This window comes from Luteipulveratus flavus (assembly GCF_029439465.1).
In the GTDB taxonomy this organism is placed as follows: Bacteria; Actinomycetota; Actinomycetes; order Actinomycetales; family Dermatophilaceae; genus Luteipulveratus; species Luteipulveratus flavus.
On sequence record NZ_JAROAV010000008.1, the window covers coordinates 169,666 to 226,445 of the forward strand.

General features: G+C 72.4%; 55 protein-coding genes (2 of these 55 only partly in view). 19 read left to right on the forward strand and 36 right to left on the reverse strand.

Going from position 1 to position 56,780, the window contains the following annotated elements:
- The 5 genes from P4R38_RS02545 to P4R38_RS02565 form a co-directional block, all read right to left on the reverse strand.
- On the reverse strand, positions 1–295 hold the 5' portion of the coding sequence (locus P4R38_RS02545) for a glycerophosphodiester phosphodiesterase (protein ID WP_277190910.1). It extends 698 nt beyond the left edge of the window; the window shows 295 of its 993 coding nt (coding positions 1–295); its start codon is at positions 293–295; its stop codon lies off the left edge, out of view.
- A 21-nt stretch (positions 296–316) separates the two neighbouring features.
- Positions 317–1,297, reverse strand: a complete 981-nt coding sequence (locus tag P4R38_RS02550; RefSeq protein ID WP_277190911.1) for a zinc metalloprotease — start codon at positions 1,295–1,297, stop codon at positions 317–319.
- A gap of 236 nt (positions 1,298–1,533) precedes the next feature.
- Entirely contained in the window at positions 1,534–1,923 is a 390-nt protein-coding gene (locus tag P4R38_RS02555; protein ID WP_275239788.1) for a DUF779 domain-containing protein, read from the reverse strand.
- A gap of 162 nt (positions 1,924–2,085) precedes the next feature.
- Complete coding sequence (gene exaC, locus P4R38_RS02560; RefSeq protein WP_277190912.1) at positions 2,086–3,609, reverse strand: acetaldehyde dehydrogenase ExaC; 1,524 nt, start codon at positions 3,607–3,609, stop codon at positions 2,086–2,088.
- A gap of 155 nt (positions 3,610–3,764) precedes the next feature.
- On the reverse strand, positions 3,765–4,952 hold the full coding sequence (locus tag P4R38_RS02565; protein ID WP_277190913.1) for a GAF domain-containing protein: 1,188 nt from the start codon (positions 4,950–4,952) through the stop codon (positions 3,765–3,767).
- 229 nt (positions 4,953–5,181) lie between these two features.
- On the opposite strand from P4R38_RS02565, the gene P4R38_RS02570 reads away from it, so the two are divergent.
- A complete protein-coding gene (locus P4R38_RS02570) occupies positions 5,182–6,066 on the forward strand; it encodes an endonuclease domain-containing protein (RefSeq protein WP_277190914.1) in 885 nt (294 codons plus the stop codon).
- Between the two features lie 167 nt (positions 6,067–6,233).
- On the opposite strand, the gene P4R38_RS02575 is transcribed toward P4R38_RS02570, so the two are convergent.
- Together P4R38_RS02575 and P4R38_RS02580 are read right to left on the reverse strand one after the other, a co-directional pair.
- The gene (locus tag P4R38_RS02575; RefSeq protein ID WP_277190915.1) at positions 6,234–6,920 is read right to left on the reverse strand and encodes a LuxR C-terminal-related transcriptional regulator; all 687 of its coding nucleotides are present in this window, start codon (positions 6,918–6,920) and stop codon (positions 6,234–6,236) included.
- Positions 6,917–8,146: an ATP-binding protein gene (locus tag P4R38_RS02580; RefSeq protein WP_277190916.1), complete on the reverse strand. Its 1,230-nt coding sequence runs from the start codon at positions 8,144–8,146 to the stop codon at positions 6,917–6,919. Before P4R38_RS02580 ends, P4R38_RS02575 begins: the two co-directional genes overlap by 4 nt.
- A gap of 125 nt (positions 8,147–8,271) precedes the next feature.
- Here P4R38_RS02580 and P4R38_RS02585 point away from each other — a divergent pair, with 125 nt between their 5' ends.
- A complete protein-coding gene (locus P4R38_RS02585) occupies positions 8,272–9,822 on the forward strand; it encodes a PspC domain-containing protein (RefSeq protein ID WP_277190917.1) in 1,551 nt (516 codons plus the stop codon).
- Entirely contained in the window at positions 9,819–10,220 is a 402-nt protein-coding gene (locus P4R38_RS02590) for a hypothetical protein (protein ID WP_277190918.1), read from the forward strand. Before P4R38_RS02585 ends, P4R38_RS02590 begins: the two co-directional genes overlap by 4 nt.
- Here P4R38_RS02590 and P4R38_RS02595 read toward each other — a convergent pair.
- Positions 10,201–10,914, reverse strand: coding sequence for an NUDIX hydrolase (locus P4R38_RS02595; RefSeq protein ID WP_277190919.1), 714 nt, complete (start codon positions 10,912–10,914; stop codon positions 10,201–10,203). The genes P4R38_RS02590 and P4R38_RS02595 overlap by 20 nt on opposite strands.
- A gap of 83 nt (positions 10,915–10,997) precedes the next feature.
- A complete protein-coding gene (locus tag P4R38_RS02600) occupies positions 10,998–12,122 on the reverse strand; it encodes a glycosyltransferase family 4 protein (RefSeq protein ID WP_277190920.1) in 1,125 nt (374 codons plus the stop codon).
- A gap of 34 nt (positions 12,123–12,156) precedes the next feature.
- Between P4R38_RS02600 and P4R38_RS02605 the strand changes: the two genes are divergently transcribed.
- Together P4R38_RS02605 and P4R38_RS02610 are read left to right on the forward strand one after the other, a co-directional pair.
- Positions 12,157–12,981, forward strand: coding sequence for a PIG-L deacetylase family protein (locus P4R38_RS02605; RefSeq protein ID WP_277190921.1), 825 nt, complete (start codon positions 12,157–12,159; stop codon positions 12,979–12,981).
- On the forward strand, positions 12,978–14,096 hold the full coding sequence (locus tag P4R38_RS02610; protein ID WP_277190922.1) for a lysylphosphatidylglycerol synthase transmembrane domain-containing protein: 1,119 nt from the start codon (positions 12,978–12,980) through the stop codon (positions 14,094–14,096). The genes P4R38_RS02605 and P4R38_RS02610 overlap by 4 nt, the downstream gene beginning before the upstream one ends.
- 4 nt (positions 14,097–14,100) lie before the next feature.
- Here the strand turns inward: P4R38_RS02610 and P4R38_RS02615 are convergent, their stop codons facing one another.
- From P4R38_RS02615 to P4R38_RS02630, 4 genes are all read right to left on the reverse strand, one after another.
- A complete protein-coding gene (locus P4R38_RS02615) occupies positions 14,101–14,955 on the reverse strand; it encodes a phosphatase PAP2 family protein (RefSeq protein WP_275239803.1) in 855 nt (284 codons plus the stop codon).
- Positions 14,956–15,148: 193 nt separating this feature from the next.
- Positions 15,149–16,726, reverse strand: a complete 1,578-nt coding sequence (guaA, locus tag P4R38_RS02620) for a glutamine-hydrolyzing GMP synthase (RefSeq protein WP_277190923.1) — start codon at positions 16,724–16,726, stop codon at positions 15,149–15,151.
- 9 nt (positions 16,727–16,735) lie between these two features.
- The gene (locus P4R38_RS02625) at positions 16,736–17,107 is read right to left on the reverse strand and encodes a DUF3817 domain-containing protein (RefSeq protein ID WP_277190924.1); all 372 of its coding nucleotides are present in this window, start codon (positions 17,105–17,107) and stop codon (positions 16,736–16,738) included.
- Positions 17,100–17,885, reverse strand: coding sequence for an SURF1 family protein (locus tag P4R38_RS02630; protein WP_277190925.1), 786 nt, complete (start codon positions 17,883–17,885; stop codon positions 17,100–17,102). The genes P4R38_RS02625 and P4R38_RS02630 overlap by 8 nt, the downstream gene beginning before the upstream one ends.
- Before the next feature lie 230 nt (positions 17,886–18,115).
- On the opposite strand from P4R38_RS02630, the gene P4R38_RS02635 reads away from it, so the two are divergent.
- A complete protein-coding gene (locus P4R38_RS02635) occupies positions 18,116–19,870 on the forward strand; it encodes an ABC transporter ATP-binding protein (protein WP_277190926.1) in 1,755 nt (584 codons plus the stop codon).
- Positions 19,871–19,910: 40 nt separating this feature from the next.
- On the forward strand, positions 19,911–21,647 hold the full coding sequence (locus tag P4R38_RS02640; protein WP_277190976.1) for an ABC transporter ATP-binding protein: 1,737 nt from the start codon (positions 19,911–19,913) through the stop codon (positions 21,645–21,647).
- A gap of 52 nt (positions 21,648–21,699) precedes the next feature.
- Here P4R38_RS02640 and P4R38_RS02645 read toward each other — a convergent pair whose 3' ends face one another.
- Entirely contained in the window at positions 21,700–22,077 is a 378-nt protein-coding gene (locus P4R38_RS02645) for a hypothetical protein (RefSeq protein WP_277190927.1), read from the reverse strand.
- 71 nt (positions 22,078–22,148) lie between these two features.
- Positions 22,149–23,057: a DUF6801 domain-containing protein gene (locus P4R38_RS02650; RefSeq protein ID WP_277190928.1), complete on the reverse strand. Its 909-nt coding sequence runs from the start codon at positions 23,055–23,057 to the stop codon at positions 22,149–22,151.
- 163 nt (positions 23,058–23,220) lie between these two features.
- Between P4R38_RS02650 and P4R38_RS02655 the strand changes: the two genes are divergently transcribed.
- On the forward strand, positions 23,221–23,730 hold the full coding sequence (locus P4R38_RS02655) for a VOC family protein (protein WP_275239813.1): 510 nt from the start codon (positions 23,221–23,223) through the stop codon (positions 23,728–23,730).
- A 9-nt stretch (positions 23,731–23,739) separates the two neighbouring features.
- Positions 23,740–24,927 (forward strand): FUSC family protein, encoded by a 1,188-nt coding sequence (locus P4R38_RS02660; RefSeq protein ID WP_277190929.1) that lies wholly within the window; start codon positions 23,740–23,742, stop codon positions 24,925–24,927.
- 43 nt (positions 24,928–24,970) lie between these two features.
- Here the strand turns inward: P4R38_RS02660 and P4R38_RS02665 are convergent, their stop codons facing one another.
- The 5 genes from P4R38_RS02665 to P4R38_RS02685 form a co-directional block, all read right to left on the reverse strand.
- Complete coding sequence (locus tag P4R38_RS02665) at positions 24,971–25,351, reverse strand: type II toxin-antitoxin system VapC family toxin (RefSeq protein ID WP_275239820.1); 381 nt, start codon at positions 25,349–25,351, stop codon at positions 24,971–24,973.
- On the reverse strand, positions 25,348–25,584 hold the full coding sequence (locus tag P4R38_RS02670; RefSeq protein ID WP_275239821.1) for a type II toxin-antitoxin system Phd/YefM family antitoxin: 237 nt from the start codon (positions 25,582–25,584) through the stop codon (positions 25,348–25,350). Before P4R38_RS02670 ends, P4R38_RS02665 begins: the two co-directional genes overlap by 4 nt.
- A gap of 63 nt (positions 25,585–25,647) precedes the next feature.
- Positions 25,648–27,390 carry a GMC family oxidoreductase gene (locus P4R38_RS02675; protein WP_277190930.1) on the reverse strand — a complete coding sequence of 581 codons (1,743 nt, stop codon included), beginning with the start codon at positions 27,388–27,390 and terminating at the stop codon, positions 25,648–25,650.
- Positions 27,387–28,994: a succinic semialdehyde dehydrogenase gene (locus P4R38_RS02680; RefSeq protein WP_277190931.1), complete on the reverse strand. Its 1,608-nt coding sequence runs from the start codon at positions 28,992–28,994 to the stop codon at positions 27,387–27,389. The genes P4R38_RS02675 and P4R38_RS02680 overlap by 4 nt, the downstream gene beginning before the upstream one ends.
- 126 nt (positions 28,995–29,120) lie before the next feature.
- Complete coding sequence (locus P4R38_RS02685; protein WP_275239826.1) at positions 29,121–30,242, reverse strand: GuaB3 family IMP dehydrogenase-related protein; 1,122 nt, start codon at positions 30,240–30,242, stop codon at positions 29,121–29,123.
- A 206-nt stretch (positions 30,243–30,448) separates the two neighbouring features.
- Between P4R38_RS02685 and P4R38_RS02690 the strand changes: the two genes are divergently transcribed.
- The 6 genes from P4R38_RS02690 to P4R38_RS02715 all read left to right on the forward strand — a co-directional run bounded on the left by P4R38_RS02690 (position 30,449) and on the right by P4R38_RS02715 (position 38,020).
- Complete coding sequence (locus P4R38_RS02690) at positions 30,449–31,075, forward strand: hypothetical protein (RefSeq protein ID WP_277190932.1); 627 nt, start codon at positions 30,449–30,451, stop codon at positions 31,073–31,075.
- Entirely contained in the window at positions 31,072–32,700 is a 1,629-nt protein-coding gene (locus tag P4R38_RS02695; RefSeq protein WP_277190933.1) for a Y-family DNA polymerase, read from the forward strand. Before P4R38_RS02690 ends, P4R38_RS02695 begins: the two co-directional genes overlap by 4 nt.
- Positions 32,701–32,792: 92 nt before the next feature.
- A complete protein-coding gene (locus tag P4R38_RS02700; protein ID WP_277190934.1) occupies positions 32,793–36,209 on the forward strand; it encodes an error-prone DNA polymerase in 3,417 nt (1,138 codons plus the stop codon).
- 126 nt (positions 36,210–36,335) lie between these two features.
- Positions 36,336–36,938, forward strand: a complete 603-nt coding sequence (locus tag P4R38_RS02705; protein WP_277190935.1) for a DUF2867 domain-containing protein — start codon at positions 36,336–36,338, stop codon at positions 36,936–36,938.
- A gap of 195 nt (positions 36,939–37,133) precedes the next feature.
- Positions 37,134–37,613 (forward strand): helix-turn-helix domain-containing protein, encoded by a 480-nt coding sequence (locus P4R38_RS02710; RefSeq protein ID WP_277190936.1) that lies wholly within the window; start codon positions 37,134–37,136, stop codon positions 37,611–37,613.
- Positions 37,610–38,020, forward strand: coding sequence for a VOC family protein (locus P4R38_RS02715; protein ID WP_277190937.1), 411 nt, complete (start codon positions 37,610–37,612; stop codon positions 38,018–38,020). The genes P4R38_RS02710 and P4R38_RS02715 overlap by 4 nt, the downstream gene beginning before the upstream one ends.
- 107 nt (positions 38,021–38,127) lie before the next feature.
- Here the strand turns inward: P4R38_RS02715 and P4R38_RS02720 are convergent, their stop codons facing one another.
- The 4 genes from P4R38_RS02720 to shbA all read right to left on the reverse strand — a co-directional run bounded on the left by P4R38_RS02720 (position 38,128) and on the right by shbA (position 42,494).
- On the reverse strand, positions 38,128–38,730 hold the full coding sequence (locus tag P4R38_RS02720; RefSeq protein ID WP_277190938.1) for a dihydrofolate reductase family protein: 603 nt from the start codon (positions 38,728–38,730) through the stop codon (positions 38,128–38,130).
- A gap of 203 nt (positions 38,731–38,933) precedes the next feature.
- On the reverse strand, positions 38,934–40,448 hold the full coding sequence (gene guaB, locus P4R38_RS02725; protein ID WP_277190977.1) for an IMP dehydrogenase: 1,515 nt from the start codon (positions 40,446–40,448) through the stop codon (positions 38,934–38,936).
- An 88-nt stretch (positions 40,449–40,536) separates the two neighbouring features.
- Complete coding sequence (locus P4R38_RS02730) at positions 40,537–41,781, reverse strand: hypothetical protein (protein WP_277190939.1); 1,245 nt, start codon at positions 41,779–41,781, stop codon at positions 40,537–40,539.
- On the reverse strand, positions 41,778–42,494 hold the full coding sequence (shbA, locus tag P4R38_RS02735; RefSeq protein WP_277190940.1) for an RNA polymerase sigma factor ShbA: 717 nt from the start codon (positions 42,492–42,494) through the stop codon (positions 41,778–41,780). The genes P4R38_RS02730 and shbA overlap by 4 nt, the downstream gene beginning before the upstream one ends.
- Positions 42,495–42,637: 143 nt before the next feature.
- Between shbA and P4R38_RS02740 the strand changes: the two genes are divergently transcribed.
- Positions 42,638–42,871: an RNA-binding S4 domain-containing protein gene (locus tag P4R38_RS02740; protein ID WP_277190941.1), complete on the forward strand. Its 234-nt coding sequence runs from the start codon at positions 42,638–42,640 to the stop codon at positions 42,869–42,871.
- Positions 42,872–42,945: 74 nt separating this feature from the next.
- Here P4R38_RS02740 and groL read toward each other — a convergent pair whose 3' ends face one another.
- From groL to P4R38_RS02755, 3 genes are all read right to left on the reverse strand, one after another.
- The gene (gene groL / locus P4R38_RS02745; RefSeq protein ID WP_277190942.1) at positions 42,946–44,556 is read right to left on the reverse strand and encodes a chaperonin GroEL; all 1,611 of its coding nucleotides are present in this window, start codon (positions 44,554–44,556) and stop codon (positions 42,946–42,948) included.
- 104 nt (positions 44,557–44,660) lie between these two features.
- Positions 44,661–44,954 (reverse strand): co-chaperone GroES, encoded by a 294-nt coding sequence (groES, locus tag P4R38_RS02750; RefSeq protein WP_275239843.1) that lies wholly within the window; start codon positions 44,952–44,954, stop codon positions 44,661–44,663.
- 222 nt (positions 44,955–45,176) lie between these two features.
- Positions 45,177–45,578: a winged helix-turn-helix transcriptional regulator gene (locus P4R38_RS02755; protein ID WP_277190943.1), complete on the reverse strand. Its 402-nt coding sequence runs from the start codon at positions 45,576–45,578 to the stop codon at positions 45,177–45,179.
- 112 nt (positions 45,579–45,690) lie between these two features.
- Between P4R38_RS02755 and P4R38_RS02760 the strand changes: the two genes are divergently transcribed.
- Entirely contained in the window at positions 45,691–46,590 is a 900-nt protein-coding gene (locus P4R38_RS02760) for an NADP-dependent oxidoreductase (RefSeq protein ID WP_277190944.1), read from the forward strand.
- A 39-nt stretch (positions 46,591–46,629) separates the two neighbouring features.
- On the opposite strand, the gene P4R38_RS02765 is transcribed toward P4R38_RS02760, so the two are convergent.
- Positions 46,630–47,607: a ribose-phosphate diphosphokinase gene (locus P4R38_RS02765; RefSeq protein WP_277190945.1), complete on the reverse strand. Its 978-nt coding sequence runs from the start codon at positions 47,605–47,607 to the stop codon at positions 46,630–46,632.
- 136 nt (positions 47,608–47,743) lie between these two features.
- Here P4R38_RS02765 and P4R38_RS02770 point away from each other — a divergent pair, with 136 nt between their 5' ends.
- The gene (locus tag P4R38_RS02770; RefSeq protein WP_277190946.1) at positions 47,744–48,967 is read left to right on the forward strand and encodes a class I SAM-dependent methyltransferase; all 1,224 of its coding nucleotides are present in this window, start codon (positions 47,744–47,746) and stop codon (positions 48,965–48,967) included.
- Positions 48,968–48,994: 27 nt separating this feature from the next.
- Entirely contained in the window at positions 48,995–49,663 is a 669-nt protein-coding gene (locus P4R38_RS02775) for a DUF4064 domain-containing protein (RefSeq protein WP_277190947.1), read from the forward strand.
- Here the strand turns inward: P4R38_RS02775 and P4R38_RS02780 are convergent.
- The 8 genes from P4R38_RS02780 to P4R38_RS02815 all read right to left on the reverse strand — a co-directional run.
- A complete protein-coding gene (locus P4R38_RS02780) occupies positions 49,660–51,402 on the reverse strand; it encodes a glycoside hydrolase family 3 protein (RefSeq protein ID WP_277190948.1) in 1,743 nt (580 codons plus the stop codon). The two genes, P4R38_RS02775 and P4R38_RS02780, sit on opposite strands and share 4 nt — an antisense overlap.
- Before the next feature lie 14 nt (positions 51,403–51,416).
- Entirely contained in the window at positions 51,417–52,475 is a 1,059-nt protein-coding gene (gene tsaD, locus P4R38_RS02785; protein ID WP_277190949.1) for a tRNA (adenosine(37)-N6)-threonylcarbamoyltransferase complex transferase subunit TsaD, read from the reverse strand.
- Positions 52,468–52,938 carry a ribosomal protein S18-alanine N-acetyltransferase gene (gene rimI, locus P4R38_RS02790; protein WP_277190950.1) on the reverse strand — a complete coding sequence of 157 codons (471 nt, stop codon included), beginning with the start codon at positions 52,936–52,938 and terminating at the stop codon, positions 52,468–52,470. Before rimI ends, tsaD begins: the two co-directional genes overlap by 8 nt.
- Positions 52,935–53,600, reverse strand: coding sequence for a tRNA (adenosine(37)-N6)-threonylcarbamoyltransferase complex dimerization subunit type 1 TsaB (gene tsaB / locus P4R38_RS02795; protein ID WP_277190951.1), 666 nt, complete (start codon positions 53,598–53,600; stop codon positions 52,935–52,937). Before tsaB ends, rimI begins: the two co-directional genes overlap by 4 nt.
- Before the next feature lie 64 nt (positions 53,601–53,664).
- Entirely contained in the window at positions 53,665–54,126 is a 462-nt protein-coding gene (gene tsaE / locus P4R38_RS02800; protein WP_277190952.1) for a tRNA (adenosine(37)-N6)-threonylcarbamoyltransferase complex ATPase subunit type 1 TsaE, read from the reverse strand.
- On the reverse strand, positions 54,119–55,276 hold the full coding sequence (locus tag P4R38_RS02805) for an alpha/beta fold hydrolase (RefSeq protein WP_277190953.1): 1,158 nt from the start codon (positions 55,274–55,276) through the stop codon (positions 54,119–54,121). Before P4R38_RS02805 ends, tsaE begins: the two co-directional genes overlap by 8 nt.
- Positions 55,277–55,357: 81 nt before the next feature.
- On the reverse strand, positions 55,358–56,539 hold the full coding sequence (alr, locus tag P4R38_RS02810) for an alanine racemase (protein WP_409201231.1): 1,182 nt from the start codon (positions 56,537–56,539) through the stop codon (positions 55,358–55,360).
- Positions 56,540–56,691: 152 nt separating this feature from the next.
- On the reverse strand, positions 56,692–56,780 hold the 3' portion of the coding sequence (locus P4R38_RS02815) for an NAD(P)H-hydrate dehydratase (protein WP_277190954.1). Its footprint extends 1,372 nt past the window's final position; 89 of the gene's 1,461 nt are visible here — the last part of the coding sequence; its start codon lies beyond the right edge, outside the window; its stop codon occupies positions 56,692–56,694.

A 56,780-nucleotide genomic window follows, 5' to 3' on the forward strand; every position in this document is an offset into this window, starting at 1 on the left:
CCCGGCCGGTGCCGTCGGTGGTCTCGTCGAGCGTGGCGTTGTGGATCACCACGAGCTGACCGTCGGCCGTGGACTGCACGTCCAGCTCGAGCATGTCCGCGCCGAGAGCGGCCGCCCGGCGGAAGGCGTACATGGTGTTCATCGGCGCCTCGGCCTCACCGCCGGAGTGCGCCATGTTCATGACCCGCTGCGTCAGCCAGGGGTTCGGCGGCGTGCCGGCCGCCCGGGCGGGGCTGCCCGAGACGACCGCGAGGAGCACGGCCAGGACGGTGACGACGACGGCACGCACGCGCATGGGCCGAGGCTAGCGCCGGGATCAGCGGCCGGCGGTCGGGTCGCGGAAGTCGATGTAGGCGTCGCTCATCCGCTTGGACTGGCCCGGCGTGAACATGTCCATGCACGAGTCCTGCGTGTAGTCCATGAAGTTGTGGATCGGGTCGAGCCCGGGCGCGGTGCAGGTGTCGGCGCCGACCGGGCAGTCGAACTGCGGCTGCGCCTCGCGCGGGGTGTCGGCCACGCCGTCGCCGCTGGCCGAGCAGCCGCCCTGGAAGGTGTGCTCCAGCATCAGCCAGTGCCCGACCTCGTGGACCAGCGTGTCGCCGAGGCCGTACTTCCAGGGCCGTCCCGTGTCGGGGTTCACGCCGCCGGGCATCGACTCGTCCAGCATCACGACGCCGTCGATGAAGTCGCGTCCGTTGTTGTAGCCCTTGGGGAAGTAGGACCAGCCGAGCAGGCCGCCCCCGATGTTGGCGACGTAGACGTTCAGGGTGCGCGCGTCGCCCTCGTACAGTGCCTTCTTCATGTCCCGCTCGACGCCCGCCTTGCCCGGGACGACCGTCGACCAGGTCGGGTTGACCGTGTGCGTCGTCTTCACCAGCGAGAACCGGAACGGGGTGTTCGCGGCGGTGGACGCCGTACGGCCGGAGTAGGAGTCGTTCATCACCCGCATCTGCGCCGAGATCATCGTGTTCATGCGGGTGTTCTCGGCCGAGATGAGCGCGTGGTCGGAGACCACGTGGAAGATCGTCGGCACGTTCACCGAGCCGCTCGCCATGAGCGGGTGCGGCTTGATGACGCCGTACTTGTTCGCCTCGTTCTTGGAGTAGAGCTCCGGCTCCTTGACGGTCGATCCCTTGACGACGCGCGCGGCCGAGGGACCGCAGGAGGCGGAGCCGCTGGATGCCTTGGCGACCGGGGCACTGCCGACCGCGTGCGGCGACGCGACGCTGGGGCCGACCCCCATCAGCACCGTCGCAGTCATCGCACCGCACACACCGAGAACACGTCGAGCCGTCATGGGGAGCCACCTCGTTCGCGGGCCCGGGCGTCCCGCTGGAGGTCAGCAGACACCCGGCCACGGGCGCGGTCAAGCGATTCGGCGCGATCCGGCGGTCCGGCTCCGCCTTCCGCCCGGCGTCCGGCGCCGCCGTCCGGCGTGCCCGCCCTCCCTCCCGCTCGGCCGAGTGCGCGTGTCCTGCGGGTTTCACTGTGGAAAACCAGCAGGACAGGCGCACTCGGCACGGCAGGCGTACGTCAGATCAGGTCGTACGCCTTCAGCTCGGGCTCGGTCATCAGGCGGGAGCGAATCAGGAACCGCACGCCCTCGGGCGCCTCCAGGCTGAAACCGCTCCCCCGGCCCGGCACCACGTCGACGGTCAGGTGGGTGTGCTTCCAGTACGCGTACTGCGAGACCGACATCCAGAACGGGATGGGCTTCTCCACGCCCTCCACGAGCAGGTCCTGCAGATGGATGTCGGCGTCGCCGGTGATGAAGTCACCGTCGGCGAAGCACATGGGCGAGCTGCCGTCGCAGCAGCCGCCGGACTGGTGGAACATCACGGGTCCGTGCGTGCCGACGAGACGGCGGAGCAGGTCCGCCGCCTCGTCGGTGAGCTCGACCCGGGTGGGCGTGCTCGTGGTCACGGGGCTCCCTTCCTGTCGCGAGGTCTCGCACGGTGTCGCCGGCTCTCCCTCGGCCTCGCCGCGTCTCGACACGCTCGGTCTCGACCTCGCAGGCTCGGTCGAGCTCGCTGCTCGACCTACAGCCGCGACGCGCCGCGCTCGTTCCTCGCGCGACGCTGCGGCTTAAAAGAACCCGAGGGCGTCGGGCGAGTAGGAGACCAGGAGGTTCTTCGTCTGCTGGTAGTGATCGAGCATCATCCGGTGGTTCTCGCGGCCGATGCCCGACTGCTTGTAGCCGCCGAACGCCGCGTGTGCCGGGTAGGCGTGGTAATTGTTCGTCCACACCCGACCGGCCTTGATGCCACGGCCCATCCGGTACGCCCGACCGGCGTCGCGTGACCACACGCCGGCGCCGAGCCCGTACAGGGTGTCGTTGGCCGTCTTGAGCGCGTCCGCCTCGTCGTCGAACTGCGTGACCGAGACGACCGGCCCGAAGATCTCCTCCTGGAAGACGCGCATCGAGTTGTCGCCCTCGAACACCGTCGGCTGCACGTAGTAGCCGCCGGCGAGGTCTCCGTCGAGCTTCGCCTGCTCGCCACCGGTGAGGACCTTGGCGCCCTCCTGCTTGCCGATGTCGAGGTAGGACTTGATCTTCTCCAGCTGGTCGTTGCTGGCCTGGGCGCCCATCGTGGTCTCGGTGTCCAGCGGGTTGCCGAGCTTGATCTTCTCGACCCGGGCGACCGCGTCCTTCATGAACTCGCTGTAGATCGAGGACTGGACGAGCGCGCGCGACGGGCAGGTGCAGACCTCGCCCTGGTTGAGCGCGAACATGGTGAAGCCCTCGAGAGCCTTGTCGTAGAAGGCATCCCGCTCGGAGGCGACGTCGTCGAAGAAGACGTTCGGCGACTTGCCACCGAGCTCCAAGGTGACCGGGATGAGGTTCTGGCTGGCGTACTGCATGATCAGCCGGCCGGTCGTCGTCTCGCCCGTGAACGCGACCTTGGCGACGCGCTTGTTCGACGCGAGCGGCTTGCCCGCCTCGGCGCCGAACCCGTTCACGATGTTGAGGACGCCCGGGGGCAGGAGGTCGCCGATCAGCTCGACGACCTTCAGGATCGACCACGGCGTCTGCTCGGCCGGCTTGAGGACGACCGCGTTACCGGCGGCCAGAGCGGGCGCGAGCTTCCAGGTCGCCATGAGGATCGGGAAGTTCCACGGAATGATCTGCCCGACCACGCCCAGCGGCTCGTGGAAGTGGTAGGCGATGGTGTTCTCGTCGATCTCGGAGATCGAGCCCTCCTGCGCCCGCAGCGCCCCCGCGAAGTAGCGGAAGTGGTCGACCGCGAGCGGCAGGTCCGCGGCGAGCGTCTCCCGCACGGCCTTGCCGTTCTCCCACGACTCCAGGACGGCCAGGTCCTCGAGGTTGTCCTCGATCCGCTGGGCGATCTGGACCAGGATGTTGGCTCGCTCGGTCGTGCTCGTTCGGCCCCACGAGTCCGCCGCGTTGTGCGCGGCATCGAGGGCCGCCTCGATGTCCTCCTCCGTGCCGCGGCCGACCTGGGTGAACACCTCGCCGGTCTGCGGCGCGAAGTTCTCGAAGTACTGGCCCTTCTTCGGCGCGACGAACTCGCCGCCGATGAAGTGGCCGTACTTCTCCTCGACCTTGATCTTGCTACCGGACGAACCCGGCCGCTCGTAGACGGTCATGCGTCGTCTCCGTTCATCGATCGTGCCGAGGGTTGGCTGCCCGGCGGCGGTTGGCTGTGACGCTAGTCACGCCGACGTTGCATGCAGGTTGCGCCGCCGCGCCGCCGCGCCGCCGCGCCGCCGCGCCGCCGCGCCGCCGCGCGGCCGCGTGCCGGTCAGCGCAGCTCGGCGTCGATGCGGTCCAGCTGGGCCTGCGCGAGCCGCCGCATCGGCGAGCTCAGCGGCAGGGCCCGGCGCAAGGCCTCCCAGGCGCGGTCGTCGTCCGCGCCCCACGTGCTGCGGGTCCAGGACGAGAGCAGGTCCGCCCGTCCGCACGCGATGACCGCCGAGGTCATCGCGGCGTGCACCCGGTCGCGGACGCGCACCACGCCCGGTGCGACCGAGTGCGGCAGCAGCGGCCCGCGGTACGCCCGGGCGGCGCCCACCACGTCGCCGGCCGCCAGGCGCGCCTCGACACCCGTCCAGTCGGTCACGACGTCGGCGTGCAGGCGGTACGGCCGCGAGCGCAGCACGTCCTCGCCCAGCGCCCGCCGCAGCCGGATCAGCTCGGCGCGCACGGTGGAGTCCCCGGTGCCGGACTCGTACAACCCGCACGCCACCTCATCGCCCGAGAGCCCGTCCCGCGCGTCGACCAGCAGCGTCAGCAGCTCACTGTGGCGAGGGCTCAGCCGGTGCTGCCGCCCGTCGACAACGACACGCATCTCGTCCCGGCCGAGCCCGGTGACGTCCAGCGGGACGCCGCCGCCCGGCGTGTCCTGGACGAGCAGGCCGTGGCCGGAGTCCGGTCGCAGCAGCTCCAGCTCGGCCAGCCGGGCCGCGGCCCGCAGCATGGCCATCGTCTGGGGGACGACGATCTGGTCGCCGCCGGTCACGTCGAGGATGCCCAGCAGCGAGCCCGAGTGCAGGTCGTGGATGGGCACGGCCGCGCAGGACCACTGCTGCACCGACGCGCGGAAGTGCTCGGCGCGGACGACCTGGACCGGGCGGTCCAGGGTGAGCGCGGTTCCGGGCGCGTTCGTCCCCGCGACCCGCTCGTCCCAGGAGCTGCCCTCGACGAAACCGATCGCCTCCGCGCGCCGCAACGTCGTCGGCGTACCGCACACCCACAGCAGCTGGCCGTGCTCGTCGGACACCGCCATCAGGGCGTCGCTGGAGCGAGCGGCGTCGGCGAGGACGTCCTCGAGCACGGGGAACGCCCGGAAGAGCGGGTGCGCGGACCGGTAGTCGGCGAGCTCGTCGTCCGGGATGGTGATCGGCGCCTCGGCCTGGTCGACCCGTACCCCCGCGGCCGCCGAACGCATCCACGACTCGGTCACGAGCGGCCGTACGGGAGGGTGACCCATGTCATCAGTAGAACCCCGGATCCGCGCCCTGTCACCCGATGCGCCGCGCTTCCCCGGCCCCTCCCCGGTCGAGAGCGCGTGTCCTGCGCCGCGCCTTCTCGGGTCGAGTGCGCGTGTCCTGCTGCATTTTCACGGTGAAACCAGCAGGACACGCGCACTCGGCCGGACGGGTGGGCCTTGCAGCCTGTGGACGACGGCACGCCACCGGACGCGCCATCACAGTGCTGCCATGCAAGCGCCCCTCCTCCTCCCGATCGCCGGCGACGAGACGTTCCTCGTCCGAGACGCCGCTCCCCTCGGCATCCCCGCTCACCGGTTGCGGAGCCGGCACCTGCACGTGCCCACGCGCGGCGTACGGCAGGTCGCACCGCCCACCTCGCTGATCGGCCGCGCCCGAGGGATGGCCCCGGCGCTGCCGTACGGCGCCATGTTCAGCCACCAGACCGCGGCGCTGCTCCACGGCCTGCCCCTCCCCCTACGGCTGCAGGTCGAAGGAGCGCCGCTGCACATCACGACACGGACGGGTACGGCAGCCGTTCGACGTGCCGGTGTCATCGGGCACCGCGGCGCGCAGCTGCGTACCTCCACCACCGTGCGCGACGTGCCGGCGACGTCCGGGCGCGACACCTGGCTCGACCTGGCGCCACACCTGTCGATCCACGACCTCGTGGTGCTCGGTGACGCCGTGGTCGGCGCCGATGCGGAGGCGCTCGCCGCGCTGCGCAGGCTGGTGGCAGGTAGCCGAGGCATCCGGGGCGTGGTCAAGGCCCGCGCGGCGCTCGATCTCGTCCGGCTCGGCAGCCGCTCACCACGGGAGTCGCTGACCCGGCTGATCTTCCTCGAGGGCGGTCTGCCCGAGCCTGAGCTGAACGCCGACGCGCACGACGCTCACGGCGGGTGGCTCGCGACGGTGGACTTCCTCTGGCGGGACCAGCGGGTCGTCGTCGAGTACGACGGGGACGTGCACGCCGATCCGGACCAGCGGCGCAAGGACGCGCATCGCCGACGGCTGCTGACGGCTGCCGGGTGGACGGTCGTCGTGCTGACCTCCGCCGACATCCCGCGACGAGCACCGACCGTGGTGGAGGACATCCGCCGTCTGCTCGCCCGCTGATAGGCCCGGCCGAGAGCGCGCGTCCTGCCCAGCCCCGCCCGGTCGAGTGCGCGTGTCCTGCTGCATTTTCACCGTGAAACCAGCAGGACACGCGCACTCGGCCAGAAGGGTCGGTGCCGGGCGAACGGGGCGAGGCGGGCCCTGGCGGGCCGGGCGAACGGGCCGGGTCAGAGGAGGCGGCGGGACATGGCCCAGGAGGTCAGCTCGTGGCGCGAGGACAGCTGGAGCTTGCGCAGCACCGAGGACACGTGCGTCTCGACCGTCTTGACCGAGATGAACAGCTCCTTGGCGACCTCCTTGTACTGGTACCCGCGCGCGATCAGCCGCATGACCTCGCGCTCGCGGGCCGAGAGGCGGTCCAGCTCCTCGTCCACCTCGGCGACCTCACCGGCGGCCGCGCCGAACGCGTCCAGCACGAATCCCGCCAGCCGCGGCGAGAACACCGCGTCCCCCTCGGCCACCCGGTGGATCGCGCGCACCAGGTCCGAGGGCGAGATGGTCTTGGTGACGTAACCCCTAGCGCCGGCGCGGATCACGGCGATGACGTCCTCGGCGGCGTCCGACACCGACAGTGCGAGGAACCGTACGGGTGCGCCTGCCTCGGTGGTGAGCCCGGCACAGCCGACGACGACGTCCGAGCCGCCCTTGCCGGTCCCCCCGGGCAGGTGGACGTCCAGCAGGACGACGTCCGGACGCGTCTCCCGGACGGCGGCGACCGCGGCCTCGACGTCGGGTGCCTCGCCGACGACCTCGACGCTGTCGTCGAGCTCGGCCTTGACCCCGGAGCGGAACATCCGGTGGTCGTCGACGAGGACCACCCGGGTGGGCCGTTGCTGCGCGGCGGGTGTGGTCATGGCTGGGCCTCCTCGATGGCGGGCGTGGGCAGGTGCAGGGTGACCTCGGTGCCGTCGTCGCGGCGGCGGACCGTGGCCGATCCACCGTGCCGGGCCATTCTGCCGACGATCGACTCCCGGACGCCGAGCCGGTCGCCGGGGACGTCGTCCAGGTCGAAACCGGTCCCGTGGTCGCGGACGAATGCCTCGACCTCCCGCGGACCCACCTCGACGTACGCGGAGACGGGCGGCTCGGCGTGGCGTACGGCGTTGGCGAGCGCCTCGCGCAGCGCTCGGACCAGAGCCGCCCCCTGGTCGTCCAGCGGCCGGTCGCCGGTCATGACGAGGTCGATGGGGACGCCGTGCAGGTCCTCGATCTCGTGCGCCGCCTCGGTCACCGCGGACGCGAGGGTCGCGGCGGCCGGCGCGGTGTCGGCGTACAGCCACTGCCGCAGCTCGCGCTCCTGGGCGCGGGCGAGTCGCTGGACGGCGACGGGGTCGTCGGAGCGGCGCTGGACCAGGGCGAGGGTCTGCAGCACGGAGTCGTGCAGGTGCGCGGCGATGTCGGCCTTCTCGGTCGCGCGGATCCGAGCGGTCTGCTCCTGGCGGAAGTCGTCCCACGCCCGGATCGCGAACGGCGCACCGAGCAGCACCACCCCGACGAGGACGACGAGGGTGGCGATGGCGACGTCCCGGATGCCGGAGATGCCTCGCCCTTGGGACGCCACGAGAGCGAGCCCGGCCAGGACGAGGAAGCTGCCGATTCCTATGCGTACCAACGACTCTCGACGGGTGAGGTCGCCACCGGCGAGCCACTGCTCACGACGGGACCGGTCCAGCATCGACCAGGTGATCAGCAGACCGGCCACGATGGCGATGACCGGCAGCACCGCACGCGGCGCGATGTTCAGGCCCACGAACGCGGAGGTGGCCACCGAGCCGAGGACGACCACTCCCCCGATCAGCAGGATCGTCTTGGGAATGGCGCGCGGCGCCGGCGCGGCGCCACCGTGCTCGCCCTGCGGCATCGTCAGCCAGAGGAACCCGTAGATCACCCATCCGACGAGGAACACCCCGGTGACGGCGAAGAAGACCCGCACGGCGACAACCGGCAGGCCCAGGTGGTGACTGACGCCGGCGGCCACTCCACCCAGCAGCCGTCCGTACCGTGGCCGCAGCAGCGGCGGACGCTCCGGCCACGCACCCTGCTCGGGCAGGGGCGTCGCGGGACGGCCGGCGGTGGTCATGGGTCCATCCTCGCGCAGGTCACCGCCCGATCAGGCCGCCCGAGGCCAGGACCAGGGGTCCGTCAGGGAGCCGTCAGGGTCGACCCTCATGGCTGCTGGACGCCCGGATCAGCAGAGTGGGAGACGTGAACGAGCAGACGCCTCGCGACGAGGAACCCACAGCCCAGGACCCGCCGGCCGGCGGCAGCCACGCCGCCCCCGGTAGCCCGAGCGCCGCCTCCGGTAGCCCGAGCGCCGCCCCCGGCAGCGCGGACGCCGGCTGGCAGCAGTGGCACGGCGCCATGCAGACTGCCGTACCCGGGCCGGGCCCGACGCAGGAGGAACCGTTCGACCGCCTCCTGCGCGCGCTCCGCTCGCTGCAGCTCAACCGCAGTGACGACAAGTGGATCGGCGGCGTATCGGGTGGTGTCGCGCAGCGGCTGCGCGTCGACCCGCTGATCGTGCGTGCTGCGTTCATCCTGCTCGGCCTGATCCTCGGCGCAGGCGTCACCTTATACCTGATCGCCTGGCTGCTGCTGCCCGACCCGCGCGGCAGCATCATCCTCGAGCGTGCCGCCCGGCACCGGGACGGCGGCGCGATCGCCCTGCTGGTCGTCACGATCATCGTGGCGTCCAGCGGGTTCGGCTGGTTCTGGGGCTGGGGCGACGGTTGGGGTCCGGGGCCGATCGTGCCCCTGATCGTGGTCGGTGCCGTCGTGTGGGCCGTGCTGGCCCGGGACCGGCGGCCCACCTGGTCCGGTCCCTCTCCCGGCCAGGCCGGCCAGTCCGGCCCGACCGGCGCCCCCTTCCCACCGAGCGCCACCGCGCCGAGCGCCCCGGCCGGAGGCGAGCGCGCGCCGTACAGCACGGGCGGCAGCTTCACCTACGCCGCGCCGGCCGGTCCGGCGGCGCCCCCTGCCACGACTCCCCTGCCGTACACCGGCACCACGCCGCCACCGCCGCGCTCGACCTGGCCGACCGGGGGCGCGCCGTACGGCAACGGACCACAGCCTCCTGTCGCGCCCCAGCCCCCACGTCCCGTACGACGCCCGCTCGGGGCAGCACTGACCTGGGTCGTCCTCGGGCTGGCGGCCGCCGTCGGAGGCGCGACCGCGCTCGTCCTCCAGCACACCTCGTACGACGACGTCGCCGGCCGGGTCGGGGTCGCCGCCGCTCTGGGCACGGTCGGTCTCGGAGTGCTGATCGCGGGATTTGCCGGTCGCAGAGCGGGATTCGCGAGCCTGGTCGGCTGGGTCCTCGCACTGGTCACCGCGGTGCTCGTGGTGATCCCGAAGGACGTCACGCTCGGTGGCCGCTCCGGCGACGAGACCTGGACGCCCGCGAGCGTCGCTGCCGTCCAGTCCGACGAGCGCTACGAGCTGTCCACCGGAGAGGGGCGCCTGGACCTGACCCGCCTCACCGCGCCGACCGCCCCGGTGACGATCCCGGCGAAGGTGTCGTTCGGCCACCTCGTCGTGGTCGTGCCCGACGGGGTCCCGGTCCAGATCCGCAACCACGTCGGCCTCGGCACGATCGAGGTCGATGACGACATCGAGTCCGAGGTGGGCTGGAAGTCGGACACCGGGGGCACCGACGTGCGGCGCACCGTCCGTCTGGGTACGCAGCCCGCCGCGCTCACCGTCGACGCCAACGTCGGCATGGGCGCGATCACGATCGAGAGGGAGTCCGCCCGATGAGCACGCCCGAGCACCTGCAGCCCCAGTCCGACGGCGGCCACGACCCCGACCGGGTCCAGGACACGGCGCCGACCCATTCGGCCGTGGGCACCGAGGAGACGAGTCCCGCGGCCGCGCCGACCACGCACGAGCAGCCGGCGGCTGCCACCCCGGACGACGTGACGCCGGCCCCGCCGGCCCCGCCCGCCCCGCCCGAGCAGAGGTGGATCAGCGGACCGTCGCCCCTCACCACGGTCGTCGGTGCGATCCTCCTGGCGATCGCCGGCCTGTCGATCGCGGTCGAGACCCAGGACTGGGACCCCAGCTGGACGATCGTCCTCCCCGCTGCGGTCGTCGGCATCGGGCTGCTGCTCGCGCTGGCCGGCCTGGTCGCGGCGGTCAGGCGTACGACCGACTGAGCAGCGGCTGTGCCCACCGCGTGACCCGCACCCGGCCGATCTGCCACCCGTCCATCCACGCGGACGCGGCCGTCGTCCCGCCGACGTCGTGCACCACGGGGTCGGTCGGCGTCGCGCACCCGGCCCGGTAGACGAGGCGGATCGCGTGGAAGTCCTCCAGCCGCCCGCTCGGCGCCCGACCCACCCAGTGCTGGGTGACGACGTCGAGCGGGCCGCTCAGCTGGACGTGCTGACCGGTCTCCTCCCAGACCTCGCGGACGACCGCGTCGTCGGGGTCCTCGTCCGCGTCGAGGCCACCGCCCGGCAGCCCCCACTGACCGGCGACGCCGGTCCGTCGGGACGCCTGACTCATCAGCGTGCCCCGGTCGCTCGTCACCACCGCGTACGCCGCCACCCGCTGGAACCGCACCGGCCACTCGCCGTCGGCGACGGTGAGGCCCGGCGCACGCGGGACGTCGTACGCCTCGGGCTGCTGGGCCGGGACGCGCGTCACCCGGTAGTCGAGCGCGATCTCGACGTCGGGGGTGCGCAGCGTGGTGATGCTGACGAGGGAGTCGATCTGCCAGCCGCCGGCGAGCAGGACCCGGTGCGGGTCGTCACCGTGCCGCAGCCATCGGTCGAAGCACAGGCTGCCGCTGCGGTCGACGCCGCGGACGTGCACTCTCGGCGCGGCCGCGTCCCTGGTGGCTGGCACTCTGCGGATGCTAGCGGCACTGGCGGGTTCCCGGGGTCCTGGGCGAGGATCCTGCGCGGCGCGCACGACGCGCCGCAGAGAGCTCAGCGCGCGGCGGCGTGACGCTCCGCCCGCTCGTACAGCGCGATCGTCTGCTCGACCACGGTCGGCCACGCCTGGTCAGGCTGCGTGTGCACGTTGTGCGCCCGCATCCGCTCCCGCAGGGCCGCCTCCCGGGCGAGCCGGGCGATGGCACCGGCCATCTCGCTGTCGTCGTCGACCAGCAGCCCGTTCACGCCGTCCTGGACGAACTCGCTGATGCCGCTGCGCTTCGGACCGACGACAGGCAGCCCGGTCGTGCGGGCCTCGAGCGCGGCGATGCCGAACGCCTCGAGCTCGGCCGGGGCGATGTACAGGTCGGAGCGGACGTACTCGTCGTGCAGGTGCTCGCGGGGCAGACGGCCGGGCAGGTTCACCCAGCCGGCGGCGTCGTGCTCGGCGACCCAGCGCTCCATCCCTCCACGCTGCGGTCCCTCCCCGAGAACCTCCAGCCGCAGGTCGACACCGGCCGCGAGCTCCCGCGCACGATGCATCACCTCGAGCAGCTGCACGGGACGCTTGCGCGCGGCCAGGCGCATCGCCGTGACGACCCTGACGACGTCGTTCGGCTCGCGGTCGACGGGTGTCCACCGACGGACGTCGATCCCGTTGGGCAGGACGGTGACCGGCACGTCCGGGCCGACCATCCGGTGCAGTGGCTCAGCGGCCACGGCCGACACCGCGGACAGCGCGACACCGCGTCGCGACCAGCGCCCGACGTACCCGAGGGTGCGCACGGCCGGCGCCGCCCAGGCGAGCACGCAGTGCCAGGTGACCGCGGTCGGCAGACCGAGCCCGAGCAGCACGCGGACGCTGTCCATCCCGAACGGGCTGACCACGCCCATGTGCACGTGGGCGGCGTCGAACCCGCCCGACCGCAGGCGGCGCCGCAGCTCCGGCGGGGCGAACGGGTTGACCGGCAGGTCGCCCGGCAGCGGGATGGCGAGCCGGTGCACGGGGACGCCGTCGATCACCTCGGTGACCTGGCGCTGGCCCGACGCGGACCGCGTGGCCGTGAACGCCTCCACCTCGTGCCCAGCCTCCCGCAGATGGCGCGCGAGGTCGTGGACCTGCACCTCGATGCCGCCCAGACGCGGCAGGTAGCAGTCGGAGAGCAGGGCCACCTTCACGGGCTACACCTTGTCATGCGTCAGGATGGCCCTGATGCCGCACACGCTGGTCGCCTTCCACGCCCATCCCGACGACGAGGCCCTGCTCACCTCAGGCACGATGGCACGCGCCGCCGCCGAGGGACACCGGGTCGTCCTCGTCGTCGCCACGGACGGCGACCTGGGGCTCGCCGCGTCGTCGTACGGCTCGGGCTCCTCCCTGGGTTCGCGGCGCCTGGACGAGCTCGCGGTCAGCGCTGCTGCGCTCGGCGTCGCGCGGGTGGAGCACCTCGGGTACGCCGACAGCGGGCTCGGCCCCGTCCTGTACGACGACCCGCCCGGCCGGACCCGGTTCGTCCGGGCGCCGGTCGAGGAGGCCGCCGGTCGGCTCGCGGCGATCCTGCAGGAGGAGCATGCCGACGTCCTGCTGACGTACGACGCGAACGGCGGGTACGGGCACCGCGACCACGTGCAGGTCCACCGCGTCGGCGCCCGGGCCGCGGAGCTGGCGGCGACGCCACGCGTCCTGCAGGCGACCGTCCCGCGCGACCTCATCGTCCGGGCGCTCGACCTCGTCGCGAAGGTGTACCGCTTCCCTGCGGACTTCGACCAGGACGCGTTCAAGCGCTCGTTCAGCGCCCGCGCCGACATCACCCACCGCATCTCGGTCCGCCGGCACATCCGCGCCAAGCGGGCGTCGATGCGAGCCCATGCGTCGCAGGCGTCGGCCGACGACGGCGCCGACCGTACGCTCGGGATGTTCCTGAAGATCCCCCGTCCGGTGTACGACCTGGTGTTCGGGCGTGAGTGGTACGTCGACCCGGCCCACCACGGGCCGGTGCGGCGGGACGTCTTCGAGGGGCTGGCCGAGTCGCGATGAACGAGTCCACCGACGACGCCGGTCAAGCGGGACAGGCCGGGGCGACGCGCCTGCAGGCGAGCCCGGAGGACGCGCCGACCCTGCCGCGGCCGAGCCTGCGGACGACGCTGCACGCCGTGCTCGGCCTCTCGCTGGCGGTCGCGATCATCGCCTGGGGGCTGCCGCACTTCGCCGAGACCACCTGGGGGCAGATCGGGCACCACCTGCAGCGGGTCGGCTGGATGGTGACGCTGGAGCTGTTCGGGCTGATGGCGCTCGGGCTGTGGCTGTACACCTTCACGCTGACCGGCTCGCTGCCCGGGCTGACCCACGGCAAGGCCCTGATGATGAACGTCGCGGGCTCCGCGGTCGGCAACCTCCTGCCCGGTGGTGGCGCCGCCGGCGTCGGGGTCACCTACCTGTTCGCGCGCAGCTGGGGGTTCTCGCGGCTGGCGATCTCGACATCGGTGATCGTGAGCGGCGTCTGGAACGTCCTCGCCCGGGTCGGCCTGCCCTTCCTCGGCATCGCGATGCTCGCGCTCGATGAGACCGCCCTGCCCAAGGCGGTCCGCCGCGGTGCTCTGTTCGGCGGGCTCGGCGGCCTGCTGGTGCTGCTGGCGTTCATCGCGATGGTCGTGAGCGAGCGGTGGGCCGGGCGGCTCGGGGAGTTCCTCGACCGGCACATCGGGCACTGGATCGCCCGGCTGCGGCGTGGTCCTCACAAGGGCGAGCGCGTCGACCTCAGGGCCCTCCTGCAGGACCAGCGCTCCCGGCTGGCGAGCGTGACCAAGACCGGCTGGCTGCCGATGACGGTCGGCGTGACCGGGTTCCTGGGGATCTACTTCGTGCTGTTCTGGCGGACCATGGCTGCCGTCGGCGTCGACATCCCGACGCCCAAGCTGTTCGCCGCGTACGCCATCGGCCGGCTGCTCACCGCGGTCGGTGTGACGCCGGGCGGGCTCGGCATCACCGAGGCGGGCACGCTCACCGTGCTGGTGGCGTGGGGGGCCGACAAGCCGGCCGCCGCGGCGGGCGTGCTGCTGTTCGCGATCTTCACGCACATCTCCGAGGTGCCGCTCGGTGCGCTCGGCTGGCTCGGCTGGACCCTCACCCCGAAGGTCACACCCCCCGACTAGCCGCTCAGGCGAGGCGACGGTCGGCGTACGAGGCCGCCCAGGCGATCGCAACCGAGATGGCGACGCCGATGGACCCGAGCGCGACGACGGCCAGGCCGACGTTCACGTCGCCCTCGCCGGGTCGCACGCCCCAGGCGACGAACACCAGCCCGACCAGAGCCGAACCCACGAGAGCCAGCCAGGAGCGGGCGGCGGGCGCGTCCGGGACCCGCGGCCGACGACGCCGCTGGGCGAGGGTGACGACGGCGAGGGCGGCGCCAGTCCAGGCCAGGACGACACCGACAGCGGCGACGACGTCGGACGGGCGGTGCCACTGGCCGACGATCGTGCCGGCGGCGACGAAGGTCGCGACGAACCCCGCGAGCGGCACCACCAGCCAGCGCCACACCGCCGGGGCCACGAGCACGGCCGCGACCGCGATCGACAGCGAGACGGTGGTGTGGCCGCTCGGAGAGCTGTTCGCGACATGATCGGTGCGCTCGAAGACCTGGTACTTCAGGACCTGGGTCGTGACGTTGCTCCCGACGATCAGGACGGCTGCCGACGCCGCCAGTGCGACCCGACCGCGCAGCAGCGCGACAGTGGCGCACCCGATGAGGCACACGGCGACGGACGCCACGGTCACCGATGTCAGGACGTCGACCATCTTCATCCACGCCTCGGCGGACGAACCGACCGAGCGCATCATCCGGTCGTCCAGCCGGATGCCCTGCTCGGAGCGCAGGCCGAAGGACGCGCACGCCACGATCACCGCGACGCCGACCACGACCATCGCGACAGGCGCCGCGAGCGAGCGCGCAGCACCGGTCGACCCGGCGGCGAGGCGCTGGGTCGCGGGGCGGGTGGTCGGAGCGGTCACGAGGCCAGTGTGGGCGACCGGTTTGAGCGTCTCCTGAGTGTCGCCTGTGCACCTGGCATCGACGCTCCGCCGCGGCGACCACCGGCACGAGCGGACACCGGCAAAAGTTGATGGATCGCACACGCATGCGTGTGCGATCCATCAACTAGTGCCGAGGAGGGCGGCGCTGTGCGCTCGGCTCAGGAGACCGTGGTCACTCCCACTCGATGGTGCCCGGGGGCTTGCTCGTCACGTCCAGCACGACGCGGTTGACCTCGGGGACCTCGTTGGTGATGCGCCCGGAGATCTTGGCCAGCACCTCGTACGGCAGGCGGGTCCAGTCGGCGGTCATCGCGTCCTCGGAGGAGACCGGGCGCAGCACGATCGGGTGACCGTACGTGCGACCGTCGCCCTGGACACCGACCGAGCGGACATCGGCGAGCAGCACGACCGGGCACTGCCAGATCTCACGGTCCAGCTCGGCGAGGGTGAGCTCCTCGCGGACGATCTTGTCGGCCGCGCGCAGCACGTCGAGGCGCTCGGCGGTGACCTCGCCGACGATGCGGATGCCGAGGCCGGGGCCGGGGAACGGCTGGCGCCACACGATGCCCTCGGGGACGCCCAGCTCGAGGCCGACCTGGCGTACCTCGTCCTTGAACAGCGCCTTCAGCGGCTCGACCAGCGAGAACTGCAGGTCCTCGGGGAGGCCGCCGACGTTGTGGTGGGACTTGATGTTGGCCGCGCCCGTGCCGCCGCCGGACTCGACGACGTCGGGGTAGAGCGTGCCCTGGACGAGGAACTCGACCGGGTGCTCGTTGTCGCCGCGATCGTGGACGATGTCGCGCGCCGCCTGCTCGAAGACGCGGATGAACTCGCGCCCGATGATCTTGCGCTTCTCCTCGGGGTCGGACACCCCGGCGAGCGCCTCCAGGTAGCGCTCCTTCGCGTCGACCACGACCAGGTCGACACCGGTCGCGGCGACGAAGTCCTTCTCGACCTGCTCGGCCTCGCCCTCCCGCAGCAGGCCGTGGTCGACGAACACGCAGGTCAGCCGGTCGCCGATGGCCTTGTGCACCAGGGCGGCCGCGACCGAGGAGTCGACGCCGCCGGACATCGCGCAGATCGCCCGGGACTCACCGACCTGCTCGCGCACCTGCTCGACGAGCTCCTCGGCCATGTTGGCCGGGGTCCAGGACGCCTCGAGCCCGGCGCCGCGCAGCAGGAAGTTCTCCAGGACGCGCTGGCCGAAGGTGGAGTGCAGCACCTCGGGGTGCCACTGGACGCCGTACAGCTTGCGCTCGTCGTCCTCGAACGCCGCGACCTCCGCACCCGGGGTGGTCGCCGTGACGCGCATGCCCTCCGGAGCCTCGCTGACGGAGTCGCCGTGCGACATCCACACCGACTGCTCGTCCGGCTGGCCGTTGAACAGGGTCGAGGTGGTGTCGCGCACGCTCGCCCGGGTCGCGCCGTACTCGCGCAGACCGGTCCGCTCGACCGTGCCGCCGAGCGCGGTGACCATCGCCTGGAACCCGTAGCAGATGCCGAAGACGGGGACGCCGGCCTCCAGCAGCGCGGCGTCGAGCGCGGGCGCCTCGTCGGCGTACACCGACGACGGGCCGCCGGACAGCACGACCGCCTGCGGCTGCTTGGCGAGCATCTCCTCGACCGGCATCGTGTGCGGGACGACCTCGCTGTAGAGCGACGCCTCACGCACCCGGCGGGCGATCAGCTGGGCGTACTGCGCGCCGAAGTCGACGACGAGGACGGGGTGGTCCTGGAGGGCATCAGTCACCCCCCAAGGTTACCGGGCGGGCAGCTGCGTCCCCGCGCCCGCCAGGGTGGCCTCGGACTCGCGCGAGACCCTGCGCTCGACCCAGAACGACAGGAACGGGACGCACCCCGCGAGCACGACCAGCAACGTACGACCGAGCGGCCAGCGCAGCTCGAACCCGAGCAGCACCGTCGCCAGCACGTAGACGATGAAGATGAACCCGTGCGGCTGCGGCCACCAGTCGAGGGCGTTGTTGTCGAAGCCGTAGTGCAGCACCATCTCCAGGCACAGCACGAGCAGACCGATGCCGACGACGAACGCCATCACCTTGAAGAAGGTCAGCCGGGTACGCGCCTTGCCGACGTCGATGCGGGCGGCGGGCTGCGGAGCGGGGTCAGACATGGAGGTCCTTCTGCGTGATCGGGTCGGGTGCGGGTCCATCATGCGCCCGGCCCCGGCCGAGCTCGTCACGGCGGTCCTCCTGGACGCTGCGCCACCAGAAGTACAGCGCGAACGCCGCGAACGCCCACCACTGGAAGGCGTACCCGACGTTGCGCCAGTCGCGGTGGCCGACCTCGGGCTTCGGCGGCGGCACCTTCGTGATGGACGCGGGCGTCGCCGACGGCTGCTCGCTGATCCCGAACACGAACGCGTTGTACGCCTCGCCGCCCCAGACGTTGATCAGCGCGCCGATGTCGACGGAGCCGATCTGCCCGGACGGGTAGCCGGTGCCCTCGGCCGGTGACTCGCTCGGCGCGAGTGCCCCGACCACGGTCGTACGGCGGACCAGCGGCGCGGTCGCCTGCTCGGGCGAGGTCACGAACCCGCGGAGCACGGCCAGGCGCGCGCCGGTGCCGTCCACGACGAGCGGCGTGACGACCCAGAGGCCGGCGCGGCCGTCCAGGCGGCGGTCTGCGACGAGCACCTGGTGCGCGGTGTCGTACGTCCCGGTGGCACGCACCCGCTGCAGCGAGCCGTTGTTCGGGAACGGGGCGTGCGGCTGGAGATAGTCGGTGAGCGCGACGACCGGCCGCTGCTGACCCTGGCGCAGCGCCTCGGCGCGCGCGTCGTCGCCGGCGACGCCCCACTGCCAGCGGCCCAGCAGCACGAACACGACCGCCGCGACGACCGCGAGCGCGAGCAGCGCGAGGTTGCGCGGGCGAAGAGCGGTCTGCAGCACGTCCTCCAGAGTAGGTCGCCCAGGTGGGAGACCCATCCCGCCGGTCGAGTAGGCGAGCCCCCAAGGGCGAGCCGTATCGAGACCAGCCGCGCGCGGTCACCAGGTCTCGATACGCGGCATCACTTCGTTCGCCCCTCCTCGACCCAGCGGTGGGACCGCCGCCCCTGCTCGACCGGCGAAGGCGAAAATGGGTTTATTCATGCGGGTTTCCGGGCCTAGCGTGGATCGCCGTGCAGCCTCTTCCCTACGCCGATCCCGGCACTCCGGACCTGCGCGGACCAGCCCGCTTCATGCTCTGGGTGGCCCGCGGCCAGGTGCGCTCGCTCTCCCTCGGCGTCGTCTGCGGCATCACCTGGATGCTGTCGCAGGCGCTCGTCCCGGCAGCGGTCAGCCGCGCCATCGACGACGGCATCCGGGCGCACGACACCGGTCGGCTGTGGCTGTGGGCCGGCGTCGTCCTCGCCCTGGCGGTCGTCTCCGCCGGCTCCGGGGCGATCCGGCACCGGTTCGCGGTGGAGAACTGGTTGCGCGCCGCGTTCCGGGCCGTCCAGCTGATCGGCTGGCACGCGGCGAGCACCGGCAGCGCACTCCCCCGGACCATGCCGACCGGCCAGGTCGTCGCCAGCGTGGCGTCGGACGCGATGCGGCTCGGGGCCTCGTACGACACTTTCGCCCGGTTCGTCGGCGCGATCGTCTCCTACGTCGTCGTGGCGATCCTGCTGCTGACCTCGTCCGTACGCCTGGGGCTGGTCGTCCTGCTCGGCGTGCCGATCCTGCTCGCGACGCTCACCGTCGTGATGAAGCCGCTGCAGAAGCGGCAGGCCGCCCAGCGAGAGGAGAGCGGGCGACTCACCGAGCTGGGTGCCGACACCGTCGCCGGCCTGCGCGTGCTGCGCGGCATCGGCGGCGAGCAGACCTTCCTGCGTCGGTACGAGGAGCAGTCCCAGCGCGTCCGGACCACCGGCGTCCGGGTGGCCGGCCTGCAGTCGACGCTGGACGCCGCCCAGGTGCTGCTGCCGGGCCTCTTCATGCTCGTGGTGACCTGGCTCGGGGCGCGGTCGGTGCACGACGGGTCGATCACGCCGGGCCAGCTGGTCGCGTTCTACGGGTACGCCGCGTTCCTGGTCATGCCGCTGCGCACCGCGACCGAGATGACGGACAAGGTGATCCGGTCGCTGGTCGCCTCGCGCAAGATCATCGCCGTGCTCCAAGTCCGCAGCGACACGGTCGACGCCGACACGGTCATCGATCTACCGGCCGGCCCGCAGCCGCTGGTCGACCCGACGTCCGGTCTGACCGTCGAGCCCGGCCGGCTGACCGCGGTCGTGTCGGCCCGTCCGGAGGACTCCGCGGCGCTGGCCGACCGGCTGGGCCGGTTCGGGACGACCTCCACCGACGTGACCTTCGGCGGTACGCCCGTCGCGGACGTACCGCTCGCGCAGCTGCGTTCCCGCGTGGTCGTCTCCGAGACCGACCCGCGGCTGTTCACCGGCACCCTGCGGGGCGAGATCGACCCGCAGGGCACCGCGAGCGACACCGAGCTGCTCGCCGCGCTGGAGGTGGCGAGCGCCGCCGATGTGCTGGACGCCCTCGACGGCGGCCTCGACGCCGAGGTCGAGGAGCGTGGCCGTTCCTTCTCCGGCGGGCAGCGCCAGCGGCTGGCCTTGGCCCGAGCGCTGCTGACGAAGGCGGAGACGCTCGTGCTGGTCGAGCCGACCAGCGCCGTGGACGCGCACACCGAGGCACGCATCGCCGGCCGCCTGGCCGACTCGCGGCGCGGCCGCACGACGGTCGTCATGACGGCCAGCCCGCTCGTGCTCGACCAGGCGGACGTGGTCGTCCTGCTCGTCGAGGGGCGCGAGCTCGTCCGCGGGACGCACGCGGAGCTGATGGCGACGTCGACGGCGTACCGCCGGGTCGTCGTCCGGGGAGAAGAGCACGAGGAGGACCAGGAAGAGGTGAGCACCGTTGACAGCCACGACTGACCGGCACGACGCGACCCGGCGCACGCTGCCGATCGCGGACATGAGCGCCGTGCGCGCCCACACCGGTGGGCTGATGCGACAGCACCGGCGGTCGCTGCTGCGGCTCGTCGGCCTGCACGGCCTGGCCGCCCTGGCCGCACTCGCCACCCCGCGGCTGCTCGGCGGACTCGTGGACGACCTCACCCAGGGCACGACGCTGGGCAGGATCAACCAGGTCGGCCTCCTGCTCGCCGTGGCGGTCCTCGCGCAGACCGTGCTCACCTGGTTCGCGCGGCGGGCGTCGTTCGTGCTGGGCGAAACCGTCTTCGCCCAGCTGCGCGAGCGCTTCGTCTCCCGGGTGATGGAGCTGCCGCTGTCGACCGTCGAGCGCGCCGGCACCGGAGACCTGGTCGCGCGGACGACGAACGACGTGGAGGCGCTGTCGTACGTCGTGCGCTTCGGCATCCCGTCGCTGTTCGTCGCCGTGGTGACATCGGCGCTCACGCTGGTGGCCGCGTTCCTGGTGAGCCCCCTCGTGGCCGTCGCGCTACTGGCCGGCATGCCCCTGCTGGTGGTCTCGACCCGGCGCTACCTGCGGCTCGCCCCGGACGGGTACCTGCGGGAGCGGGCGTCGTACGCGGTCGGCAACGGCGTCATCACCGAGACGGTCGAGGGCGCGCGCACCATCGACGCGCTCGGGCTGGGCGGACGGCGCAAGAGCCGGATCGACGCCACCATCCGCGAGATGTTCGACGCGGAGTCCTACACCCTGGGCCTGCGGCTGCGGTGGTTCCCGCAGGTCGACCTCGGCATCCTCGCGCCCGCGGCGATCGTGCTGCTGTGGGGTGGCTGGCTGGTCTTCGAGGGTCACGCCACGCTCGGCCAGGTGACGACCGTCGTGCTGTACGCGCAGGCGCTCGCCGACCCGTTCGACGAGCTGCTCAGCTGGCTGGACGAGATCCAGGTCGGCGCGACGTCGCTGGCTCGGGTGATCGGCGTCGAGGAGGTGCCGCCGGACCGCGTGGCCGGTGAGGACCGCCCGACCGACGCGCGGATGGCGGCGTCGGACGTGCACTACGCCTACCGGGCCGGCCGGGACGTGCTGAGCGGGATCGACCTCGACCTCGCGCCCGGCGAACGCCTCGCCATCGTCGGGCCGTCCGGCGCGGGCAAGTCCACGCTGGGACGGCTGATGGCCGGCATCGACGGTCCGCGTCAGGGCCGGGTCGACGTGGGCGGCGTGCCGCTGGTCGACCTCCCCCTGGACGACCTGCGCAGCGAGGTCGCCCTGGTCACCCAGGAGCACCACGTGTTCGTCGGGACGCTGCGGGACAACCTGCTGCTCGCTCGGCCGGACGCCACCGACGAGGTGCTGTGGTCGGCGCTGGACGCGGTCGACGCGCACCGGTGGGCGAGCGAGCTGCCCGAGCAGCTGACGACGTCCGTCGGCGCGGGCGGTCACACGCTGACCGACGCGCAGTCGCAGCAGCTCGCACTGGCCCGACTGGTGCTGGCGGACCCGCACACGCTCGTGCTGGACGAGGCGACGTCACTGCTCGACCCGCGCGCCGCTCGGCACCTGGAACGCTCGCTGAACGCGGTGGTCGAGGGGCGCACGATCGTCGCGATCGCGCACCGGCTGCACACCGCGCACGACGCCGACCGGGTCGCCGTCGTCGAGGACGGGCGGATCAGCGAGATCGGCTCGCACCACGAGCTGATCGAGACCGACGGCGCGTACGCCGCGCTGTGGCGCTCGTGGCGCGACGAGCCCTCGGAGGACGCCGCCCGCGCCTGACGGCGTCCGCTGCCTGACGGCGACCGCCGCCGCAAGAGCGGCTGCGGGAGCCTCAGGTGCGCCGCGGGACGGTGTCGTCGTCGGCCGGGGGCGCTCCGAACAGCCACCAGCCGGCGGCGTTCGCGCGCACCTGGACCCGGTCGCCGAGGTATTCGACCTCGACGGCCTGCCCGGGCTCGGCGTGACCCCAGCAGGCGACGGCGGTGACGGTCCACCACTCACCCTCGTCCCCGGCGCTGCCGCTGAACGAGGCGACCCAGTCCCCTTCAGCCGCACGGGTGTAGGTGTCGAGGTAGAGCTGAGAGCCGTCGCCGTTGGGGTCGATGAGGGCAAGCCCGATGTCGGCTCCCGTCCGCACCTCGAGCACGGTGGCACAGCGCGGGTCCCAGCCGCCCGCCTCGAGGGCCGAGTCGACGGTGAGTGCTCGCATGCCCTCAGGGTGCACGACGGCCCGGCACCTGCGCGAGGTGCCGGGCCGTCGGACGTACGGGTCGGTGCGGGTCAGCGACGCAGGTTGCGGCGCGCGAGCACACCGGCCCCGGCGACGCCACCGAGCACGGCGAGGCCGGCCAGCGCGACACCGGCGTTGGACCCGCTGTCGTCACCGACGAGGTCGGCCTGGACGACCGGGCCGCTGACCGTGGACGACGGCTCGTCGGTGGCCGAGCCCGAACCGGACGACGCGGTGCCGGTCGGCACAGCGGTCGCGGACTGACTCGGCTCGGTCGAGGGCGACGGCTTGGTGGTGGAGGACGGCTGCGTCGTCGGCGACGGCTGACCGCCACCCTTGGTCACCGCGATCGTGCCGAGGGTGAGGTTCTGGCCCTTGACCGGCTCGCACGCGACGAACAGGTCGGCCTCCTGCGCGTCCTCCCGGCCGACCGCGACCAGCATCTCGCCGACCGTGACGTCGAGCGTGCCGGTCTTCTTCGGTGTGAAGGGCAAGCCCTCGCCCTCGCCCTTGAACGTGACCGTTCCCTTGGTCGAGACCGGGGTAGGCACGTCGAACTCGGTGAAGGCGATCAGGTCGTCGGAGCCGACCGTGTAGAAGTGCACGCTGCCCCCGGCGTCGAGCATCGTGATCTTGTGGTCGCGCAGATACTGCAGCGCGTCGGGGCCCAGGGTGATCTTGGCCGTGAAGTCGAGCGGGTCGACCTCGTGCTTCGGGCGGACGGTGGCCGGCAGCTCGGCGGAGATGGTCAGCGACCAGTCGTCCTTGAAGTTCTTGCCCAGGCCGCCGTCCTCGTCGGTCAGTGAGCAGTGGTACTTCAGGCCGGTGAGCTCGGCGGCCCCGGCGGACGGCGCGAACGCGCAGGTCGCGGCGAGCGCGAGGCCGACACCTCCGAGTGCTCCTGCCGTACGGCCCAGGCGGCGAGACGCAGCAAAAGTGCGCAAGGTGGTTCCCCTCATGAAAGCGGCGGGCGTGCGGCGCCCACCGAAGATTGACGGGCGAATAGTACGGGACTCCGTGAGCCCTCGTTGCCAACCGTCACCGGCGCGCTTCGCGGTTCGCGGGGCCGGCCGCGGGTAGGAGCAGACTTGTGCTCTCAACGACGACGGCAAGGGGCGGACCATGGCTGCTACGGCGACGACGCACCTCAACTTCACGGGCGACGCCCGGCAGGCGCTGACCTTCTACCAGTCGGTCTTCGGCGGCGGGCTGATGCTCGCCACGTACGGGCAGGTCGGTGTCCCTCAAGATTCCGCGGACTCCGAGCGTGCCGTCTTCGCCCCCGTCGATCCCACCTCGCCGGACGCCGAGCGCATCGCCTTCGGCATGCTCGCCACCGACGACGGCCTCCGCCTGGCCGCGTACGACGTCCTCGGGGCAACCGGGGGCGGCCTCGCCGCGGCCGGCCTGCCGGGTGCGGTCGGTAGGGCGGACGGGCTCACTCACCACGAGTCGTGCTTCGTGCTGCTCACCAGCGAGACGCTGGAGGAAGCAAGGGCGCTGTGGACCGATCTCTCCGAGGGCGGCACCGTGATCCAGGCGCTGGCCCCGGCGGACTGGGCGCCGGCGTACGGGATGCTCACCGACCGCTTCGGGGTGACCTGGGTCTTCGGTATCGTCCCGGCGAGCTGAGCGACCTCCGTGACCGGCGAGCAGGACCGCGGGCGGTCCGGCTTCTCACGCGTCCGACGGGCTTTCTCAGAGGCGGGTGAGCGACTCGCGGTCTGGTGGTGGCCGCTGCTGCAGCAGACCGCCGCCGCCACCATCGCCTGGGTCCTGGCGGAGCACGTCGTGGATCACCATCAGCCGTTCTTCGCGCCCATCGCCGCGGTCGTGGCCCTGAACGCCTCGTTCGGGGAGCGCGGCACCAACGCCCTGCGCCTCCTGGAGGGCGTGCTCGTCGGCATCGCCGTCGGTGAGCTGACCATCGCCGTCCTCGGTGCGGGTTACGGCAGCCTGGCGCTGGCCCTGTTCATCGCCATGTCGGTCGCGCGAGCCGTCGGGGGCACCAACCTGACCCTCGCCCAGGCCGCCGCCGGGGCGATCCTCACCGTCGCGGTCCCCAACGTGGAGGGCGGCATCGATCGCGTCGTGGACGCGCTGATCGGCGCCGCGGTCGCGCTGGTGTTCACCCAGATCCTGTTCTCCCCCGAGCCGGTCCGGCTGCTCCGTCGTGCCGAGGCCGCCGCCCTGACTGCGATGGCCGACGGGATGCGGCTCACCGCACGCTCGCTCGCCGACAACGACGACGACCTGGCCTCCGAGGCTCTCGACGCCCTGCGGACCGTCCGCGACCGGCTGTCCGAGCTCGCCCAGGTGAGACGCGCGAGCACCCGGGTGGCGCGGCACTCCCTGGTGTGGCGTCGGCGGACCGCCCCGGTGGTCCAGGAGAAGGAGAACGCCGAGCAGCTGGACCTGCTGGGCGACAGCACGGTGATGCTCACCCGCGGCGCCGTGGCCACCAGCATGGCGGGACGCGCAGTGCTCGCGCCGTACATCGGCGAGCTCGCGGACACCCTCGGTGACTTGTCTCAGCGGCCGGGCGAGCGCAGCACCCGCCAGGAGGCCGTCGACCGGCTGGTCCGGCTGACCGAGCGGCTGACGCCGCAGACCGTGCACGAGATCCCGCGGGAGGAGCAGCCGGCGCTGGACACCGCCCTGGTCCTGACCCGCGTCGTGGTGAGCGACGTCCTGACCTTCGCGGGCGTCGATCCGCAGCAGGCCTCGCGGCTCACGCTCAAGGGGCTGGACTGGTTCGGCGCCGACCGTCCTCCACGACGTGCCCTCTCGACACTGGGCCGGCTGCTGCGCAAGCCGCAGGGGGACTGAGCGAGCGGGCTGGGGCCGTCCGCCTCAGCGGGAGCACGACCCGCTACCAGCGCACCTGCACCGGGAATCGTCCGAACGCAGGATCCTTGGTGACCAGTGCGAGGCCGTCGAGCTCGGCCTGAGCGGCGAGCATCCGATCGAACGGATCCCGGTGCGCCACGTCGTAACCGCCCGCCCGGAGAGCATGGCGGTGGCTGATCGGCAGGTGATCGAACCCGTTGCGCTCGACGAGGTCGTCGAACCGTTCCACCGCTTGCTCGACGTCGAGCTTGCCGATCCTGCGTTTCGTCGCGATCTCCCACGCACTCGCGGCACTGACGTGAACCTCGGCGGCGCTCTCGATCAGAGCGCGTGACGAGCCGGGGAGCTGAACGTCGTCGAGGAACCACCACAGCAACGCGTGAGTGTCGAGCAGCAGCCTCACGACCGTCCGTCCCAGGCTTCGAGCTCCTCCTCGGGCAGGGGCTCGAAGAAGGCGTCAGCCAGGTGTCCGGTAAGACCCCCGGGCCGACGCCGGGGTCTGACCTCCTCCAACGGGACCAGCCGCGCGTACGGCTCGCCGGCCTTGGCCAGCACGATCTCCTCGCCGGCGTGAGCCCGCTCCAGCAGTCGTGAGAAGTGGGTCTTGGCCTCGTGGACATTCACGGTGGCGCTCATGCACCCATAATGGACTAAGTCGCTGGACTAAGTCCATCACAGGCGGACACGAGGCCGTCCGCCTCAGCCGGCCGCACGCGCCGCCGGCAGTCCGAGGTCGACGCCCGGGACGCGCGCGGCGACAGCGGGGAACCGCCGGTACGGCTCGCCCTGGGCGGGCCGTTCGTCGCGCTCGCCCTTGGCCGGCCACAGGGACAGCGCCCGTTCGGCCTGGGCGGTGATCGTCAGCGACGGGTTGACGCCGAGGTTCGCCGACACCGCCGTACCGTCCACGACGTGCAGGCCGGGGTAGTTCCAGACGCGGTGGTAGGCGTCGATCACGCCGGTCGCCGCCGACTCGGAGATCACCGCGCCGCCGAGGAAGTGCGCGGTCATCGGGACTCCGAACACCTCGGCCCAGTTGCCGCCCGCGACCACCCGCCGGCCCGATTCCTCGCCGAACCGCTTCGCGAGCGCGCGGACGGCCCGCTGCCCGGCGGGGATGTACGTCGGGCTCGGGTCGCCGTGGCCCTGCGCACTGGTCAGCACCCGGCGGCCGAACCGCCGGCGGGTCGACACGGTGATCGAGTTGTCCAGCGTCTGCATGACGAGCGCGATCACCGTGCGCTCGCTCCAGCGCGGTGAGACCAGCGCCCGGATGTTGGGCGCGAAGTCGCGGACGAGGTCGCGGCCGAACTGCACCGCCCGCTTGGCGGGAGGCTCGTCGCCCTTGACCAGCAGAGTCTGCAGCAGGCCCATGGCGTTGGAACCCTTGCCGTAGCGGCAGTTCTCGACGTGCGTGGTGTCGTCGACGTGGAACGAGGTGGTGATGGCGACGCCGCGGGAGACCTCCATGTGCTCCGGCACGCTCACCGCCGCGGCACCCTCGAGCGCCTCGGAGTTGGTGCGGGTCAGCACGCCCAGCCGCTCGGACAGCTCGGGCAGCACGCCCTCCTCGCGCATCCGGTGCAGCAGCGTCTGGGTACCCCAGGTGCCTGCCGCGAGGACGACCTGCTCGGCCGTCACCGTCTCGCGGCGCTTGCCGAACCAGGCACCGCTCTCCTCGGTGGTGACCCGGAATCCCTTGTCCCCCAGCGGTTTCACCTCGACGACCGTCCGCTTGGCACGGATCTCGACGCCCTTGCTCTCGGCGAGCGCGAGGTAGTTCTTCATCAGGGTGTTCTTCGCGCCGACGCGGCAGCCGACCATGCAGTTGCCGCACTCGGTGCACCCGGTGCGGGCCGGGCCCTCACCGCCGAAGTAGGGGTCCTCGACCCTCCGGCCGGCCTCGCCGAAGAACACCCCGACGGGTGTCTTGCGGAACGTGTGGCCGACGCCGAGGTCGTCGGCGGTCGCCTTCATCAGCCGTTCGACCGGGCCGTCGCACGGGTTCTCCTCGACCACGCCGAGCATCCGCTTGGCGGTGTCGTAGTGCGGCGAGAGCTCGGACTCCCAGTCGGTGATGTGCCCCCACTGCTGGTCCCGGAAGAACGGGCTCGGCGGCTTGTAGAGCGTGTTCGCGTAGTTCAGCGAGCCGCCGCCCACCCCGGCGCCCGCGAGGATCATCACGTCCGGCAGCCGGTGCAGTCGCTGCACCCCGAAGCACTTCAGGTACGGCGCCCACAGGTAGCGCGGCAGATTCCAGGAGGTCTTGGCGAAGTCCTCGTCCTCGAACCGGCGGCCGGCCTCGTACACCAGGACGTCGTAGCCTTTCTCCGCCGCGCGCAGCGCCGTGACGGCACCGCCGAAGCCGGACCCGACGACGACGACGTCGTGGTCGTACGTCCGGGCGCTCGCATCGGCGGACGGTGTCCGGTGCGCGCTCACGAAAGACCACCGGCCTTCATGGCCTTCAGTGCGAGCACCATGCCCCTGGCCCAGACCTTCTCGGGCACCCCCTTGACCGGGGCGATCGGCATGACGTGTTGCACCGCGACCGTCTGCACCTCGGTGTACTTGTGGATGCCCTCGGCCCCGTGCCGCCGGCCCACCCCGGACTGCCGCATGCCGCCCATCGGGGCGCCGTTGCTGGCCCAGGCGGCGATGTACCCGTCGTTGACGTTGACCGTCCCGGCCTTGATCCGGGCAGCGAGCGCCCGACCGCGCGAGACGTCCTGGGTGAAGACCGAGGCGTTCAGCCCGTACGAGGTGTCGTTGGCGAGCTCGACGGCCTCGTCGTCGGTGCTGACCCGGTAGACCGACACGAGCGGCCCGAACGTCTCCTCGTCCCGGCAGGCCATCGTCGCCGTCACGCCCTCCAGGACGGTCGGCTCGTAGAAGTACGGCCCGATCTCGGGGCGGGCCCGGCCGCCGGCGAGGACGCTCGCGCCCTTGCTGCGGGCGTCCTCGACGTGCGCCGTGACACGGTCGAGCTGCTGCTGCGAGATGAGCGAGCCCATGTCGTTGCCCCACGCGAGATCCGGACCGAGCCGCATGTCGCGCACCTTGGTGACGAAGTGGGTGAGGAACTCCTGGGCGATCTCCTCGTGCAGCACCAGCCGCTCGATGGAGACGCACAGCTGGCCGGCCGAGGAGAACACCGACCGCACCGCGCAGTCGGCGGCGGCCTTGAGGTTCGCGTCCGCGGCGACGTACATGGCGTTCTTGCCGCCGAGCTCCAGGGATGCGCCGATGAGCCGCTCGGCGGCGTCGCGGGCGACACTGCGGCCGGTCCGAGTCGAGCCCGTGTACATGACGTAGTCGGCGCGGTCGAGGACCGCTTTGCCGATCGTCGGCCCGTCGCCGAGCACCACCTGCAGGACACCCTCCGGCAGACCGGCCTGGTCCAGCAGCTCGAAGGAGCGCAGGGCGGTCAGGGCGGCCTTCTCGTCCGGGCGGACGACGACGGCGTTGCCGGCGAGCAGGGCGGGGATGATGTCGGTGATCGACATCGACAGCGGGTAGTTCCACGGCGCGACGACGCCGACGACGCCCTTGGGGTGGCGCAGCTCCACGGTCTGGGTCAGCACCGGGATCGCGCCGAGACGCTTGCGCGGCCGGAGGTACTCGCTCGCCTTGCGCGCGTAGTGCCGGCACACCCCGACCACGTCGAGGACCTCCTCGAACGCCTGCCGCCGGGTCTTGCCGGACTCCAGCTGGATCAGGTCGAGCAGCTCGTCCTGGTGGCGCAGCACCAGGTCGTGCAGCCGGAGCAGCATCCGCGCGCGATCGGCGATCGACTGGGCCGCCCACCGCGGCTGCGCCTCACCGGCGGCCCGGTAGGCGTGGTCGACGCTGTCGATGGTGCTGGCCGGCAGGTCGGCGAGGTGACCGCCGGTGAACGGGGTGACGCACGGCTGGGTCTGCGCCCGGGCCGGCGCCACGACTCTGCGGGCGAGGCGCTCGGCGAGACCGGCGGGGAGGACGTACGGCGCGGGAGAGGGCTTCTGGGAAGCTGAGCTCTCGGTCGGGACGACGAGCGACTCGGTCATTACCCGAGGGTAACGTGACGCCGATCACCGCGGGCCGGATCGCCCCGACCGTGAGACACGACGGTCCTCAGGGCATTCCGTGCAGCGGCGTACGCGAGAGGTGAGGTCGATCGCCCGGGGTGATCGTCAGGAGCGCTGGTACGGCGCGACGACCACCTCGACGCGCTGAAACTCCTTGAGGTCGGAGTAGCCCGTCGTGGCCATCGCCCGGCGCAGCGCACCCATCAGGTTCGTCGTGCCGTCGGCACCGCGGCCCGGGCCGGTGAGGATCTCCTGCAGCGTGCCGACCGTGCCGACCTCGACCCGCTCGCCGCGCGGCAGGTCGTGGTGGTGCGCCTCGGAACCCCAGTGGAACCCGCGGCCCGGCGCATCGCTCGCCCGCGCGAGCGCGGCGCCCAGCATGACGGCGTCCGCACCGCACGCGACGGCCTTCACCAGGTCGCCGGAGGAGCCCATGCCGCCGTCGGCGATCACGTGGACGTACCGGCCGCCCGACTCGTCCATGTAGTCGCGGCGGGCGGCGGCGACGTCGGCCACGGCGCTCGCCATCGGCGCGTGGATGCCGAGGGTCTGGCGGGTCGTGTGCGCTGCCCCGCCGCCGAAGCCGACGAGGACGCCGGCCGCGCCCGTCCGCATCAGGTGCAGGGCGGCGGTGTACGTGCCCGCGCCGCCGACGATGACCGGCACGTCGAGCTCGTAGATGAAGCGCTTGAGGTTGAGCGGCTCGGCCTTGCCGGAGACGTGCTCGGCCGACACGGTCGTCCCCCGGATGACGAACAGGTCGACGCCGGCGTCGACCACGGTCTTCCAGTGCTCCTGCGTGCGCTGCGGGCTGAGCGCACCGGCGACGGTGATGCCGGCTTCGCGGATCTCCTTGAGCCGCATGGTGATCAGGTCGGGGTTGATCGGCTCCTCGTAGATCTCCCGCATCCGCATCGTGGCGTTGGCGGGATCGAGGCCGGCGATCTCGGCGAGCAGCGGCTCGGGCGTCTCGTAGCGGGTCCAGAGCCCCTCGAGGTCGAGCACCGGCAGCCCGCCGAGCTGACCGAAGGTGATCGCGGTCTGCGGTGAGACGACCGAGTCCATCGGGGCCGCCATGACCGGCAGCTCGAAGTGGTAGGCGTCGATCTGCCAGCCGGTCGAGACCTCCTCGGGGTCACGGGTCCGACGCGAGGGCACCACCGCGATGTCGTCGAAGGAGTAGGCCCGACGGCCGCGCTTGCCCTTGCCGATCTCGATCTCAGTCACCGGGTCAGGCTACTGGGCGCCCGGATCGGGTGACGTCGCCCCGGGCCGCGCCGTGCCTGCCGGTCTCGCCGAGAGGCCCACCACCCGCCGAGAGGCCCAGCGGTCGGCCGAGAGGCCCAGCGATCCGCCCGGGATGGGTGGGCCCGTCGGCGCGAGGTGGGCCTGTCGGCGGACAGGCAGGTCCTCGGGTTGACCGAATCGAACGCGTGTTCGACTATGGAGAGGTGATCCAGCCCTTCCCCGACGCGGTGAGCGACCTGCAGGAGATGCTCCAGCAGCGCGGTACGACGCCTGCCGCCGGGGCGCTGCCGGTGCACCCCCGGCTGGCACCGGCGTTCCCGTCGGGGCTGCGACCGGGCGTCGTCTACTCCCTGGTCGGGTCGGTGTCGATCGCGCTCGCCCTGCTCGCCGGGCCGTCCCAGCACGGTGCGTGGTGCGGCGTCGTGGGTCTGCCCGACCTCGGTGTCGAGGCGGCGGCGGCCTGGGGCGTCGACCTGGACCGGCTCGTCCTGGTGCCCGCACCGGAGCCGCCGCAGTGGGTGTCGACGGTCGCGGCGCTGGCCGAGGTCGCCGGCGTGGTCGTGGCGGCATCGCCGGGCCGACTCAGCGGCGGCGAGGTGCAGCGGCTCACCGCCCGGCTGCGGACCCGGCGTACGTCCCTTGTCGTGATCGGTCCGTGGGAGCGTCCGGCGGCGACGGTCCGCGCGACCACGGTCGGCTGGGACGGCCTCGCCCAGGGGCACGGCGCCCTGACCCGGCAGCACGTCCGGCTCGACATCACCGAGCGGCACCAGCAGCGCAGCTGCTGCCTGACCATCCCGGAGACGCCATGACGGCCGACCTCGGTCTCGACACGTCCTCGGCCGGCGCCTCGGACCACTCGACCAGCGGGGCGGGTCTGCGGGTGCTGCTGGTGTGGTGCCCGCAGTGGTCGGTGGTGGCCGTACGCCGGGCGCAGGGCATCGCCTCCGACGCGCAGCTCGCGCTGGTCGACAAGGGCGTCGTCGTCGCGAGCTCGGCTGCCGCGCTGGAGGAGGGCGTGACGCCGGGGCTGCGGGTGCGGCAGGCCCAGCACCGCTGCCCCGACATGACGGTGCTGCCGTACGACCCGGCGCTGGAGCTGGCCGCGTTCGAGCCGGTCATGCGGGCGATCGAGGAGAAGGTCCCCGGCATCCACCTGGTCCGACCGGGCCTGGCCGCGGTACGAGCGCAGGGGCCGAGCCGGTTCTACGGCGGCGACCGGGCGGCGGCCCACACGTTGCTGACTCACCTGCAGGCGCGCGTCGACCACCCGGTGCGGGTCGCGGTGGCCGACGGGTTGTTCGCGGCCGAGCAGGCGGCGTACACCACGACCGACGACTCCCCCGTCGCGCACGTGCCGCGAGGTGAGTCCGCGACGTTCCTGGCGCACCTGCCGGTCGACACCCTCGACCGTGAGGTCGCCGACGGACGGATGTCGAACGTCCTGCGCCGGATGGGGATTCGCACCCTCGGCGACCTCGCTGCGCTGCCGCGCGCCGACGTCCACGCCCGGTTCGGCGCGTCGGGACTGCGCGCCCACCGGCTGGCCGGCGGCGTCGACGTGCCGGCGCTCGCCCCTCGTGCCGTCCCGCAGGACCTCACCGTGGAGGCAACCCTCGACCCCGGCTCCGACCAGGTCGAGCACATCGTCGCGGTCTGCCAGCCACAGGTCGACGCGCTGATGAGCAGGCTGACGGCGGCGGCGCTGCTGTGCCACGGGCTGCGCATCGTCATGCGGACCGAGGCCGGGCGGGTGCACCGGCGGCTGTGGCAGCACCCGTGGCACTTCACCGCGAACGAGGTCCTGGACCGGGTGCGCTGGCAGCTGCAGGACGTCGCCGCCGACGACGGGTCCGAGGACGACTCGCTGCACCGCGCGGTCGTGTCGGTGCGCATCGAGCCGGAGTCGGTCGACGCGGCCGCCCACCACGCGCCGGGGCTGTGGGGCGACCGCCCGGACGAGCACGTCGTCCAGACGCTGACCGGGCTGCAGCACCAGCTCGGCCACCACGGCGTCCTCGTGTCGACCGTGAGCGGCGGCCGGTTGCTGGACGAACGCCGGGTGCTGCGGCCGTGGGGCGACGCGCTGCCCGACCGGTGGGAGCGGCGTCTGGAGCAGCCCTGGCCGGGTACGGTGCCCGGCCCCGCGCCGGCGACGGTGTTCGCGCAGGCCCGTCCGGTGCAGGTGCTCGGTGCGGACCGCGAGGCGGTGAGCGTCGACGACCGCAGCGAGGTCCGTACGCCACCGGCCTGGTTCGTACCCACCGGTGATGCTCCGCGACCGGTCACCGCGTGGGCCGGGCCGTGGCCGGTGCGGCAGCGGTGGTGGCGCGCGCACCGAGCGTTCAACCGGTTCCAGCTGGTCGACGGCCGGGAGCAGGCGTGGCTGCTGCTGACCGACGGGCGCGACTGGTGGGCGGAGGCCCGCTATGACTGACACCCACCGGCAAAAGTTGGTCATCCGCACACGCATGGCTGTGCCCCCCACCAACTTCTGCCGGTTTCCTCGGCCACGCGGGGTGCGGTGACATGGGCTGGGACAACCCGCCGATCCCGTGGTCGCAGCTGGAGCAGGCGCTGTCGGACGGCGTACGCCCGGCCGCCTGGTCCGGCTACCCCGCGGACGGCGGCGACGGGCCGGGCTGGTCGCGCAAGCGGATGCCGTTCCGCGCCGAGGCCGTGCGGGACGACGGCGAGCCCACCGTCCCGTACGCCGAGCTGCACGCGCACTCCCACTACAGCTTCCTCGACGGCGCGTCCTCTCCCGAGGACCTGATGACCGAGGCCGTCCGGCAGCGGCTGTCCGGCATCGCGCTCACCGACCACGACGGCCTCTACGGCGTGGTCCGGTTCGCCGAGGCCGCGGAGGCGTACGGCGACATCGCCACCTGCTTCGGCGCCGAGCTGTCCCTCGGGCTGAGCGGTCCGCAGAACGGCGTCGCCGACCCCGAGGGCACCCACCTGGTGGTGCTCGCGCGCCGGCAGGAGGGATACCGGCGGCTGGCGCGGGCGCTCACCGAGGCCCACCTCGCCGACGGCGCCGAGAAGGGTCGGCCCGTCTACGACCTCGCGCGCCTCGCCGAGGAGGCGGCCGGGCACTGGGTGGTGCTGACCGGGTGCCGCAAGGGTGCCGTCCGCCGGGCGCTCGACCGGGGTGGCGAGCAGGGCGAGGCCGCCGCCGTCCGCGAGGTCGAGCACCTCAAGGAGCTGTTCGGCGCCGACAACGTGCTCGTCGAGCTCACCGACCACGGCGACCCGCGCGACAGCGCCCGCAACGACCGGCTGGCCGCGGTGGCTCGTACGGCGCGGGTCCCCGTCGTCGCCACGAACGCCGTGCACTACGCGACGCCCGACCACTTCCCGCTGGCGACCGCCGTCTCCGCCGTACGAGCCCGGCGCAGCCTGGAGGAGATCGACGGCTGGCTGCCGGCGACGTCCCAGGCGCACGTGCGCAGCGGCGCCGAGATGGCCCGCCGGTTCGGGCGCTTCCCCGGCGCGGTCGAGCTGACCGTCGACGTCGCCCAGGACTGCGGCTTCCAGCTGCGCTCGGCCTCACCGCGGCTGCCCAAGATCGACCTGCCCGACGGCCGTACGCCGATGAGCTGGCTGCGCGAGCTGGTCGAGACCCGCGGCCCGGAGTTCTACCCCCGCTCCGAGACCGCCGCCTGGGAACGCATCGAGCGCGAGCTGCGGGTCATCGAGGAGAAGGACTTCCCGGGCTACTTCCTCATCGTCCACGACATCGTCACGTTCGCCCGCGAGCACGGAATCCTTTACCAAGGAAGGGGATCCGCGGCCGCGTCGGTGGTCTGCTACATCCTCGGCATCACCGTCATCGACTCGATCCACTACGGCCTGCCGTTCGAGCGGTTCCTGTCCGAGCTGCGCGAGGAAGCCCCCGACATCGACGTCGACTTCGACTCCGGCCGCCGCGAGGAGGTCATCCAGTACGTCTACCGCAAGTACGGCCGACGCCAGGCCGCGCAGGTCGCCAACGTCGTCACCTACCGACCGAAGAACGCCGTACGCGACATGGCCAAGGCGCTCGGTCACAGCCAGGGTCAGCAGGACGCGTACACCAAGCAGGTCGAGCGGTGGGGCGCCGACATCAGCAGCCAAGACCACGAGATCCCTTCTGCGGTCATCGGACTCGCGTCCCAGGTGCTCAGCTTCCCCCGGCATCTGGGCATCCACTCCGGCGGCATGGTCCTCACCGAGCGGCCGGTGGGAGAGGTGTGCCCGATCGAGCCCGCCCGGATGGCGGACCGCACCGTCCTGCAGTGGGACAAGGACGACTGCGCCTGGATGGGCCTGGTGAAGTTCGACCTGCTCGGGCTCGGCATGCTCGAGGCGCTGCAGCACACCTTCGACCTGGTCGCGGTGCACCTGGGTGAGAAGTGGCGCATCGAGACGATCCCCAAGGCCGAGCCCGGGGTGTACGACATGCTCGACCGGGCCGACTCCATCGGGGTGTTCCAGGTCGAGAGCCGCGCCCAGATGGGCACGCTCCCCCGGCTGAAGCCGCGCAGCTTCTACGACCTCACCATCGAGATCGCCCTCATCCGGCCCGGTCCGATCCAGGGCGGCGCGGTCCACCCGTACATCCGGCGGCGGACCGGCGAGGAGCCGATCACCTACCCGCACCCACTGCTCGAACCCGTCCTGGAGCGCACCAAGGGCGTGCCGCTGTTCCAGGAGCAGCTGATGCAGATGGCGATCACCGTCGGCGGCTTCTCCGCCGCCGACGCCGACCAGCTGCGCCGGGCGATGGGGTCCAAGCGGGGCGTGGAGAAGATCGACGCGCTGCGCGCCAAGCTGTACGCCGGGATGGCCGCCAACGGCATCGAGGGGCAGCTGGCCGACGAGATCTACCACCGCATCGAGGCGTTCGCGAACTTCGGGTTCGCCGAGTCGCACGCGCTCAGCTTCGCGGTGCTGGTGTACGCCAGCTCCTGGCTCAAGCTGCACTACCCGGCGGCGTTCCTCGCGGCGCTGCTGCGCTCGCAGCCGATGGGGTTCTACTCCGGGCAGACCCTGGTCGGCGACGCCCGGCGGCACGGCGTGCAGGTCCGCTCCCCCGACCTGGACCGATCAGGGGTGCACGCCGGCCTGGAGCCGCTCACCGACGACACCGTCGGCGAGCCGGGCGGCCGGGACGACTGCCTGATCGACCGCACCGAGGACGAGATCGGCCCGTTCGACACCTCGGCCCCGGACGACACCGCGCAGCACCGCCGCGACGGTGAGTACGCCGTGCGCCTGGGGCTGGCGGACATCAACCGGCTGGGCGAGTCGGCGGCGCAGCGGGTGGTGTCGGCGCGCGAGGACCGGCCGTTCACCGACCTGGCCGACCTGGCCCGGCGGGCCGAGCTGGACACCGAGCAGCTGGAGGCGCTGTCGATGGCCGGCGCGCTGGACTCGCTCGCCGGTTCGCGCCGCAGCGCGCTGTGGCAGGCCGGTGAGGCGGCGGCCGCGCGACCCGGTCAGCTGGAGGTGCCGGTCGCGTACCAGCCGCCGCTGCTGCCGCTGATGACGCCCGGCGAGACGCTCGTCCAGGACCTGCAGGCCACCGGCATCAGCCCCGCCGACCACCCGATGCGGCACTGCCGCGAGGCGATGCGGGTTCGCGGCGCGCTGAGCATCGAGGACGTCATGCAGGTGGAGTCCGGGCGGCGGTTCGAGGTCGGCGGCGTGGTGACGCACCGGCAGCGCCCGGCCACGGCCGCCGGGATCACGTTCGTCAACCTGGAGGACGAGACCGGCATCCTCAACGTCATCGTCAGCAAGGGGGTGTGGCACCGCTACCGCCGCATCGCCCGGACGTCAGCGGCGATGGTGATCCGCGGCATCGTCGAGCGCTCACCCGAGGGCGTGGTCAACCTGCTCGCCGACCGCATCGAGCACCTGCCCCTGACGGTCCGGCACCGCTCCCGCGACTTCCAGTGACCTCGCGCTGACCCCGTCACCCGGGTGGTCCCGGTGCGCGTCGCGAGCGTGACTCCCCCGGCGGAGGGAGCACCGTCGTCCCGACGCGGGAGGCGAGCACCGGCGTACGAGCGCAGCGTGACGTCCATGACCACCACGATCAGCCGGACCGGCCACCGCCTTCCACCGGCAGCGCACACCGAGCAGCCGTGGCGCATCCACGACATCGCACCCGACTTCGACCTCGAGGACGTCTGGGCGCTGCCCACCCCGGGTGGCCCCGACGACTTCCCGCGCCTGGTCGAGCGCTTCGTGAGCGGCGACGTCGCCGACAACCCCTCCTGGATCGCCCGCACGCTGTTCACTGTCCGCTGGTGGATCGGCGGTGCACTCGGCTGGGACGGCGACGGTCAGGGCCTCGACCAGCGCGTCGCCTCCCTGCGCGAGCGGCTCCCCGCGGACCTGCGCGTGACGCCGGGCCCGGACCTGGACCGCCTGCCGTTCCGCTCGCTCTACCTCACCGACGACGAGTGGGCGATGGAGATCGCCAACAGCACCGTGCACGCCGTGTCGCACCTGAGCTGGGTGCGGACCCGCGACGGCTCGTACCGCGGGCAGATGGCCGTCCTGGTCCGACCGAACGGCCGGCTCGGCGAGGCGTACATGGCGGCGATTCGGCCGTTCCGGTACGTCCTGGTGTACCCGCCGCTGATGCGCGGCATCGGGGCGAGCTGGGACGCAGCCACCTGACCGAGCCGCCCGCCCGTCCTCCCGCCCCGCTCCACCCGTCCTCCCGTCCCGACCCGCTCCGCCCCGACCCGCTCGGCCGAGTGCGCGTGTCCTGCATGAATTCACAACGGAACGACACACGACACGCGCAGTCGGCCAGGGAGGCGGGCGGGACACGCGCAGTCGGCCAGGGAGGGGGCGGCCTAGCCTGAGCGGGTGAGTCGCGAGGCCGAGGACGTCAACCGCCGGCTACTACGCGCCCGCGACGCCATGGACCGCACCTTCGCCGAGCCGCTGGACGTCTCGGCGCTCGCCCGGATCGCGTACATGTCGGACGCGCACTTCATCCGCGAGTTCAAGCGGGTCTTCGGCGAGCCGCCGTACCGCTACCTGCAGCGCCGCCGCATCGAGCGGGCCATGTTCCTGCTGAAGCACCAGGACGACGCCGTCACCGACATCTGCATGGCCGTTGGGTTCACCAGCCTCGGGACGTTCAGCCGCACCTTCCGGACGATCGTCGGGGAGAGCCCGACCGCGTACCGCGCCCGGATGCGGCACGTTCCGCAGGTCGCGCCGACGATGTTCGCGATGCGCTGGAACCGGCCGAGCAGTTTCGGAGAAGCGCGCCCCCGGAACGGACGCCTAGCGTCTACACCGTTGAACGACAACGGAACTCACACCAGGAGCACGTCATGAAGCTCGGCCGCAACAACATCTCTCAGATCTTCGTCCTGGACCAGGAGGAGGCGAAGGAGTTCTACGTGGGCACGCTCGGCCTGGAGGTCTCGGCCGACATGGACTTCGGCCCGATGCGCTGGCTCAGCGTCCGGGTGCCCGGCGACTCGCACGAGATCTTCCTGGAGAAGCCCGGTCCGCCCGGGTACGACGAGAAGACCACCGAGGAGATCCGCGAGATGGTGACCAAGGGCGCCGGCGGCGGCTGGCTCGCCTTCACCACCGACGACATCCACGCGACGTTCGAGGAGCTCAAGGACAAGGGCGTCGAGATCACTCAGGAGCCGATGGAGCAGCCGTACGGCACCGACATCGGCATCCGCGACCCGTTCGGCAACAACATCCGCATCGGCCAGCTCAACGAGTGACCCGACCGCCGACGGTGTGACCCACCCGCGAATCCCGTCTGGCCGGCACCGCATGTGGTGCCGGCCAGACGGGTTTCGCGGTAGGTGGCGGGGCGACGACTGACGCCTCAGCGGCGTACGCGGTAGTGCAGGTGCGTGACGCGGTCGCCCTGGACGACCGTGGGATTCTCCAGCAGCAGCTCGGCGGCCGCCTCGTACGACCCGAAGAACCGCTTGCCGCGGCCGAGCACGACCGGTGCCAGGTCCATCTCGATCTCGTCGACCAGGCCGGCCGCGAACGCCTGGCCGCCGACGTCGCCGGCGCTCACGCAGATGAGCCCGTCGCCGGCGATCTCCTTCGCCCGGGTCATCGCAGCGTCGATGCTGGTCACGAACTCGTACGGCGCGTCCGGGTGCCGCTCGTGCCAGTCGTCCGGCCGCGGGCGGTGGCTCACCACGATCACCCGGCCGCCCTCCGTCGGCGCGGCGCCGTTCCACCCGTCGGTGATGTCGAAGAGGTGACGCCCGATCACCTGCACGCGCATCCGGTCCCACAGCGGTCGGACGTGGTCGGCGGACGCCCTCGACACCCGCAGCGGCTGGTCGCCCCCGAACAGCGGCACCGGGACGTCGCCGTTCTCGTACCACGCGAACATCGACCCGACGCCGTCCTGCTCGTCGGCGATGAACCCGTCCACCGAGCAGACCGCCTGCATGATCACCGTGCTCATGGGAGCGCCCTTCCTCAACTGTTTGGTTGAGTACGACAGTACGCAGCCCGCGCCCACTAGTCAACCATCTGGTTGAACAACGCGCTGATCCTGTCTGCCCGGCCCCGCATGCACGGCCGGACAGACGAGACTCGCGAGGGGTGAGGACGCGAACGCCGCCGGTCTCCCACGAGGGTGACCGGCGGCGTACGGACGTGATGGGCTCAGCGCCCCGTGTAGTTGGGTGCCTCCACCGTCATCTGGACACCGTGCGGGTGGCTCTCCTGCAGCGACGCCGAGGTGATGCGGATGAACCGCCCCTTCTCCTGCAGCTCTGCGATCGTGCGGGCGCCGACGTAGAACATCGACTGGTGCAGGCCGCCGATCAGCTGGTGAGCGACAGCGGACAGCGGCCCGCGGTAGGCCACCTGGCCCTCGATGCCCTCCGGGACGATCTTGTCGTCGCTGGTGACCTCGGCCTGGAAGTAGCGGTCCTTGGAGTAGGACTTCTTCCCCCGCGAGGACATCGCGCCGAGCGAACCCATCCCGCGGTACGCCTTGAACTGCTTGCCGTTGACGAAGACCAGGTCGCCGGGCGACTCCTCGCAACCGGCGAGCAGCGAGCCGACCATGACCGAGTCGGCCCCCGCGACGAGGGCCTTGGCGATCTCGCCGGAGTACTTCAGGCCGCCGTCGGCGATCACCGGGACCCCGGCCGGCTTGCACGCCTGGGCCGCCTCGTAGACGGCCGTGATCTGGGGGGCGCCGACGCCGGTGACCACGCGGGTCGTGCAGATCGAACCGGGGCCGACCCCGACCTTGACCGCGTCGGCGCCGGCCTCGACGAACGCCTGCGCACCGGCCCGGGTCGCGACGTTGCCGCCGATGACCTGGACGTGGCGGGTGGCGGGATCGCTCTTGAGGCGGCGGACCATGTCGATCAGCAGCCGGACGTGGCCGTGCGCCGTGTCCGCGACGAGGACGTCGACGCCCGCGTCGACCAGCGTCGTGGCCCGCTCCCAGGCATCCCCGAAGTACCCGATCGCCGCGCCCACCAGCAGGCGGCCGTCCGCGTCCTGGGAGGTGTGCGGGAACTGCTCGTTCTTGACGAAGTCCTTGACCGTGATGAGCCCGGCCAGCCGGCCGGCATCGTCCACGATCGGCAGCCGCTCGCGCTTGTGCTGCCGCAGCAGAGCGGTGGCGTCCTCACGGCTGATGCCGACCGGTGCGGTGACCAGCGGCATCGGGGTCATGACCTCGCTGACCTTGGTGGCCGCCCACTCCGCCACGGGGGTGAACCGCAGGTCGCGGTTGGTGATGATGCCGATCAGCTGGTTGCCGAGGTCGACGACGGGGAGGCCGGAGACTCGGTACTTGCCGCAGATCTCGTCCAGCTCCTCGAGGGTCGCATCGGGGCCGATCGTCACCGGGTTGGAGATGATGCCGGTCTGGGTGCGCTTGACCAGGTCGACCTGCTCGGCCTGACCCTCGATCGACAGGTTGCGGTGCAGGACGCCGATGCCACCCTGGCGGGCCATGGCGATGGCCATCCGGGCCTCGGTGACGGTGTCCATCGCCGCCGAGATCAGCGGGACGCGGATCGACAGCTCACGCGTCAGGCGCGCCGTCGTGTCGACCTCACTGGGCGTGAGGTCGGTCTCTCCGGGAAGCAGGAGAACATCGTCGTAGGTGAGGCCCAGCTGCCCGAACGGTGCGGGAACGGAGGGCTGCTCGACCATCGGGAACTCGGGCGTGAGATCGGACGAGGATGCCATCAGCCAAGTGTAGGGGCCGCCGAGCAGTGCTCAGTACACAGCGAACGACGGCTCAGCCTTGGCCGTCCGCGCTCGAGGTGAGGTCCTCGACCTGGGTGGCGGCGCGGCCGTTGCCCTTCGCGGCGCCGTTGCCCTGACCCTGGCCGTTGGCCTGGCCGGCAGCGTTGCCGTTGCCCTGACCGTTGCCGTTCCCACGGCCCAGACCGAGACCGGGCTGACCGGTCGACGCCGAGCCGGACATGCTCGCCCCGGACGAGGTCGCCCCGGACGTGGACGGCTTCGAGGAGGCCGAGCCGGACGGGGTCGAGCCGGAGGGCTGCGGCGTCGAGGTGGTCGGCTGCGACGACGCACCCGAGGGGGTCGGTGTCCTCGTCGAGGACGTGCCGGACTCCGACCGGCTCGTCCGGTCGCGGGTGTCCACGCCGGTCGGCCCGGTCGTAGCGCCGGACGGCGTGGACCCGCTCTTGTCCGGCGTGTCCGGTGTGCCCGTGGTGAGGCCGAACGTCGGCAGCGGCGGCAGGGTGATGCGCGGCAGCGGACCCGACCGGGTGCCGGTCGAGGGCGAGGTCGACGTGGTGCCCGTGGAGGAACCCGTGCTCGTCCCCGGCGAGGTCGTGCTCGAGGACGGGCCGGTCGTCGTGGTCGTCGACGGCGGCGAGCTGGTCGTCCCGGACGTACGCGGGGGCGGCGGGGTCTGGGTCGGCGCCTGCTGTGCGCGGCTGGTGGTGTCGCGCGTCGTGACGCGCGGCAGCGCGCGCGGGAGCGAGGACGCCTTGCTGGACGGCGGCAGCACCGCACCCGGTCGCGCAGGGGACGTCTGGCCGCCCGGCGCCGCGGTGGAACCCTGGCCGCCCTCGGTCGGCTCGGCGACCGTCGAGTCCTCGCCGGGGGTGCCGTCGGAGGTGGAGTCGTCGGAGGAGTCGTTGTCGGAGGAGCCCGTCGACCCGGGCGCCGCGGGGCGCTGACCGCCCTGCGCGGAGTGGCCGCTGCTGCCGAAGACACCGCCCATGGTGCCGAGCTGGTGCAGGACGGGTACCTGCGTACCGGTGACGGCCGCCGCGACCGAGCTCATCGACAGGCCGGCGAACGCCAGGCCCGCGACCGCACCGGTCTGCAGCAGCCGGCGACGCAGCCCGGCCGAACGCGCGGTCGCACTGCTCGGGGTGGCGTCGATCTCCTCGACCCAGGCGGCGAGCAGGCCGGACAGCGGGGAGTCGTCGCTCCCGCCCGAGCGGCTGCCGAGGGAGTCGAGGAAGAGGTCGTCCTTGCGGATTCGGTCTATGGAAGGGGGTGTCATCGAAGGCTCTGATCGTCGGTGTCGACGAGGTCACGAAGCCGAGCGAGCGCGCGGTGCTGCGCGACGCGTACGGCGCCGGCCGTCATACCGAGAGCCTGTGCGGTCTCCTCGGCGGACATGCCGACAGCGACACGCAGGGTCAGGATTTCGCGGTGCTGCGGCGAGAGCCGGTCCATGAGCGACCAGACCTGGGCGGCCTGGTCACTGCGCAGCGCCTCGTCCTCGGGCCCGGCGCCGGTGTCGACCCGGTCGGGAACCTCGTCGGTCGGTACCGGACGACGCATGACCCCACGCTGCACGTCCGCCACCTTGTGGGAAGCGATCCGATAGACGAACGCCTCGAACGGGACACCACGGTCGGCGTAACGAGGGAGTGCTGTCAGCACGGCCACGCACACCTCCTGTGCCGCGTCCTGGGCGGCGTCTGCTGCTCCGGAGAAGGCGCCCAACCGAGCGCGGGCATAACGCACCGCAAGCTGGTGAACGGCCCCCATGAGCTGATCGGTCGCAGCCTGATCGCCCTCGCGAGCGGCGGCTGCGAGATCGCCCAAGGGAACCTGAGCGACCTGTCCATCCATCGCGCGACGCTGGTAATTCGTTACGGATTCGGCGACCGCGGTATCGGCGGAGCCACCCCATGCCTCATCGGCTGAGGTGAGCTCACCTGCTTCTGAGCTGCCCGAGCGCACCAGGCCTCCGTTCAGGTCAAGCACGAACGTCTACGACCGCGGGCCACCGTAGGCAGACCGCACGGGCCCGAGTCAAACCGGCCCGAGGGACGCGTGTCGCCGTCCCGGTCAACCAGGTTGACGGACCGAGTCGGGTTCGGCAAGCGATTCGGTGACACGATGCGCGCATGGCAACCGAACCCGCGATCGAGGTCCCCATCCGTGACGAGGCCATCCGCCTCGGCCAGCTGCTGAAGCTCTCGGGCCTGGTGGAGGACGGCGCGCAGGCTCGTGAGCTCATCCAGACCGGGCGTGTCCTGGTCGACGGCGAGGTCGAGACACGCCGTGCCCACCAGGTCCGTCCGGGCTCGCGCGTCGAGCTGCCCGGTGCCGTGATGACGGTCGTCCGCAGCGACGGCTGACCCCCGGACGCAGACGAGGCCGGGCTCGCACGAGGACGTCCTCGTGCGAGCCCGGCCCGCGTCAACGACGATGATCAGTGCCCGTGACCGTGACCGGCCGCAGCCGGCTCCTCGTCCTCGGGCTTGTCGACGACGAGCGTGTCGGTGGTGAGGACCATCGACGCGATCGACGCGGCGTTGATGAGCGCCGACCGGGTGACCTTGACCGGGTCGATGACGCCGGCCTTGACCAGGTCGCCGTACTCGCCGGTGGCGGCGTTGAGGCCGTTGCCGGCCTCCAGCTCGCGGACCTTGGACACCGCGACGTAGCCCTCGAGGCCGGCGTTCTCGGCGATCCAGCGCAGCGGCTCGGCGACGGCCTTGCCGACCAGGGCGGCGCCGGTCGCCTCGTCGCCCTCGAGCGCGAGGTTCTGCAGCGCGGCCGAGGCGTGGATCAGGGCCGAGCCGCCGCCGGCGACGATGCCTTCCTCGATGGCCGCACGGGTCGCCGAGATGGCGTCCTCGATGCGGTGCTTCTTCTCCTTGAGCTCCACCTCGGTGTGCGCGCCGACCTTGATGACGCAGACGCCACCGGCGAGCTTGGCGAGACGCTCCTGGAGCTTCTCGCGGTCCCAGTCGGAGTCGGTGCGCTCGATCTCGGCCTTGAGCTCCTTGACCCGGCCGTCGACGTCGGACGCCTCGCCCGCGCCGTCGATGATCGTCGTGGTGTCCTTGGTGAGGACGACGCGACGGGCCTGGCCGAGCACGTCCAGGTCGACCTGGTCGAGCTTGAGGCCGACCTCCTCGGCGATGACCTGTCCACCGGTGAGGATGGCGAGGTCCTGCAGCATCGCCTTGCGGCGGTCGCCGAAGCCGGGCGCCTTCACCGCGGCGACGTTGAACGTGCCGCGGATCTTGTTGACCACCAGGGTCGAGAGGGCCTCGCCCTCGACGTCCTCGGCGATGATCAGCAGCGGCTTGCCGGACTGGACGACCTTCTCCAGCAGCGGCAGGACGTCGGCGATCGAGGAGATCTTGCCCTGGTTGATCAGGATGTAGGCGTCCTCCAGGACGGTCTCCATCCGCTCCGCGTCGGTGATGAAGTACTGCGACAGGTAGCCCTTGTCGAACTGCATGCCCTCGGTGAAGTCCAGGTCGGTCGCCGTCGTCGAGGACTCCTCGACGGTGATGACGCCGTCCTTGCCGACCTTGTCGAACGCATCCGCGATGAGACCGCCGATGGTGGCGTCCTGGGCGGACAGGGTCGCGACCTGCGCGATCTCGTCCTTGCCCTCGACCTCACGCGCGTTGCTCAGCAGACGCTCGTTGACGGCCTCGACCGCGGCGTCGATGCCGCGCTTGAGCCCGGCGGGGCCGGCGCCCGCGGCGACGTTGCGCAGGCCCTCCTTGACCAGGGCCTGGGCGAGGACGGTCGCCGTCGTCGTACCGTCACCGGCGACGTCGTTGGTCTTGGTGGCGACCTCCTTGGCGAGCTGGGCGCCGAGGTTCTCGTACGGGTCGTCCAGCTCGACCTCGCGAGCGATGGTGACACCGTCGTTGGTGATGGTGGGTGCGCCCCACTTCTTGTCGATGACGACGTTGCGGCCCTTGGGGCCGAGCGTCACCTTGACCGCGTTGGCGAGGGCGTCGACGCCCCGCTCCAGCGACTTGCGCGCGGAGTCGTTGAACTCCAGCTGCTTAGCCATTGCGTACCTTCCGAGTCAGTGTGGTGAGGGTGTACGCCGAACGCCCCGACTCCCGGCTGCGCGGCAGCGGGACCGGGGCGCTCGTCGTACTGAGGTGGATCGGCTCAGCCGAGGACCGCGAGCACGTCGCGGGCCGAGAGGATGAGCAGCTCCTCGCCGGCGTACTTCACCTCGGTGCCGCCGTACTTGCTGTAGATGACCTTGTCGCCGACCGCGACGTCGAGCGGGACACGCTGGCCGTTGTCGTCGATGCGACCCGGACCGATGGCCAGGACCTCGCCCTCCTGGGGCTTCTCCTTGGCGGTGTCCGGGATGACCAGACCGGATGCGGTCGTCTGCTCGGCCTCGACCGACTTGACCACGATGCGGTCCTCGAGCGGCTTGATGTTCACCGACACGGTGTGACCTTCCTTGTGCGTGCAGGGCCTGCCCTGGCGGGCAGGGATGGATGCTTGCCGCCTGGGTCGTTGCCCGCTGGTCCCGTGCGCCGCCGTCGCGGGGGTCGACGCTCGTCCGTGGCTGGCACTTGCCCCAGGCGAGTGCCAGGTCTGAATCTAAAACGCGGCTGGCACTCGGTCAACTCGAGTGCCAGATCCGGGCGCCGTGGTGAGCAGTCCGGCTCAGGCGGTACGCCGGTCGTAGTCGTCCTGGTGGACCTGGACCTGGTCCATGTGGGTCTCGGCCCACGCCTTCATCTGGCCGACGACCACCAGCAACGACCGGCCGAGCTCGGTGATGGCGTACTCCACCGTGACGGGGACGGTGGGCGTGACCGTGCGAGTGATCAGGCCGTCGCGTTCCAGCGAGCGGAGCGTCTGGGTCAGCATCTTCTGGCTGACGCCGGCGATGTGGCGCGAGATCTCGGAGTAGCGCAGGTCGCCCTCCCCCAGCGTGCACAGCACCAGGGTCACCCACTTGTCGGTGAGCCGGTCCAGCAGCCGGCGGCTCTTGCACTGGGCCATGAAGGCGTCGTACTCGACCTTGGCCTCGGCACGACGGCCCGCTGCGGTCCTGGTGGCCATGGCTGCTCCGTTCTGATCGTTACGCACTTCCAGGTACGTACTTACCAAAAGAGAGTAGACCCTCGAAGGTGGTGCTCGTTCGGTTCCAGATATCGAGAAGGGAAGCGCCACCATGCGTGCAGCAGTCGTACGAACCCCCGGCGAGGGCATCCAGATCATCGACGTCCCGACGCCTGCAATCGGAGCGGGCGACATCCGGGTCCGGGTCCTCGCGGCGACGGTGAACCCCGTCGACATCCAGACCGCCCGCGGCACGTTCCACGAGATCGGCTGGATCGACCAGCCCGAGCACACGGGCCTCGGTTGGGACGTCGCCGGAGAGGTGACGGCGCTGGGCAGCGACGTGCACGGCCTGACCGTCGGCACCCGGGTCGCCGCCCTGTCTGCCGGCGTGGACAAGCCGCTCGGTCCGTACGCCGAGGAGGTCATCGTGCCCACATCGGCCGCGGCACCACTCCCCGCAGGACTCGACCCCGTCGAAGCGGCAACCGTGCCGCTGAACGCCCTCACCGCGTCGCAGGCCCTGGACCTCCTCGGCGACCCCGCAGGACGAACCCTGCTCGTCACCGGAGCGGCCGGCGCAGTCGGTGGGTATGCCGTCCGGCTGGGCGTCGCCCGCGGTTGGACGGTCGTCGGTCTCGGGCGACCGACGGACACCGCGACCATCGAGGAGGCCGGGGCGGCACCGGCCACCTCGCTGGACGAGGTGTCGCCGGTGGACGCCACCTTCGACCCGGCCGCGCTCGCCGAGGCCGCCCTGGCTGTCACGCGCGATGGCGGCCACTACGTCGGCGTCCTCCCGCCGCTCGTCCCGGCGTCGGAGCGCGGTATCCGCACCGAGGCTGTCGACGTCCACGAGGACGCAGCGGAGCTCGCCCGCCTGCTGCGGCTGACGGCCACCGGTGAGCTGCCGGCCCGCGTGCACGCGGTCGCACCGCTCGATGAGGTGAACGAGGTGCACGAGAAGGTGGCGGGCGGCGGCGTACGCGGTCGGTACGTGATCGTCCCCTGACCGCCCCAGCGGTAGCGGCCGCCACGACAACGGCGGCCGCTACCCGAGCGGGAGCCTGGCGTCCGGGGGTGCGTGCGTCGGGTCGACGCCGTCGAACAGGCTGCTGACTGACTCACCGGCGTGGATGCGCGCGATGGCCTTCGCGAACAGGTCGGCCACCGAACGCACCTGCAGCTGCGGCCAGTCCGGCGCCGGCACGGTGTCGGTGGTGACGACCTCCTGGATCATCGGATGGGTACTCAGCCGCTCCACTGCCGGACCGGCGAACAGGCCGTGCGTGCAGGCGATCGCCGCCTCCGTACAGCCGAACTCCTTCAGCCGGTCCATCAGCTCCACCACCGAGCCGCCGGTCGCGATCTCGTCGTCCAGCACGATCGCGCGCTTGCCGGTGACGTCGCCGACGATGGCGTCGATGACCACCTTGTCGTCCGCCTTGCGCTGCTTGCTGCCGGCGGCGACGGGCAGCCCGAGCAGCCGGGCGAACAGCGTGGCGGTCTTGGCGTTGCCGAGGTCGGGCGAGACGACCACGGTGTCGCTCAGGTCGCGCCCGCGGAAGTGGTCGGCGAGCACGCCGATGGCGGTCAGGTGGTCGACCGGGACGGAGAAGAAGCCGTGCACCTGCGGGGCGTGCAGCGCCATGGTCAGGACCCGGCTCACCCCGGAGGTCGCGAGCAGGTCGGCGACCAGGCGGCCACCCAACGAGATCCGTGAGGCGTCCTTCTTGTCCGACCTGGCGTACGCGTAGTGCGGGATGACCGCCGTGATCTGGGCCGCCGAGGCACCCTTGGCCGCGTCGATCATCAGCAGCAGCTCCATCAGGTGCTCCTGCGTCGGCGGGACGAGGGGCTGGACGATGTAGACGTCGCGCTGCCGGCAGTTGGCGAGCAGCCGAGCCTGCAGGCAGTCGTTGCTGAAGCGCGTGATCTCGACCTCGGAGAGCGGCACTCCGAGGGCGCCCGAGATGCTGCCCGCGAGTCGGGGATGAGCCGAGCCGGAGAAGACCACGATGTCGCGCACGGGAGGAGCTCCTTGAACGTGCCAGGGCCGATACCTCGGAGACTAGTCCGGACCTGCGCCGGTGCGCGCGTTCCGGTCCGCGCCGTGGACCGGCCGGCCCGCCCACCGGGAGCCGTCGTGCGCCAGAATGCCGGCCATGGACCTTGCGCTCGTACGCCGGCTCACCTCGGGTGAGGGCTGGGGACTGCTGCAGTCCCTCCCGCCGTACGACGCGAAGGAGGCCCTCGGACTCGGGGTCCGGCTGCGGGAGGCGGGATTCCCGGCGGACCTGGTGGCGGCCGCGCTGACCCAGTCCGAGCTGCGGGCGCGGGCGGCGGACAAGCTCGGCTCGTCCGCGGCGGAGATGCTGCTGACGCGGGACGGGCTCGAGCAGGCCACCCGCCGGCCCGTGGCGGAGGCCCACGCCCGGCGGTTCGCGGAGGCGGGCGTACGCCACGTGCTCGATCTGGGCTGCGGGATCGGTTCGGACGCCATGGCTTTCGCGGACTGCGACCTGCAGGTGGACGCGGTGGACGCCGACGAGGTGACCGCCGCGATCGCCGCCGTGAACCTGCGCCCGTGGGAGCACGCCCGGGTGGAGCACATGCACGCCGAGCAGGTCAGCCTGCCCCGCGGCGAGGCCGCCCGTGGCGTCGGCGTGTGGCTGGACCCCGCACGGCGTACCCCCGGTGTCGCGGACATCTCCGGTCGGACGCGCCGCCTGTTCCGGCTGGAGGACCTGAGCCCGAGCTGGCACGTGGTCCGCGACATCGCCGGTCGCGCGCCTGCGGTCGCTGCGAAGCTCTCCCCCGCGTTCCCGCACGCCCAGCTGCCGGCGGGAGCGGAGGCGGAGTGGGTCTCCTACGACGGCGAGGTCGTCGAGTGCGCGGTCTGGTGGGGGTCGCTGGTCCGCCGGCCCGGACGCACTGCGCACGTGCTCGGCCCCCGGGTGGACGCGGTCGTGACCGAGGCCGACGCGGTGGACGCCGACCCGACCCTGGCCGAGCTGGGGCGGCTGAATCCGTACCTGTACGAACCGGATCGAGCGATCATCCGATCCGGTCTCGTCGGCGCGCTGGTCAACGCGGTCGGCGGCCGCGAGCTCGCGACCGGGCTGGGGTACGTCAACGCGGCGCACGAGCTGCGGCTGCCGTGGGCCCGCCGGTACGCCGTGACCGACGTGATCCCGTACAACGTCAAGGGGCTGCGGGCGCTGCTGCGTGACCGGGACGCCGGCCGGGTCACGATCAAGAAGCGCGGCGTCTCGATCGACGCCGACCAGCTGCGCCGCCAGCTGCGGCTGTCCGGCAGCCAGGAGGTCACCGTGGTCCTCACCCGGTTGCGCCAGGCGCAGGTCGCCCTCGTGGTCACCCCGTTCTGATCCCGGCCGACTGCCTACACTCTGCGCATGTCGCACACTTCCGACGATCCGTACGCGCCGCCGCCCGAGAACAACGCCGGAGGCCAGCAGCCGCAGTATGGGCAGAATCCGCCTCAGTACGGGCAGAACCCGACCCAGCCCCAGTACGGCCAGAACCCCCCGCAGTACGGCCAGAACCCCCCGCAGTACGGGCAGAGCCCGACCCAGCCTCAGTACGGCCAGCAGCCCGGGTACCCGGCCGCGCCCGGCTACGACCCGGGGCAGTACCCGTACGGCGGTTACGGCCAGGGACAGCCGGCGGGGCCCGTCGGTCGCCCCGGCACGCTGCTGGCCGCGAGCATCCTCACCTGGATCGGGTCCGGGCTCGGGATCCTGGTCGGCCTCGTGCTGATGGTCGCCTCGGGGTCCTCGGAGTTCCGGGACCAGCTGGACGACGTCGAGCCGGGAGCGGTCGCTGCGATCGGCGGCGTCATCCTGGCCATCTGCGTCGTCTCCGCGCTCATGGCGTTCTTCGCGTTCAAGGGTCACCGGTGGGCCGTCATCGTGCTGACGGTGCTCGGCGCGCTGTTCATGCTCGGCGCCATCAGCTCCCTCGCCCAGGGCAACGGCGGCGGGATCGTCAGCCTGGCGTGGATCGGGGCGGCCGTCGGCCTCTTCTGGGCCACACCGTCACGACAGTTCTACGCCCGCCGCTAGCAGCCCGACCCGGCCTTCCAGCGCCCCACGGCCACCGGCAGCCTGCCGGTGGCCTTCCGCTTGCCCGTCAGCACCTCGACGACCGCCTGGAAGGTCTCCGGCGTCCGCCCGTACGCGGCGATGCGGGTCGCGCCGGCCGGCCCACCACGCAGCGCGTACGGGGTGTCGAGACCGACCATCACCCGACCCGTACCGCCCTGCGAGCCGCTGGACTCACCGGTGCCGGCGTTGTACGCGCCACCTCCGAGCAGCCGCACCGTGGTGCCGCTGCCGACGCGCAGCCCCGCTCGGCGGGCGGCGGCGCCGAAGCGGCTGCGGTCGGCCTGGGTCCCTCCGGAGATCCGGACGCCGCCGGTGACGGCCGCGGCGCCGCACGGGCCGGAGATCTGGGTGACCGAGGCGCGCGCGAGTGCGAGCGCGTCGGCGTGATGCGCGCCGACCGCGGAGGCGGGCGGCTGCTGCGCCGAGCCCGCCCGACGCATGGTCGCGACGATCCGCGCCGCCGACTCGACCAGCCGGTCCCGGGTGAGCTGCCCCGACGCGACGGCCTTGGTCAGAGCCGTGACGGAGGCGCCGGGGTCGGCGGGCATCAGCAGGACGTCCGCGCCCGCGGCGACGGCCTGCACCGCGCCGCGGCCCGAGCCGTACCGCTGGTCGACCGCGCCCATCTGCAGCGCGTCGGTGACGATCAGGCCCTTGAACCCCAGCTGCTGCCGCAGCAGCCCGGTCAGCACGGGGCGGCTCATCGTGGACGGCGCGCCGGCGTCGAGCGCGTCCAGCACGATGTGGGCCGACATGACGGCCGGAGCGCCGTCGCGCACCAGGGCTTGGAACGGCACGAGGTCGCGTCCCCGCAGCGCGTCCAGGGAGGCCCGCTGGCGGGGCAGGCCGATGTGGCTGTCGGTGGTGACCGAGCCGTGGCCCGGGAAGTGCTTCGCGACGGGGACGACGCCGGCCTGGGCGTAGCCACGCGCCTGCGCCGTGGCCGTACGCGCCACCCGCTGCGGGTCCGAGCCCGGGGAGCGGACGCCGATCGTGGGGTCCTGCGCGCCGATGGTGACGTCCGCGTCGGGCGAGAAGACCATCGTCATGCCCAGCGCCCGCAGCTCCTCGCCGATGCCGTGCGCCACCCGCGTCGCGAGGGCGGGGTCGTCCGCTGCGCCGTACGCCATCCCCGACGGCAGCTCCGTGACCGGTGCACCCAGCCGAGCGACGGGGCCGCCCTCCTGGTCCACCGAGACGATCGCCGGCCAGTCCCGGCCGTCGGCGCGCATCGCCTGCTGTGCACGTTCGGCACCGGAGCGCAGGCCGCTGACGAGCGAGGCGCTGCTCGGCACGTTGCCGGGGAAGAGGATCACGCCGCCGAGGTGGTCGCCGCTGATGGCGCGGGCCGCCGCGTCCGGGCTGCTGCCGTCGTAGAAGCCGACGATCAGCTGAGCCGCGAGCCGCTCGGTCGGGAGGCGGCTGACGTCCTTGCGTGCGGCGGCGAGCTCGGCGTCGGTCGGGACGCCGACGCCGGTGGGTGCGGGCGCGCTCGAGGACGGCCCAGCGGTGGGAGGCACCGGCGCCGTGGGCGCCGTGGGCGCCGTGCGGGTCGGGCTCGCGCTCCGAGCCGTGGAGAAGGTCGACGTCGCCGGAGCGGCGGCACCGTCGTCCCCGCCCGAACAGCTCGCCAGCAGCGCCGCGACGCAGACCGCACCGGCGGCCCGAGACAGCAGACCGCCACGGGTCGATGGCACGGACCGCGACCGGGTCATGCCTGGACGCTCGCCACTGGCAGCGAGGAGTCGGCCGGCAGGGCCAAGTCGGACGGCGGCAGACCACGCATCACCATCTGCGAGCCGAGGGCGGCCACCATCGCGCCGTTGTCGGTACACAGCCGGATCCGCGGGACCCGCAGCCGGATGCCCGCCTCGGCGCAGCGCTTCTCGGCCAGCTCGCGCAGCTGGGTGTTCGCCGTGACGCCGCCGCCGATCTGCAGGTCGGAGATGCCGAGCTCGGTGCAGGCCAGGACGGCCTTGCGGGTGAGGACGTCCGCCACCGCATGGCTGAAGCTCGCCGCAACGTCCGCGACGGGCACCGGCTCGCCGGCCCGCTCACGCGCCTCGACCCACCGGACCACGGCGGTCTTGAGCCCGGAGAAGGAGTAGTCGAAGCGGTGGCGCTCCATGTCCTTGCGCGAGGTCAGACCGCGCGGGAACGCGATGGCCTCGGGGTCGCCGTCCCGCGCCGCGCGGTCGATGTGCGGCCCACCCGGGTAGGGCAGACCGAGCACCCGCGCGACCTTGTCGTACGCCTCGCCGGCCGCGTCGTCGATCGTGGAGCCGAGCTCCTCGACGTCGGAGGCGATGTCCCGCACCACGAGCAGGTTGGTGTGGCCGCCGGACACCAGCAGCGCGACCGTCGGCTCCGGTAGCGGGCCGTGGTCGAGGACGTCGGCGCACACGTGCGCGGCCAGGTGGTTGACGCCGTACAGCGGCTTGTCGAGGCACAGGGCCAGCGCCTTCGCACTCGCGACGCCCACCATGAGCGCACCGGCGAGCCCGGGCCCGGACGTGACCGCGATCGCGTCGACGTCGTCCAGCCGGTGACCGGCCTCGGCGCTCGCGCGCTCCAGCATCGGAATCATCGACTCCAGGTGCGCGCGGCTCGCGACCTCGGGGACGACGCCGCCGAAGCGGGCGTGCTCGTCCACGCTGCTCGCCAGGGCGTCGCCGACGAGCGTGGTGCCGCGCACGAACGCCACACCCGTCTCGTCGCAGCTGGACTCGATGCCGAGGACCAGTGGTTCGTCGGTCGTCGCGTCAGACATGGGACGCACCTCCGTTCAGCAGCCGGCGCAGGATCAGAGCGTCCACGTCACCCGGCTGGTAGTAGCGGCGACGCACCGAGATCTGCTCGAAACCGTTGCGGTCGTACAGCTTTCGGGCCGAGACGTTGTCGGCGCGCACCTCGAGCATGAGCGACTCCGCTCCGCTACCGGTGGCCGTGGTCACCATCCAGTCGAGCAGGCGCTGACCGAGGCCGCTCCTCTGAGCGTCCGGCGCGACGGCGACGGTCATCACGTCGGCGACGTCACCGCCCTGGTCGACACCGGCGTACCCGACGACCTTCGCCTCGCGCTCGGCCACGACGTACGCGCGACGCGGGCGGCCGGCGAGCTCGCCCCACCAGCTGTTCGCGGTCCAGGCGTCGTCGGCGAAGAGCTCGCGCTCCAGCTCGACCAGCCGGTCGATGTCCTGCCAGCGCATCTCGCGCAGCGCGGTCGCGGTCACGGCGTCACCGGCGTGCGCTCGGCCTGGGGAACCGCGTCGGGTCGGCGCAGGTAGAGCGGCTGCGGTTCCAGCAGCGACTCGCCGCGGCGGAGGGCGCCGGTCACGAACGTCGCGAGCGCGCCGGCGCTGACGTCCAGCTGGGGCAGTGCGTGCGGAAGCGCCTCGGGGTACAGCTCGGTGCCGCGGCCGGCGGTGGGCAGGCCGCGCAGGTGTCCCGGCAGCTCGGCCGGGCGCGCGACGTCGGGGCCGTCGGTGCGGCGGACGCCCTCGTCGGTGACGTCGTACGCGGCCCAGTAGACCTCTTTGCGCCGTGCGTCCGTCGCGACCAGGAACCGCCGGGTCTGGCCGGCGGCGAACGTCGCGTGCGCGAGGGCGTCCAGGCTGCAGACGCCGTGGACGGGAACGCCGAGCGCCAGGCCCATGGTGCGTGCGGTGACGATGCCGACGCGCAGGCCGGTGAACGGGCCGGGCCCGACGCCGACCGCGACGGCGCTCAGGTCGCGCGGACGCAGCCCGGCCTCGCGCAGCACGTCGCGGATCGTCGGGGTCAGCAGCTCGGTGTGACGCCGGGTGTCGGTGTGCGCCTGCTCGGCGACGACGGTCGCGCCGTCGTGAACGGCGACCGTGACCGCCTGCGTGGCGGTGTCGATGGCGAGAAGCACGCCCGCCAGGCTAACCAGCGAGGCCGCCTCTCACCGAATCCACGCGGTCGTGGAGGCCGATCCGTCAGCGGAGCGCGTCCAGGACCGCGTCCCAGCGCGGACCGGTACCCACCAGCTCGATCCGACGCTCGTCGTCGCCCGACAACGTGACCGTGAGGTACTCCTCGTTCAGGCTCTCGGCGAGCCCGGCGCCCCACTCGACGATCGTCACCGCGTCGTCCAGCTCGGCGTCCAGGTCCAGGTCGTCCAGCTCGGCCGAGCCGTGCAGCCGGTAGGCGTCGACGTGCACCAGCTCGGGTCCGTCGCCGAGCGGTGGGTGGACGCGGGCGACCACGAACGTCGGGGACGTGATGGGTCCGCGGACGTCGAGACCGCGGGCGATGCCCTGGGTCATCGTCGTCTTGCCGGCGCCCAGGCCCCCGGTGAGGACGAGCAGGTCACCGGCGCGCAGCAGTGCCCCCAACCGCTCGCCGAACGACTGCGTCGCGTCGGCGTCCGGCGTCGCGACGACGAGGCGGTCAGACACCGGCACGCCCCCGCGAGCGTCCAGCCGTCCCGCGTCGCCGTCCGGTCAGGTCGGTGACGGTGCGCCGGACGCGTGGGCGGCGGCGCGGCCGCTCGACGGCGCGGTCGGCCCGCTGGAGCAGCGCGAGCAGCTGCTCGTTGACCAGGTCCGGGTGCTCCAGCATCAGGACGTGCCCGCCGCTGGTGACGACCACGTGCTCCGCGCCGGGGACCGCGGCGACGATCGCCTCGGAGTGGTCCGGCGGGGTGAGCCGGTCCTCGGTGCCGTTCATCACCAGCGTCTCGACGCCGTCCAGCGCGGTGAGCCCGTCGAACCGGTGGTGCTCCATCAGCGTCGGGAGGAACGCGCCGATCACGTGCAGCCGGGTGGCGAAGATCATGTCCGCAGTGAGCCGGATGATCGAGCGCGGGACGTGCGAGGCGAACGAGAAATGGTGGACCGCGAGCTCCTCGACCTCCTGCCCTGCCCGCAGGGCCTGCCGGACCAGGTCCTGCTGGTTGGCCAGGCGCGAGACCGCGGACGGCCCGAGGCGGTGCACGACGGCGCCGAGGTGCTGGCCGAGGCCCCAGTCGACGTTGCGGAGCCCGCCGGCGCTGGTCGACAGCAGCCCGACACCGATGACGCGCTCGCGCATGACCTCCGGGTGCTGCTCGGCGAACGCCATCACCGCCATGCCGCCCATGGAGTGGCCGATCAGCACGATCTCGCCCTCGGGGGTCGTCTCGCGGATGACCGCGGCGAGGTCGTCACCCAGCTGACCGACCTCGTACGAGGAGTCCTCCCCCTCCTCCGACCGGCCGTGGCCGCGGTGGTCCCACAGGACGATCCGGTAGCCCGCCTCGCGCAGCGCCCGCCGCTGGAACACCCAGCCGGTGAGGTTGAGCGTGTACCCGTGGGTGAGGACCACCGTCGTACGGCTCGACGCGTCGTCGCGCGCGTGATCGATCTCGACGTGCAGCGGGACGCCGTCGGCGGCGATGACGACGCGCTCCTCGTCCGGGGTCTCGACGTAGTCGCAGCCGTCGTCCGGGGGGCGCTCGGTGCGCCGGTTCCGGACGAGCTGCCCGACGGCCAGGCCGGCGACGCCCGCAGCACCCGCCACGGCCGCTCCGACTCCCCAGCGCAGTGCGCTCTGTCGTGTCGACGTCACGCGGGCCAGTGTCGCAGCAACCCCACCGCGTCCCGGTGAGGACCCGGTCACACGGCCGTCCGCCGGCCGGCCGGGCACCTGTCAGCCGACCGGTCGACCCGCCTCGTGACCGGCGGAGTCCCCGACGTAGATCCGCGGCAGACGGGTGCTCATCCGCGTCACGATCTCGTAGGAGATGGTGCCCGCGGCGTCCGCCCAGTCCTGGGCGGTGGGCTCGCCGCCGTCACCGGGGCCGAGCAGCACGACCGGCTCCCCCGCCTCGACGGGCAGGTCGCCCACGTCGACGACGAACTGGTCCATGCACACCCGCCCCGCGACGGTGAACCGCTGCCCGGCGACCTGCACCGGCCCGACGTTCGACGCGTGCCTCGGGACGCCGTCGGCGTACCCCATCGGCACGTCGACCAGCGTCGTCTCGTGCTCGGTGACGTACGTGTGCCCGTAGCTGACGCCCTGGCCGGCCGGGACCCGCTTGGCGACGGTGGCGCGCGCCGTCACGGTCATCGCCGGCCGCAACCCGAAGTCGGCCGGGTCGCCGAGCTGCGGGACGGGGCTCAGCCCGTACACCGCCAGGCCCGGGCGAACCATGTCCCAGGCCGCCGACGGGGTGGTCAGCGTGGCCGCCGAGTTGGACATGTGGCGTACCTGCAGCCGCAGCCCCGCGCGCTCGGCGTCCTCGACCCGCTCGGCGAACAGCTGCTGCTGCTGGAGCACGGTCGGGTGCTCCGGGGCGTCGGCGTACGCGAAGTGGGTGAAGATGCCGACGACCTCGACCGCGCCCTCCGCCTGGAGCCGCGCCGCTGCGTCGCGCAGGAGGTCCCAGTCCTTGCCGTACGCGCCGTTGCGGGCCAGGCCGGTGTCGGCCTTGAGCTGGACCCGGGCCGTCCGCCCGGCCGCGCGGGCCGCCTCGGCGACCTGCTCGATCTCCCAGACCGCGGGCACCCCGATGTCGATGCCCTGCTGGATCGCGGGGCCGAAGTCGACGCCCGGCGCGTGCAGCCAGGTGAGCAGGGGTGCATCGATCCCGGCCGCCCGCAGCTGCAGCGCCTCGGACAGCTGAGCCACGCCCAGCCATCCGGCGCCTCCGCGCAGCGCCGCGCGGGCACTGGGCACCAACCCGTGGCCGTACGCGTCGCCCTTGACCACGGCCATCACGCTCGCGTCCCCTGCGCGCCGGCTCAGCTCGGCCACGTTGTGCGCGATGGCGTCGAGATCGATGGTGACCCACGCGGTCATCTGGTCTGTGCTCACCGGCCCAAGCATGCACCACCGCCACAGCCGACCCTGGCCGCTGCTCATCTGCGACCGCTGAAGAGCAGATCCGGGCGCGCGGCCCTGCCCGACCGGGGCCGCTTTCCACGACATCGCGGCACCGGGGCCCTGCCTGTCCGGGGCGACGACCGCTCGGCGGCCGGTCAGCGGCGCAGGAGGCGAGCGACCGTACGACCGAGCTGGTGAGCGACGTCCATCGCCCGGACCGGACCGCCGGGGTTCGCGTCGTCGG

Excerpts from the sequence above, each read along its gene's own strand:
- P4R38_RS02755 (WP_277190943.1), bottom strand. The coding sequence starts at position 45,578 with ATGGCCACCAGGACCGCAGCGGGCCGTCGTGCCGAGGCCAAGGTCGAG.
- P4R38_RS02570 (WP_277190914.1), top strand. The coding sequence starts at position 5,182 with ATGCAAGCGCCCCTCCTCCTCCCGATCGCCGGCGACGAGACGTTCCTC.
- P4R38_RS02770 (WP_277190946.1), top strand. The coding sequence starts at position 47,744 with ATGGACCTTGCGCTCGTACGCCGGCTCACCTCGGGTGAGGGCTGGGGA.
- P4R38_RS02565 (WP_277190913.1), bottom strand. The coding sequence starts at position 4,952 with ATGGGTCACCCTCCCGTACGGCCGCTCGTGACCGAGTCGTGGATGCGT.
- P4R38_RS02610 (WP_277190922.1), top strand. The coding sequence starts at position 12,978 with ATGAACGAGTCCACCGACGACGCCGGTCAAGCGGGACAGGCCGGGGCG.
- P4R38_RS02640 (WP_277190976.1), top strand. The coding sequence starts at position 19,911 with ATGAGCGCCGTGCGCGCCCACACCGGTGGGCTGATGCGACAGCACCGG.
- P4R38_RS02670 (WP_275239821.1), bottom strand. The coding sequence starts at position 25,584 with ATGAGCGCCACCGTGAATGTCCACGAGGCCAAGACCCACTTCTCACGA.
- exaC (WP_277190912.1), bottom strand. The coding sequence starts at position 3,609 with ATGACCGTCTACGAGCGGCCGGGTTCGTCCGGTAGCAAGATCAAGGTC.
- P4R38_RS02775 (WP_277190947.1), top strand. The coding sequence starts at position 48,995 with ATGTCGCACACTTCCGACGATCCGTACGCGCCGCCGCCCGAGAACAAC.
- tsaD (WP_277190949.1), bottom strand. The coding sequence starts at position 52,475 with ATGTCTGACGCGACGACCGACGAACCACTGGTCCTCGGCATCGAGTCC.
- P4R38_RS02695 (WP_277190933.1), top strand. The coding sequence starts at position 31,072 with ATGACGGCCGACCTCGGTCTCGACACGTCCTCGGCCGGCGCCTCGGAC.
- guaB (WP_277190977.1), bottom strand. The coding sequence starts at position 40,448 with ATGGTCGAGCAGCCCTCCGTTCCCGCACCGTTCGGGCAGCTGGGCCTC.
- alr (WP_409201231.1), bottom strand. The coding sequence starts at position 56,539 with ATGCTTGGGCCGGTGAGCACAGACCAGATGACCGCGTGGGTCACCATC.
- P4R38_RS02705 (WP_277190935.1), top strand. The coding sequence starts at position 36,336 with ATGACCACCACGATCAGCCGGACCGGCCACCGCCTTCCACCGGCAGCG.
- P4R38_RS02680 (WP_277190931.1), bottom strand. The coding sequence starts at position 28,994 with ATGACCGAGTCGCTCGTCGTCCCGACCGAGAGCTCAGCTTCCCAGAAG.
- P4R38_RS02715 (WP_277190937.1), top strand. The coding sequence starts at position 37,610 with ATGAAGCTCGGCCGCAACAACATCTCTCAGATCTTCGTCCTGGACCAG.
- P4R38_RS02605 (WP_277190921.1), top strand. The coding sequence starts at position 12,157 with ATGCCGCACACGCTGGTCGCCTTCCACGCCCATCCCGACGACGAGGCC.
- P4R38_RS02700 (WP_277190934.1), top strand. The coding sequence starts at position 32,793 with ATGGGCTGGGACAACCCGCCGATCCCGTGGTCGCAGCTGGAGCAGGCG.
- P4R38_RS02760 (WP_277190944.1), top strand. The coding sequence starts at position 45,691 with ATGCGTGCAGCAGTCGTACGAACCCCCGGCGAGGGCATCCAGATCATC.
- P4R38_RS02720 (WP_277190938.1), bottom strand. The coding sequence starts at position 38,730 with ATGAGCACGGTGATCATGCAGGCGGTCTGCTCGGTGGACGGGTTCATC.
- P4R38_RS02740 (WP_277190941.1), top strand. The coding sequence starts at position 42,638 with ATGGCAACCGAACCCGCGATCGAGGTCCCCATCCGTGACGAGGCCATC.
- P4R38_RS02730 (WP_277190939.1), bottom strand. The coding sequence starts at position 41,781 with ATGACACCCCCTTCCATAGACCGAATCCGCAAGGACGACCTCTTCCTC.
- P4R38_RS02550 (WP_277190911.1), bottom strand. The coding sequence starts at position 1,297 with ATGACGGCTCGACGTGTTCTCGGTGTGTGCGGTGCGATGACTGCGACG.
- P4R38_RS02645 (WP_277190927.1), bottom strand. The coding sequence starts at position 22,077 with ATGCGAGCACTCACCGTCGACTCGGCCCTCGAGGCGGGCGGCTGGGAC.
- P4R38_RS02580 (WP_277190916.1), bottom strand. The coding sequence starts at position 8,146 with ATGACCACCGCCGGCCGTCCCGCGACGCCCCTGCCCGAGCAGGGTGCG.
- P4R38_RS02655 (WP_275239813.1), top strand. The coding sequence starts at position 23,221 with ATGGCTGCTACGGCGACGACGCACCTCAACTTCACGGGCGACGCCCGG.
- P4R38_RS02625 (WP_277190924.1), bottom strand. The coding sequence starts at position 17,107 with ATGTCTGACCCCGCTCCGCAGCCCGCCGCCCGCATCGACGTCGGCAAG.
- P4R38_RS02590 (WP_277190918.1), top strand. The coding sequence starts at position 9,819 with ATGAGCACGCCCGAGCACCTGCAGCCCCAGTCCGACGGCGGCCACGAC.
- groL (WP_277190942.1), bottom strand. The coding sequence starts at position 44,556 with ATGGCTAAGCAGCTGGAGTTCAACGACTCCGCGCGCAAGTCGCTGGAG.
- P4R38_RS02575 (WP_277190915.1), bottom strand. The coding sequence starts at position 6,920 with ATGACCACACCCGCCGCGCAGCAACGGCCCACCCGGGTGGTCCTCGTC.
- P4R38_RS02650 (WP_277190928.1), bottom strand. The coding sequence starts at position 23,057 with ATGAGGGGAACCACCTTGCGCACTTTTGCTGCGTCTCGCCGCCTGGGC.